Here is a 56,292-nt window from a genome sequence, read left to right as displayed (position 1 = left end):
GACATCTTGATGAAATGGGTCATGACACGTCTTTCGATGAGGCTCGATACACGCATGCCGTTCCCGGACGGCACACACGCCGCCGGAGAGGCCAATTCCGTGCCAAGTCTAGATGAAGACGCAGTTACAACCGCGCAATCGCCGCGGTTGAATTTGGAAAGGGTTAGGAATTTGCTAACGCCCACCCAAGCCTCAGGCGGCTTCCGAAATGTCGCGATCGAGAATGGAAAGGTTGCGGCCGCGATGCTTGGCCTCGTAAAGCCTGCGGTCGGCGGCGCGCATCAGCTCCGACACGGTGGCGCTCTCGCCGCAGGTGATGCCGCCGATCGAGACGGTCAATGGCACGGTCCGCTGATCGACGGGGCGGAACCGGATCAGCTCGACCTCGCGGCGGATGCGCTCGGCCACATGCCTCGCCTCCGGCTCGGTGGCGCCGACCAGGAAGGCGGCGAACTCCTCGCCGCCGATGCGGCCGAGCACGTCGCCGCTGCGCACCCCCCGCTCGATGGCGCCGGCGATCAGAAGCAGCGCATCGTCGCCGGTCAGGTGACCGTAATTGTCGTTGATGGTCTTGAAGTGATCGGCGTCGATGATCAGCAGCGCGCCGCGATCGGCCTTGCGGCGGGAGCCGTCGAGCGCGGCGAAGAAGGTCTCGCGGTTGAGCATGCCGGTCATGTCGTCGCGGCTAGCCTTCTCCGACAGGCGCCTGTGGGCGGCGGCGAGCTGCGCATGCGCGCGGGCAAGCTCGCGATGCGCGTTCTTCAGCCGGTCGCTTTGCCAGAAGGTGCCCGCGCTGGCGATCCAGGCGAGCATCAAGGGGCAAACCGTGACCGTCAGCCAGACGGTGCGGCTGACCGGAAAGCCCATTGCCGGGACCACAACCAGCGTTAACAAAAGCGAGACGGCGACCGAAGCGAACGCGACGGCTGCGGACTTCAAAATTATGCGGCTCATCGCTCACTCCCGACGGAATGCCTATGTGCCAGCAAGCGCTGAAGGCGACCTTTCCGGGACGGTTAAAATTTGAAGCGAGAGGCTATTTTCACTATGCGCGACGCGCAGAAGTTGTGGATAAAGTCCGCGTCCGCATGCCATAAGGAAGCCATGACAACGACACCCGACCCCTCGCGATTTGCCCATGTCACGGATTGGGTGTTCGACCTCGACAACACGCTCTATCCGCATCATTCGAATCTGTTCGCGCAGATCGACGTGAAGATGACCGCCTATGTCAGCGAGCTGCTGACCCTGTCGCGGGAAGAGGCGCGCAAGCTGCAGAAAGAGCTCTACCAGCAATATGGCACGACGCTGAACGGGCTGATGGCGCGCCACGGCATCGACCCCGACGACTTCCTCGAGAAGGTGCACGACATCGACTATTCCTGGCTGGTGCCCGATCCGGTGCTGGGCGCGGCGATCCGGCAGTTGCCGGGCCGTAAGTTCATTTTCACCAATGGCGACCGCAGGCATGCCGAGCGCGCCGCGCGCCAGCTCGGCGTGTTGGACCATTTCGACGACATCTTCGACATCGTCGCGGCCGGGCTTAACCCCAAGCCGGCGCGCCAGACCTATGAAAGGTTCGCCGAGCTGCATTCCGTCACCGGCCATAATGCGGTGATGTTCGAGGATCTGGCGCGCAACCTCTCGGTGCCGAAATCGCTCGGCATGACGACTGTGCTGGTTGTGCCGCGCAATTTCGAGCCGACCTTCTCGGAGATATGGGAGCGCGATCCGGCGAATGAGGACGACGTGGATTTCGTCACCGACGACCTCGCCGGCTTCCTGTCGGCGATCGTCGAAGTCCCGGCCTGAACCCAACTCCAGATTGTCGGCGTATCGCATGCCTTGGAGATTGCCCGAAACGCCGATCGCTTCGTCATCCTGAGGTCTGCGCCGCGTCGCTTCGCTCCTGCTTCGCCCTGGGGTGACGACGTTGGGTGGCTTCAGCCAATTCCAAACGTCTGCGATGGCTCGGCGAAGCGAGCCATGAAACCTTACCTGCCGACAAGCTCTGCACGTTTCAAAATCCTTGCGTCGAGGACCTAATCGAAGTTCGGGATCGTGCCGGGCGGCAGCCCCAACTGGCCGTTCAGGTTTTTCAGCAACCGGCACCATTCAGGCGTATTTTGGCGCTTTCCGTTGCCGTTGCCGTCGGACGAAAACCCATTGCCGAAGCCGCCGCCGCAATTGGCGTTGCCGTTGAAGCTGCCTGCGTTGCCATTGCCGTTGAAGCTGCCGGCATTTCCATTGCCGTTGAAACTGCCGCGATTGCCGTTGCCGTTGAAATTGCCCGAATTCCAATTGCCGTTTGACCCGTCGGCCTTGTCCAGACCGAGGCCGAGACCGGCAATCGCGACTTCGCCGCGGTCGATGGGGCCGCGGCCGATGGGAAGATCGGCTATCCTGACCACCGTCGAGGCGTCGGCAACCACGATCGCGGCAAGCAGCGTGCAAACCGCGATGCCGCTTCCGTCCAACGGCCTTGCCAGCGCCGGCTTCGCGCCGCGCCGGACGGAAGCGGATGGTCTGAGCCAGGCCATCAGCGGTTTCCCCGGCCGTTGAAATTGCCGTTGAACGCGCCGGCGTTGCCGTTGCCGTTGAACGAGCCGCCATTGTAGTTGCCGTTGAAGGCGCCGACATTGGTGTTGCCGTCATGTTCGCCGGTGTTGCCGTTGCCGTTGAAGGCCCCGATATTGCGGTTCCCGCTCGTCGCGGACGTGTTGTCGTTGCCGTTGAAGGCCCCGACATTGCCGGTCCCGCTGTTGAAGGCGCCGATATTGCCGCTGCCGGTGTTCTTGTAGCCGACATTGCCGCCCAGGTTGCCGAGTGGGTCCATGCCCCTGACGTTCGAACCGATATATTGGCCGTATTGGCCGGCGTTTTGCTGGACGCGTGACATGCTGAAGGCCTGGCTGCCCGTCGTGGTGTCGGCCTTCGCCGCGGTTGCGCTCAACAGCCCCAGGCAAAGCGCCGGGATGACACACCGTTTCATCTGCGAACTCCTTCCATGGCTTGGTTGGAAAAAGGGACTCTCTGCTTGGAAAAGGGACTCTCTGCTTGGAAAAGGACTGGGATCGCCGGCGACATGTCGCGATAGCCTGGCGTGGGGGACGGGCGCGAGGCTCGGCGATCCCAGAGGCGTCAGCGTCTTTCGACGCTAATGGTTGGCGTTACCGTTGCCATTGCCGTTGCCAATGCCCGCATTGGCGTTGCCGTTGGCGTTGCCGTTGCCGAAGCCCCAGTTGCCGTTGCCGTTCACGTTGCCGTTGCCGAGGCCGAAGTTGCCGTTACCGTTGCCGTTGCCGTTGGCGGCGCCGGCATTGAGGTTGCCGTTGTAGTTGCCGTTGAAGGCGCCCATGTTGGCATTGCCGTTGCCATTGCCGTTGCCGAAACCGAAATTGCCGTTGCCGTTGAAGTTGCCGTTGAAGGCGCCGGTATTGGCGTTGCCGTTTCCGTTGCCGTTGCCGGCCCCGACATTGCCATTGCCATTGCCATTCCCGCTGCCGATCGAAACGGCGGATGCCGTACCGGTCAGAGCCGACAGGACAGCCGCGGCCAGAATGATCTTCCTCATGACGTTCTCCTTGGTTTGCGTTGAACATCCCGGCCAGCACAAGATGACCGGAACCACGCAACAAGGATGCCTGCAGAAAAGATGCCGAGACATCCGGGCCGATCGGCATGGCTTGTCGGTTTTTCAGCTGATGTGCTTGTCAGGAAAAGTTGAAGGCATCGGGAAAAAACTGACAGGCATAAAGGCTTATGGCGGGTGTATACTGTGTGGAGGAACAGACTTTCATGCCTTTTCTGGCCGATCCGTGAACAGCTTGCGCGCCTCGGGAACGGCATGGAGAAGAGAACGCTGATGCGGGCGACCATCCAGCCAGGCGAGGACGAAACTGCGAAGGCCCAGCGCCGGAGATTGACGCGGCGGTTGATTGCCGTGCAGGAAGAACAGCGCCTGCGCCTGTCACGCGAGCTGCACGACGATCTCGGCCAGATGCTGGCAAGCGTGGCGCTGGAGCTGCACTCTATCCGCGCGGACTCCGCGGAACTCGATGCCCGCCTCGCGCGCGCGGCTCAGCTCGTCGACCAGCTGAGCACCAGGGTGCACGATGCCGCCTGGAGCCTGCGCCCCGCGGATCTCGATCGCCTGGGCCTCCGCGCCTCGGTCGAGGATCTGGCCAGCATGCTGTGCGCTCAGCTCTGCATACCCTGCGACGTCGATCTCGAAGCCCTGTCGAGGCCGCTCGAGCCCGAAGTCGCGCTGACGCTCTATCGCATCGTGCAGGAGGCCCTCACCAACATCGGCAAGCATGCTCAGCCGAGCCGGGTCAGCGTGACGGCCCACATCTGGGACAACAGGCTGCGGCTGACCGTCGAGGACAATGGCCATGGGTTCGATGCCAATATCGCGCCTGGCTCTCGCCATCTGGGACTTGCGGGCATGAAGGAGCGCCTCGCCTTGATCGGAGGCGAGTTCACGGTCGAAACCGCCAAGGGCAAGGGGACCGCCATCTACGCCGATGTGCCTTTGCCCGGTTGAGCGCTGGGGGAACAATTGGGCGCACGGCAGCGCTGCGAGCGCCTACGTGAAGCGTTCCACATCCGAAATCGTCGGCCGCGGCTTACAATCCTGGATCATGGGTCAGGCGGGGGATGGCTTACCCGTTGCGGCCGTTTTGCGGCTTTGCTGAGAAACAGACGGGCGTCCCGCGCCAGGCGGGGCAGTTGCCTAGACCATCAAGCACAAAGGGACCCGCTTTGAGTGACGGGCCCTTTGACAGACTGATGGAGGTTAAAGGTGTGCTGCAGGCGCATATTCGTGGTCGACGACCATCCGATCATCCTGTCCGGCGTCGGTGCGATGATCAACAGCCAGGACGATCTGACGATCGTCGGACTGGCGGCGAATGCCGATGAGGCCTTCGAGGGGATCGGCAAGGCCCTTCCGGACGTCGCCGTGGTGGATATCTCGCTCCCCGGCGTCAACGGGGTCACGCTCATCGAACGGCTCGTCGAACGCTTTCCCGAACTCGGTTGCATCGCGCTGACCGCGCATGAGGACCCCGGCTGCCTGCGCCAGGTGCTGGCTGCCGGAGCACGCGGTTTCGTGGTCAAACGCTCGACCGCGACGGACCTGCTGCAGGCCATCCGCTGCGTGCTGGCCGGCGACAATTATGTCGACCCGGCGCTTGCGGCGCGAATCTTAAGCCCACGCCACGGCGCGCAGGGCGATGCCGGCAATCTCAGCGAGCGCGAGCGGTCGGTGATCCAGCTGGTAGCGCTTGGCTACAGCAACAAGGAGATATCCTCGCGCCTCAACCTCAGCATAAAGACCATCGAGACCTACCGGACCAGGGCAACGGACAAGCTCGAGCTCCACTCCCGCGCGGCGATCGTGCGCTTCGCGCATTCGAATGGCTGGCTGGCCGAGTTGCAGTAACGGGCGGCCTTCCCTCAGAGACTGTAGAAGCGGCGGACGATCTCCCAGGCTTCGTCGGCGGTGTCGACGAAATCGATGATATCCTGGTCGCCGGGCGAGATCGTGCCTTGCTCGGCGAGGAAATCGAGGTCGATCGCCCTTTGCCAGAATGCCTTGCCGAACAGGATCACCGGCACGCGCTCCATGCGCCCGGTCTGGATCAAGGTCAGCGTCTCGAAGAACTCGTCCATCGTGCCGAAGCCGCCCGGAAACACGGCCACCGCCTTGGCGCGCATGACGAAATGCATCTTGCGGATCGCGAAATAGTGAAAATTGAAGCAGAGCTCGGGCGTCACATAGGCGTTCGGCGCCTGCTCGTGCGGCAGTACGATGTTGAGGCCGATCGACGGCGCGCCGACATCGTCGGCGCCGCGGTTTCCAGCCTCCATGACACCGGGTCCGCCGCCGGTGACGACGACGAATTCGCGGTAGTATGACGTGGCCGACTGCTGCGAGCACAACCGGGCGAACTTGCGCGCCTCTTCGTAGTATTTGCTGTTCAGCTCGAGGTTCTTCTTCTGCGTCTCGTTCTTCGCTGCCCAGGCCTCGCCGCCCGGCTCCGGCAGCCTTGCGCCGCCGAACAGGATGACGGTCGAGCGGATGCCGCGCTCGGCGAGGATCATCTCCGGCTTCAGCAGCTCGAGCTGCAGGCGTACCGGGCGCAGTTCGCGCCGCGTCATGAAGTCGGGATCGTTCCAGGCCAGGCGATAGGTTTCGGCTCGGGTCTGCGGCGTGTCCGGCACGCTTTTGGCCCGCTGCAGATCCTCGTCCGAATGCGGCAGCGGCGTCCATCCCGCCTTTTCCATGGGTGTCATTGAGTCCACCGTCCTAATTCCTTCACTTGCGCCGTCCCGTGACGCAGCCGCGATTGACCCTCATCCAGGCTTCACATAGGGTCCGCGCGATTTCAAAACAGGTTAAGCCGCAGCCCTTAACAGCTTTGTAATGGAGCAAATTCATGTCCACGCCTGATCTGGCGAGCCTCGAAAAGACCATCGAAAAGGCCTTCGAGGAGCGCGATACGATTTCGACCGCCACCCGCGGCGAAACGCGCGACGCCATCCAGTCGGCGCTCGACCTGCTCGACCGTGGCGTGGCCCGCGTCGCCGAGCGTCAGGAGGACGGCAAGTGGCACGTCAACCAGTGGCTGAAGAAGGCGGTGCTGCTCTCCTTCCGGCTGAACCCGATGGAGATCATCAAGGGTGGCCCGGGCCAGGCGGTCTGGTGGGACAAGGTGCCATCGAAGTTCGACGGCTGGAGCGCCGTCGATTTCGAGAAGGCCGGCTTCCGCGCCGTGCCGTCCTCGGTCGTGCGCCGCTCGGCCTATGTCGCCCCGGGCGCGGTGCTGATGCCGTCCTTCGTCAATGTCGGCGCCTATGTCGATACAGGCACGATGGTCGACACCTGGGCCTCGGTCGGCTCCTGCGCCCAGATCGGCAAGAACGTGCATCTTTCCGGCGGCGTCGGCATCGGCGGCGTGCTGGAGCCGATGCAGGCCGGCCCGACCATCATCGAGGACAATTGCTTCATCGGCGCGCGCTCCGAAGTGGTCGAGGGCTGCATCGTGCGCGAAGGCTCGGTGCTCGGCATGGGCGTGTTCATCGGCCAGTCGACCAAGATCGTCGACCGCGCCACCGGCGAGGTCTTTTACGGCGAAGTGCCGCCGAATTCGGTTGTTGTTGCCGGCTCGCTGCCTGGCAAGCCTCTGCCCAATGGCGAGCCGGGGCCAAGCCTCTACTGTGCCGTCATCGTCAAGCGCGTCGACGCCAAGACCCGCTCCAAGACCTCGATCAACGAATTGCTGCGCGATTGATCTTTTCCGGAAACGGACGCACCTTCCGCCGGCGCGACATTCCGTCGCGCCGGTTCAACGGAGGGGCGTCATGGACTGGAAGTACCTGCTGACGAGTTTCGACGGCCGCATCAACCGCGCCAAGTTCTGGGCCGGCATCGGTATATTCATCGTCATCGCCATTGTTGCCTTCATTCTCGATACGATCCTCGGCACGCGTTTCACCACCGACAGCGGCGATCAGATCGGCGTCATCGGCATCCTCGTCATGCTGGCATCGATCTATTTCGCGATTGCTCTCTATGCCAAACGCTGGCACGACCGTAACAAGTCGGGCTGGTGGACGCTGATCGGCCTTATCCCCATCATCGGCGGCATCTGGATGCTGATCGAGCTCGGCATCCTCGAAGGCACCAATGGCGCCAATCAATACGGACCGGACCCGCTTGCCTGAAAAAGCAGACTTTATCTGGCTCTTCTTCAAAACCTCGGGCCGCGTCAGCCGCGCGGCCTATTTTCTCGGCGGATTGCTGGTTGCGCTCGTCCAGGCTTTCCCGCTCTATCGCTTCACGCTGGTGCCGGACGGCTCGGCCGAGAGCAACATGTGGTCGTTCGTCTTCTTCCTCACCTTCCTCGCCTCGCTATGGTCGAACATCGTGCTGGCGGTGAAGCGGCTGCACGATTTCGACAAGCCGGGCATCGCGGCGCTGGTGCTGTTCGTCCCAGTCGTATCGATCGTCGCTTTCCTGGTGCTTTGCCTGTTTCCGGGGCAAGCCGGGCCCAATCGCTACGGCAGCCGCACGAATGCGCCGGCCGACCGCTAGATGCAGCAGCCGCCATGCGCTACCGCACGCTTGATCCGAAGCTGATCATCGAGACCGCCGAAAGGCTGGAAGAGCGTGTCGCTGAGCGCTTTCCGGACGCAGGCCTGCGTGGCGTCGCCGGAGAACTGGTGTCGCTGTCGCGCGACCTGGCAAAAGCCGCCAAGGCCCTGGAGGCGCCGATCTGGTGGCTGCGCGGCGTCATCATCGCCGCTGTCGTCGCCGGCGCGCTTATCTTCCTGTTCGTCGGCACCATCCTGCCGCTCGGCCGCTTTTCCGGACCCGGCGATGCCGTCCAGTCGGTGCAAGGCATCGAATCCTCCCTCAATGTCCTCATCCTTGCCGTCGTCGGCTTCCTGGCGCTGATGCGGGCCGAGGAGCGCATCAAGCGCAAGAAGGTATTCCGCGAGCTGCATGGCCTTCGCTCGTTGATCCATGTCATCGACATGCACCAGCTGACCAAGGATCCGGCGAGACTGTCGGCCAATTTCAAGCCGACCGCCCATTCGCCGGCGCGCATCGCCAGCGCTGCCGACCTCGCGCGCTATCTCGACTATTGCTCGGAGATGCTGTCGATCACCGGCAAGATCGCGGCGCTGTTTGCCCAATCGGTCAATGACGACGTGGTCGTCGACGGCGTCAACGACGTCGAGAACCTGGCCTCCAACCTGTCGCGCAAGATCTGGCAGAAGATCACGCTGATCGAGGGCCGCCGATGACATTCTCCGGCGTCAATCCAGGCGGGCCGCGCTTTTCCGCCTCGGCCTGACGCACCAGCGCCGCGACGCGCTCGATCTTCGGCGCCGGCGTGCCCGTCTGCTTCGCCAGGCTGAGCACCGCGCCCTGCAAGTCGTCGATCTCGGTCGGGCGGCGGCGCTCGAGATCGTCCCACATGGAGGAGCGAGCCTCCGGGTCGATTGCCAGCAAGCGCCGGGCCAGCACTCCGAACAGCCAGTCGGGAAGCCTCAGCACTTTCGGCAGCAGCGACGGCGGCAGGCCGGTGATTCGCGCCGGTTCCATGCCGGCGGCCTTCATCGCCGCGAGCGCCTCGTCGATCTGGCCGGCCAGGATCCGGCGCCAGCGCCGGTCGGCCAGCTCACGCGCCAGCGGCAGGCCGGAGAGCGCCACAAGCGCGTTGTTGAGGTTCATCAAGAGCTTGCTCCACTGCACGGCCTTCATGTCGGAACGCGCTTCGACCCCAAGCCCTTCGACACCGAGCAGTCCAGCGAGGCCGTCCACCCCCTCCTCGACCACAATTTTGCCCTCGCTCGCTCGATGAACCCGGAACGGCGCCTCGCCCTCCGGCGACTGTACGACATTAAACGGCACCATGCCGGCGAGCACGCGCTGCGCAGGAAGCTTGGCGCGCAGCTTGTCCGCATTGCCGACACCGTTCTGCAGGCTGACCACGATGGCGTCGGGGCGGGCACGGCCCGCAAGAAGCGCAGCCATCTCCACGGTCGCGCCGCTTTTCACAGTGACGAGAACGATATCCGCGTTGCGCAGCGCCATCGCCGGATCGTCGGTGACCGTAAGCGCCTCCGGATCGATGCGGCGGTCGCGGCCGTCGAGATCGCTGACCCGAAGCCCGTCCTTGCGCATGGCCTCGACGATGCGGCCGCGCCCGAGGAAATTCACCTTTCGCCCGGCGAGCGCCAGGCAGCCGCCGACATAGCAGCCAATGCTGCCGGCGCCGGCGACGGCAATGGTTTTTTCTTGCCTGGCCATGCAATCGTCCCGACTTGGCTCGCAACTATACGACATGACAACCATATTGTCGGCGGCGTGATCGCCCACCATGTCCGACCGTGACAGGTCCGTTGCTTTCGACTATCGCTTTGCCCATGAAATTGCCGACCGACCCCGCCCGGAACCTCGCCGCCCTGATCCGCTGTCCCTCCGTGACGCCCGCCGAGGGCGGCGCGCTGCAGGCGCTGGAAGTCATGCTGAAGCCGCTCGGCTTCTCGGTCGAGCGGCCGGTATTCGCCGAAAGCGGCACGCCGGATATCGAAAACCTCTATGCGCGCCGCTCCGGCAACGGCCCGCATCTGATGTTTGCCGGCCATACCGACGTCGTGCCGGTCGGCGACGAGGCGGCCTGGACCCATCCGCCCTTTGCCGCCGACGTCGCCAATGGCGAGATGTACGGGCGCGGCGCCGTCGACATGAAGGGCGGCATCGCCTGCTTCATCGCCGCCGTGGCGCGCCATATCGACAAGAACGGCGGCCCGAAAGGTTCGGTCTCGCTGCTGATCACCGGCGACGAGGAGGGGCCGGCCATCAACGGCACGACGAAGCTGCTCGACTGGGCGGCCGCCAAGGGCGAGAAGTGGGATGCCTCGATCGTCGGCGAGCCGACCAATCCGGATACGCTCGGCGACATGATCAAGATCGGCCGGCGCGGCTCGCTCTCCGGCAGCGTCATCGTCAACGGCCGCCAGGGCCACGCCGCCTATCCGCAGCTTGCCGACAATCCGGTGCGCGGGCTGATGAGCCTGGTCGATGCGCTGCTCCATCCGGTATTCGACAAGGGAACGAAGGATTTCCAGCCGACCAATCTGGAAGTGACGTCGATCGATGTCGGCAATCCGGCGACCAACGTCATCCCGGCCAAGGCCACCGCCACCTTCAACATCCGCTTCAACGACACTTGGGATGCCGAGACCATCCAGGCCGAGATCCACAACCGGCTCGACCAAGCGGCGGGCCGCAAGAAATACCGGCCGGGCAAGAAGACGCCGGTCGATTACGAGCTCGTCTGGCGCGACCGGCCGAGCCATGTCTTCCTCACCCGCGACGACAAGCTGATCGGCACGCTGAGCGCATCGGTTGCGGCGGTGGTCGGCAAGACGCCGGCGCTCTCCACCTCCGGCGGCACGTCGGATGCGCGTTTCATCAAGGATTACTGCCCGGTGGTCGAGTTCGGGCTGGTCGGCAAGTCCATGCACATGGTCGACGAGCGCGTGGCGCTTGCCGATCTCGAGACGCTGACCCAAATCTACGAACGTTTCATCGAAGACTGGTTCGGACAGGACCTCGCGTGACCATGCTTTCGGCGGACGAAACCTATGCTTCGCTGGCCGGCGCCTGGCGGCTGATGTTCGGCAAGGCAGACGGCCTGCGCATGCTCGACCTCTCGGCGGACGGTTTCTGGAATTCCTTCTTCGCCATCGTCGTGGCATTGCCGGCATTGATCGTCGGCTGGGTCGGCATCGCCAACGAGATCGGCGATCCGAACGCCTTCGCCGGCCGCCTCGGCATGCTGCTCAAGCTGGCGACGGTCGATATCGGCTCCTGGGTGCTGCCGCTGGTGGCGCTTGCGCTGGTCGCGCCGCGCGCCGGCATCGGCGGCCGCTTCGTCCACTATGTCGTCGCCTCCAACTGGGCCTCCGCCATCATCGCCTGGCTGATGCTGCCGTCGGCGCTGCTGAGGTTGTTCGTGTCTTCGGCCGACGAGATCAGCGGATTGGTCTCGCTGCTTCTGTTCGCGCTGTCGATGGTGCTGACCTGGCGCATGACCAATGCGACGATCGGCAAGGGTGCCGCTGTCGGCACCGCGGTGTTTGCCGGCATGTTCGTGGCCTCGCTGCTTGTCCTGTTCGGGCTGCAGGCGCTGCTCGGCATCGACATGCCGGACGGCGCGAGAGGCTGATCCCTTCCGAGCCGAAAGCGGTCTTTCAATCCATCGTCAGGCGCCGGCCGTTGGACTATCGCACATCCATCCAGCGCTGCTCCTGGAACGACCGCGCCATCGCATGCACCGTGCGCTCGATCTCCAGCCCCTCGTCGAAGTCGATGATCCGCGCCGGCTTGCCGGCGATCCGCATCAACAGCTCGCGGCATTCGATCATCTTGAGGTCGTTGAAGCCCAGTCCATGGCCGGGCGCAGGCAGGAAGGAATCGTAAGGCTTGTGGTGCGGCGCCACCAGGATGGTGCGATAGCCCTGCTCGGTCGGCCGGTCGGCGGTGAGGTAGAGCTGGAACTCGTTCATCCGCTCCTGGTCGTAGAGGATCGAGCCTTTCGAGCCGAAAATCTGGATGGCGATGCGGCCCTTACGGCCCCAGGCCGAACGGTTGACCAAGAGCGTGCCGGCGACGCCGTTTTCGAGATGCATCAAGACGCTTGCGATATCATAAGTCTCGACCGCGCGGCGGCCGCCGGAGGCGACCTTGCGGTCGGCATAGGGTTTTGCCATGTCGCACATGACGCGACTGACGCGGCCGAACAAAACCTCGATCAGCGACAGCGGATGCACGGCGAAATCGTCGAGCGCGCCATAGCCGGAGGCAGCCTCATGCTTCCAGAAGAACAGCGCGTCGGGGTCGGCCATGAAATCCTCGTCCATCTCGATGCGGACGAGATTGACGTCGCCGATGATCTTTTCCTCTAGCAGCGCGCCGATGTGGCGGATGGCAGGGTTCTGGATGTAGTTATACCCAAGCACGGCGGCCTTGCCGGATTTCTTTGCCGCCTCGGCCATCGCCTCGGCTTCCGCAAAACTCGGCGCCATCGGCTTCTCGCACCACAGGTGCTTGCCGGCTTCGAGGATCGCGATCGCCATTTCGGGATGGAACTGGTTGGGCGTGGTCAGCGAGACGACGTCGACCTCCGGGTCGTTGACCACGGCGCGCCAGTCGCCGGAGCCCTTGGCGAAGCCGAACTCGCCCGCCTTGCGCCTGGCAAGCTCGTCATTGACCTCGCCCAGATGCACCAGTCTCGGCTTCTCGACATCGGGAAAGACGGTGCCGACCGCGTTCCAGGCGATGGCGTGGCACTTGCCCATGAAGCCCGTGCCGATGAGGCCCACTCCGACCATGTCGATGTCTCCGCGCTAGAGCAATTCCAGGAAAAGTGTGAAGCGGTTTTCCGCCCGGAATTGCGTCAACAAACAAGTAGACCGGTTCCGCGTTTCGCGGAACCGGTCTGGGAAAAAGTTCGTATGGATGAGTTAATCCATTTCTCTCAAGAATGGAACGTCCAAATCATTTTTTATGGTGTTCTTGCGCGAACTCGTTATGATGAGGCAGGAGAGGGAACTTTCAATATGGCCGTGGGCGGAGCGACGATGGACGAACGGGTGCCGCGCGATTTCGAGACGTTGCGCGCAACGATCCTGGAGCGGCGCGCGAGCCTGCCAAAGCGGATCGCGCAGATAGCCGCCTATGCGCTCGACAATCCCGACGACATCGCCTTCGGCACGGCGGCGAGCATCGCCGCCTCGGCCGGCGTCCAGCCCTCGACGCTGATCCGCTTCGCCCAGCAGCTCGGCTTCGACGGCTTCACCAGCCTGCAGCAGGTGTTCCGCGAGCGCCTGCGCGAACGCAATTCCTCCTATGACGAGAGGCTGGCGGCACTGCGCGCCAAGGCCGAGGAAGGCGCCGGCCATCGGGCGATCTTCGACGGCTTCGTCGCCGCCGCCAGCACCTCGCTCAGCGATATTTCGCGCGCGTTGAACGATACGCATTTCGAAGAGGCGGTCGCGCTCCTGGCGAAGGCCGAGACCATCTATGTGCTGGCCAAGCGCCGGTCCTATCCGGTCGCCTCCTACATCGCCTACGCGCTGGGCAAGCTCAAGATCCGCAATCAATTGGTGGAATCGGCCGCGGGCCTGAATGCCGAGATGATCGGCTTCGCCACGCCGCGCGACGCCGTCATCGCCATCAGCTTCTCGCCTTATGCGCCGGCGACCATCGAGGAGACGCGCTCGATCGCGGAGCAGGGCGTGCCGATCGTCGCCATCACCGACTCATCGTTTTCGCCGCTCGCCCAGTTCGCCAAGGTCTGGTTCGAAGTGGCGGAGGCCGATTTCGGCGGCTTCCGCTCGATCTCGGCGACGATGGCGCTCGCCATGGCGCTGACCGTCGCCGTCGGCGAGAAGCGTCGCGACGTCGGCCGCAAGCGCAAGGCCTGAGCGGCCCGAGGTTCGCTTTTTCCGTCTGGGAATGCTCATTCCATATTGACTATAGATTGGAATTATTATTTCATATTGACGGCACCACGCGGCCGTTCGCGCGCGCTGCCCAAAACGACGCTGCTCTGCACAACAAGGCCGATGGGAGGTTCGAATGGGCGAAGCCGTGGAAGCGAAATATCCGCCGCTCGACGTCATCACGATCGGCCGCGCCTCGGTCGATCTCTATGGACAGCAGATCGGCTCGCGGCTGGAGGACATCACGTCCTTCGCCAAGTCGGTCGGCGGCTGTCCGGCCAATATTTCCGTCGGCACGGCAAGGCTTGGGCTCAGCTCGGCGCTGCTCACCCGCGTCGGCGACGAGCAGATGGGCCGCTTCATCCGCGAGCAGCTCAGGCGCGAAGGCGTCTCGGTCGACGGCTTGAAGACCGACAAGGAACGGCTGACGGCGCTGGTGCTGCTTTCGGTCGAGGACGAAGGCGTCTCGCCGATGATCTTCTACCGCGCCGACTGCGCCGACATGGCGCTGGCTGAAGAGGACATCGACGAAGCCTTCATCGCTTCGGCCCGCTCGGTCGTGGTCACCGGCACGCATTTCTCGCGCCCCAATTCCGATGCCGCGCAGCGCAAGGCGATCCGCCTCATGAAGGCCAAGGGCGGCAAGGTGGTCTTCGACATCGACTACCGCCCGAACCTTTGGGGACTTGCCGGCCATGCCGAAGGTTTCGAGCGCTACGTCAAATCCGACCGCGTCTCGGCGCGGCTGAAGACGGTGCTGCCGGACTGCGACCTCATCGTCGGCACCGAGGAGGAGATCATGATCGCCTCCGGCGCCGACGATTGCCTGAGCGCGCTGAAGACGATCCGCTCGCTGTCTCCGGCCACCATCGTGCTCAAGCGCGGCGCCAAGGGCTGCATCGTCTATGACGGGCCGATCAGCGACGATCTCGAGGACGGCATCGTCGGCAAGGGCTTTCCGATCGAGATCTACAATGTGCTCGGCGCCGGCGACGCCTTCATGTCCGGCTTCCTGCGCGGCTGGCTCGGCGGCGAAAGTTTTGCCACGGCGGCGACCTGGGCCAATGCCTGCGGCGCCTTCGCCGTGTCGCGCCTGCTCTGCGCGCCGGAATACCCGACCTTCGAGGAGCTGCAGTTCTTCCTGAAGCACGGTAGCAAGCATCTGGCGCTGCGCAAGGACGAAGCGATCAACCATATCCATTGGGCAACCACGCGCCGGCGCGACATCCCCTCGCTGATGGCGCTCGCCTGCGACCATCGTGTCCAGCTGGAGGACGTCGCCGCCAGGGTCGGCGCCGACACTTCGCGTATTCCGGACTTCAAGGTGCTCACCGTCCAGGCGGCGGCCAGGGTCGCCGCCGGCCGCGACGGCTACGGCATGCTGATCGACGAGAAATATGGCCGCGACGCCATGTTCGAATTCGCCCGCCATCCCTTTGCCTGGCTCGGCCGCCCGGTCGAGCTGCCCGGATCGCGGCCGCTGCGCTTCGAATTCTCGCAGGACATCGGCTCGCAGCTCACCGACTGGCCGGTCGACCATTGCATCAAATGCCTGTGCTTCTATCACCCGGACGACCCCGAGGCGCTGAAGACCGAGCAGCAGCAGAAGCTGCGGGTCCTGTTCGAGGCGGCGCGGAAAGTCGGCAGGGAGCTTCTCGTCGAGATCATCGCCGGCAAGCACGGCAAGCTCGACGACACCAGCATTCCGCGCGCGCTCGAGGAACTCTATGCGCTTGGCATCAAGCCCGATTGGTGGAAGCTCGAGCCGCAGGCTTCGGCGAACGCCTGGGCGAAGATCGAACAGGTGATCGTCAAGAACGATCCGTGGTGCCGCGGCGTCGTGCTGCTCGGCCTGGAGGCGCCGCAGGACGAGCTGGTCGCAGCATTTGCCGCAACGAGCAATGCGCCCATCGTCAAGGGATTCGCCGTCGGTCGTACCATCTTCATCAACGCCGCCGAACAATGGCTTGCCGGCAGGATGTCGGACGACGAAGCTATCGCCGACATGGCCTCGCGCTTCGAGCAGCTGACCGAGGCATGGCTTGCCGCGCGCGGCCGCAAAGCAGCATAAGAAGACGGGCAGCATAACAAGGCGGCACAAGGAAAGCCGGAGGAACCGACAATGAGCAAGACCGTTCGCCTGACGATGGCGCAGGCGCTGACCCGCTTTCTCAGCCGGCAAATGACCGAGATCGACGGCAAAAAAAAGCCGATCTTCGGCGGCGTCTGGGCGATCTTCGGCCACGGCAATGTCGCCGGCATCGGCGAGGCGCTCTACCAGGTGCGCGACGAGCTGCCGACCTTCCGCGCCCATAACGAGCAGGCGATGGCGCATGCCGCGATCGCCTATGGCAAGGCCAATTTCCGCCGCCGCTTCATGGCCGCGACCACCTCGATCGGCCCCGGCGCGCTCAACATGGTGACCGCAGCCGCGCTCGCGCACGTAAACCGGTTGCCCGTCCTGTTTTTACCAGGCGATGTCTTCGCCAACCGCCTGCCGGACCCGGTGCTGCAGCAGGCCGAGGATTTCTCCGACGGCACGGCGAGCGTCAACGACTGCTTCCGTCCCGTGTCGCGCTATTTCGACCGCATCACGCGGCCCGAGCAGATCATCCCGGCGCTGAACCGCGCCATGCAGGTGCTGACCGATCCGGCCGAATGCGGCCCGGTCACGCTGTCGCTCTGCCAGGACGTGCAGGCCGAGGCCTATGACTATCCCGAAAGCCTGTTTGCCGAGCGCGTCTGGACGCCGCGCAGGGTTCGCCCCGACCGCCACGAGTTGGCGGCCGCCGTCGCGGCGCTGAAGGACGCCAGGAAGCCGCTGGTGATCGCCGGCGGCGGCGTCCTTTATTCGCAGGCTTCCGGAGAGCTGGCCAAGCTGGTGCAGGGCGCGGGCATTCCGGTCTGCGAGACGCAAGGCGGCAAATCCTCGCTGCCGGACGACCATCCGCTCAACATGGCGGCGGTCGGGGTCACCGGCACGTCGGCCGCCAACCGGCTGGCCGAAGAGGCTGACGTCGTACTTGCCGTCGGCACCAGGCTGCAGGATTTCACCACCGGCTCCTGGGCGCTGTTCAAGAATGCCGGCCGCACCATCATCGGGCTGAATACGCAAGGTTTCGACGCAGGCAAGCACTGGGCGCTGCCGCTGGTCGCCGACGCCTCTGAAGGCTTGGCGGAACTTTCCGCCGCGCTGAAGGGGTGGAAGGCACCTAGCGCCTGGACCGACAACGCGCTGAAGGGCAAGAAGGAGTGGCAGGCCGCCGCCGCCAAGGTGACGGCCTCGACCAATGCCGCCTATCCCTCCGACGCGCAGGTGATCGGCGCCGTGCAGCGCGCGATGGGCTCGGGCGTCACCTTGCTGCATGCGGCAGGCGGCCTGCCGGGCGAACTGCACAAGCTCTGGCAGGCGGGTGCGCCCGGCTCCTACCATGCCGAATACGGCTTCTCGACCATGGGCTACGAGATCGCCGGCGGTCTCGGCGTCAAGATGGCCAAGCCCGACCAGGAGGTCGTCGTCATGGTCGGCGACGGCTCCTATTTGATGCTGAATTCCGAGATCGCCACTTCAGTGATGCTGGGGCTTAAACTCACCATCGTGCTCCTCGACAACCGCGGCTATGGCTGCATCAACCGGCTGCAGATGGCGACCGGCGGCGCCAACTTCAACAATCTCTTGAAGGACGCGCGCCACGAGGTGATGCCCGACGTCGACTTCGCCGCCCATGCCGCAAGTCTCGGCGCCGTCGCCGAAAAGGTGGCGTCGATCGCCGAGCTGGAGACGGCGCTGGCCAAGGCGAAGGGCAACGACAAGACCACCGTGCTCGTCATCGATACCGATCCGCTGGTCTCGACCGAGGCCGGCGGCCATTGGTGGGATGTCGCGGTGCCGGAAGTCTCGTCGCGACCGCAGGTGAATGCCGCGCGCAAGGCCTATGAGGACAAAAAGCAGATGCAAAGCATCGGTGACTGAAACTGGCGCCGCCTACCCCCTACCTCCCCCTTGTGGGGAGGTCGGACCGAAGGTCCGGGTGGGGGTGCGGCGCCGACCCCCACCCGCTGCTGCGCAGCGACCCTCCCCACAAGGGTGAGGGTAGGCACGAACTTGAACCTGGAGTGACGACTTGAAAGCCAAACTGGGCATGTCCCCCATCGCGTGGTGGAACGACGATCTCGTGGAATTGAGCGATGACGTGTCGCTGGAGGAATGTCTGCGCCAGTCGCGCTCGGCCGGCTTCACCGGCATGGAGATGGGCCGTCGCTTCCCCAACGATCCCAAGGTGATGCTGCCGATCCTGAAGGAGGCCGACGTCACGCTCTGCGGCGGCTGGTTCTCCGGCACGCTGGTCAATGAGGACCTGGCCAGGAACAAGGATCGCATCCAGCCGATGATCGACCTGTTCAAGGCGGTCAACGCGCCCTGCATCGTCTATGGCGAGGTCGGCCGCTCCATCCAGGGCGACCGTTCGAAACCTTTGGCCACCAAGCCGAAACTCACCGGCGACGAGATGAAGGCCTATGGCCGGCGCGTCACCGAATTCGGCGAATGGTGCGCTGAACAGGGCATGCCGCTCTCCTACCACCATCACATGGCGGCGGTGGTCGAGACCGAGCCGGAGCTCGACGCCTTCATGCGCCATTCCGGTGAGGGCATTCCGCTTTTGCTCGACGCCGGCCACCTCGCCTTTGCCGGCGGCGATGTGCTGCGCGCCATCGACAACCATCACAAGCGCATCAACCACGTGCATGTGAAGGACGTGCGCATGGGCGTGATCGACGGTCTCGACCGCACCAAGCAGTCCTTCCTCGATGCGGTGGCGCTAGGCGCCTTCACCGTGCCGGGCGACGGCTCGCTCGATTTCGGCGCCATCGTGCAGCGCTTCGCCGATTATGGCTATGAAGGCTGGTTCGTGGTCGAGGCGGAGCAGGATCCGAAGAAGAACCCGCCGCTCAAGATGGCTGAGGTCGGCCACAAGGAGCTGATGCGGGTGATGACGGCCGCCGGCTACACGGTGGAGACGCAGGGCTTCCCGGCATAAACGGTGGATTTGGCCTGGCGCGCGGTTTATCCGTTGCGCTTTGGGCAAATCCTGGATTGGCGCGATGAAAGACTATGAGCACCCCTTCTTCCGGCCGTTGTGGCGGCGCATCGCCGTCGTCGCGGTCTGCCTGGTCTGGTCGGTGATCGAGTTCGCCTCCGGCACGCCCTTCTGGGGCGTCATTGCGCTCGGCTTCGCCGGTTACGCGGTGTGGCAGTTCTTCTATCTCTACAAGCCGGCCGAGGAGACCAAACCTCCGGCCGAGCCGAAGGAATGAAGCGGTTCATGGGATGGGAGTCTCACGGATCGGACAGCGCGCGCATGGCGGATCGGATGCATTGGCGATTGGCTGAAACGCTTTTCGCATCGTCATCCACGGGCGGAGCAAGGAGCGAAGCGACGCGCGCAGACCCGAGGATCCATGCCGTGACGTCAAAACAGCCGCCGCGGTGCAGAATTCTGCTCCGCTGCACCCTTCGGCCAAGGTTACGGAATGGATCCTAGGGTCTTCGCGACGGAGCTTCGCTCCTGCTTCGCCCTAGGATGACGAAGTTTGGAGGCTTCGGCCAATCCCGAAGGTTTGCGCCCGATCTTTCAGCCGGCGAAACCTCCGGGGCAGCAACCGGCCGAAGCCGATATGGATAGGAGACAAAAATGTCGAAACTGCTCGTCAAGGCCGACAAGGGCCACGGCCATGTCGCTCACGTCACGCCGCAAAGCGCCGGCTGGACTTACGTGGGTTTCGATCTTCACCGTCTGCGGCCGGGCGAAACGGCGGCCGGCAAGACGGGCGATCGCGAGGTCTGCCTGGTTTTCGTCACCGGCAAGGGCAAGGCCTCAGCCAGCGGCAAGGATCTCGGGCTGCTCGGCGCGCGCATGTCGCCCTTCGAGGGCAAGCCCTGGTCGGTCTATGTGCCGCAAGGATCCGACTGGTCGGTGACCGCCGACACCGAGCTTGAGCTCGCCGTCTGCTCGGCGCCGGGCCTCGGCGGCGGCCTGCCCGCCCGCGTCATTTCACCCGACGATCTCGGCCAGGAAGTGCGCGGCAAGGGCACCAACACCCGCTACGTCACCAACATCCTGCCCGAGGGCAAGCCGGCCGATTCGCTGCTGGTGGTCGAGGTGATCACGCCCGGCGGCCACACATCGAGCTATCCGCCGCACAAGCACGACCAGGACAATCTCCCTGCGGAATCCTATCTCGAGGAGACCTATTACCATCGCCTCAACCCGCCGCAGGGCTTTGCCTTCCAGCGTGTCTACACCGACGCCGACAGGAACGGCGTGCGCGACCTGGACGAGGCGATAGCGATCGAGGACGGCGATGTCGTGCTGGTGCCGAAGGGCTACCACCCTTGCGCGGCCTGCCACGGCTACGATCTCTATTATCTCAACGTCATGGCCGGCCCCAAACGGACGTGGAAATTCCACAACGCTACCGAACACGAGTGGCTGATGAAGGCGTGAGGGTTCTGGATGTCATCGTTTGACGGCAGATGACAGATAGTCCCTTGTTAGGAAGCGACAATTTTCAGAGTAGGCGCCGCCCCTCATCCCCCTGCCGGGACCTTCTCCCCGTATAGTGACGGGGAGAAGGGGCTGGTCGCAACCGCAGCGCCTTCTTGCAACGCTGGTGATTGGCGAAACCGACGATGAGAGCGCCCCTCTCCCCGCCACTATACGGGGAGAGGATGCCGGCAGGCAGGTGAGGGGCGGCGCCGACGCCTGAAAGGGTGACGGGCGAATTCAAATCGGCCGGCAATGCAAAGCTATTGGTCCAGTTCGGGAAAATCGTCGGCTAAGGACCGCCAGGGTCTGTCTGCCTTCGAAAACCCATGAAAGCTTCGTCAATCCGTCATGGAAATCACCTATGGCGGGGTCTGACGAGGTTCTTTCATGCGCTACGCCATCTATTTCACCCCACGGCAGGACGAGCCGCTGGCGCGCATCGCCGCCAATTGGCTCGGCCGCGACCCTTTCGGCGCGGCGGCGCGGCCGGTCGAGGCTGTGGCTGAGCTGTCGGCGGCGGAAGTTGCGTTCCACACCGCCTCGGCGCGGCGCTACGGGTTCCATGCGACGCTGAAGGCGCCGTTCGGGCTGGCGCCGAACGAGACGGAGGCGTCGCTTCGCGAAGCGCTCGACAATTTCGCCGAAGTCACGTCGCCGGTCGTCATTCCCCGCCTCGTCGTCGGCCAGATCGACGGCTTTTTCGCGCTGGTGCCGGAGGCGCCGTTGCCTCCGCTCAATGGCTTTGCCGGCGAGGTCGTGCGCGCCTTCGACCGCTTCCGCGCGCCGCTGACCGAAGCCGAGATCGAGCGCCGCAGCCCCGATTCGTTGAAGCCGGACGAGTTCCGCAACCTCTGCCAGTGGGGCTATCCTTACGTTTTCGAGACGTTCCGCTTCCACATGACGCTGTCCGGCCGCGTCGGGCCACAGGAAAGCCCACGTCTTCGTGCAGCAATCGACAGCCTGTTCGCGGACGTGCTGCCGCACCCGGTTCCGGTGGATGCGCTGACGCTCTTCGTCGAGACCGAACCGGGTGCCCCTTTCATGGTGCTCTCCCACCATGCGCTTGGCCGCCGCCCGGCCAGAAAAACCGCCTGATTTGACCACCCGCTACGACCGCCCGATATGGATCGCTTGAGATAGGACTGCCTGAAATGACCGCCGAGACCGTTTTGAACAATGCCCGCATACTGCTGCCCGACGAGATCGTCGAGGGCTCGCTGCTGCTGCGCGATGGCCTTATTGCCGCGATCGAGCCGGGCGCCACCCGTGTCGGCGAAGACATGGGCGGCGATTACATCATCCCGGGTCTCGTCGAACTGCACACCGACCATCTCGAAGGCCACTACGCGCCGCGTCCGAAAGTGCGCTGGAACCCGATCGCCGCCGTGCTTGCCCATGACGCGCAGGTAGCGACCGCCGGCATCACCACCGTGCTCGATGCCTTGCGCGTCGGCATGGATGAGGATGCCGACCTGAAGTCCGACGACGTTCGCAAGCTCGCCGACGCCATCGAGGACAGCGTCAGACAGGATCGGCTCAGGGCCGACCATTTCATCCATCTGCGCTGCGAGGTCTCGGCGCCGGACTGCCTCGAGGCCTTCGCCAATTTCGAGACCGACGACCGGGTGAAGCTCGCCTCGCTGATGGACCATGCGCCGGGCCAGCGCCAGTTCGTCAACCTCGAGACCTATGCCTATTACTATCAGCGCAAGCTGAAGCTGACCGACCGCGACTTCCAGAAATTCTGCGAGAAGCGGATGGCGGAATCGGCCAGCAATTCCGGCCCGAACCGCGTCTTCATCTCCGCCGCCTGCCAGGAGCGCGGCATCGTGCTCGCCAGCCATGACGACGCGACGGCCGGCCATGTCGACGAGGCGATTGCGCAAGGCGTGCGCGTCGCCGAATTCCCGACCACCGAAGAGGCGGCAAGGGCCTCGAAGGCGGCAGGCCTCGGCGTGCTGATGGGCGCGCCCAACGTCATGCGCGGCGCCTCGCATTCCGGCAATGTCTCGGCCAGGGCGCTCGCCGGCGACGGCCTGCTCGACATCCTGTCGTCCGACTACATCCCCTTCAGCCTGATCCAGTCGGCCTTCTTCCTCGGCGACGTCGTCGAAGGCATCTCGCTGCCGCAAGCGGTCGCCATGGTCTCGAAGAACCCGGCCGAAGCGGTCGGCCTCACCGATCGCGGCATCATCGAGCCGGGCCGCCGCGCCGATCTGGTGCGCGTGCGCGTCGACGATCACGTGCCGGTCGTGCGCACCGTGTGGCGCCAGGGCAGGCGTGTCGCATGATGGTTTCGGCGTTGATCGAACGCGAACTGACTGAGACCCTTCCCATCCGCAACGGCGTCTTCGTCGCGGTCGTCGGTCCGAGCGGCGCCGGCAAGGACACGGTGATCGGCTACGCCAAAGCGCGCTTTGCCGGCGAGACGCGGCTGGAATTCGTGCGCCGCGTCATAACGCGGCCGAGCGATTCCGCCAGCGAGGATCACGACACGCTGGCCGACGCCGCCTTCGCCGAGGCGGAGGCCGACGGCGCCTTCGCCATCTGCTGGGACGCTCATGGCCTGCGCTACGGCCTGCCGGCCGATGTCGACTGGGCGGTCGCCAACGGCCATGTCGCGGTGGCCAACGTCTCACGCGCCGTCATCCCGGTGTTGCGCGAGCGCTACGCCAATCTTGCGGTGGTCGAGATCACCGCGACGCCGGAAATCCTCGCCGAGCGGCTGGCGGCGCGCGGCCGTGAATCGCGCGGCGAGGTATTGGCGCGCCTGGCGCGCAGCACGAGCGTGACGCTTTCCGGACCGGACGTCACCTCCATCGACAACAGCGGCGCCAGGGAGATCGCCGGCGAGCGCTTCGCCGAGGTGCTGCGCAAGGCGATGGCGTTCTCGGATCTGTCGGATCAGATCTAGGATGGTTGATGTTCAGATGAGGCCGGCCTGCAAGTGGGGAGGTCGAGCAGAGACTTATTGACGTAGGCGCTGCCCCTCATTGCCCTGCCGGGCATTTCTCCCCGTATAGTGACGGGGAGAAACGGGCTGGCCGCAGCCTCGGTGCCTTTCTTGCAACGTTCGAAATTGGCGAAATCATCGAAGAGAGCGCCCCTCTCCCCGTCACTATACGGGGAGAGAATGCCGGCAGGCAGGTGAGGGGCAGCGCCAACGTTAGAAGAAGGTGCGCGGCACGCGAAAATCGAAACTTGCTCCGCAGCCTGCCGCGGGTTCGAAACGACAGAACTACTCCGCCGGCGCGCCGGCGACGTTTCGGCGCGTCGCTTCCAGCATCCGGCGCCGGGCGCGGAAGACGCCCCATTGCTGGTCGACCAGCACGCCGATCAGGATCACCCCGCCCATCACCGCAAAGTTGAGCGAGGAGGGGATGCCGAGCAGGTTGACCAGGTTCTGCAGCTCCTGCAGCAGCACGGTGCCCAGGATGACGCCGACCAGCGAGCCCTCGCCGCCGCGCAGCGAAAAGCCGCCGAGCACGGCCGCGGCGATCGCGTAAAGCTCGTAGAACTGGCCGTGGCTGGCCGGCGAGATCGAGCGCGTGTACATGGCGAAATAGATCGCCGAGAGCGCCGTCAGCACGCCGCAGATGACATAGGCGGCGATCACGATGCGCCCGGTGCGGATGCCCGAATATTTCGCCGCCTCCTCGTTCTTGCCGATGGCGTAGAGGTAGCGTCCGAACACCGAGCGGTGCAGCACCACCCACATGACGATGGCGATCACGATCAGCGCGATGAAGCTGTTCGGCACGCCATAGGAACGGCCCGCGGTCAGGAATTCGAGGTCCGGGAAATTCTGGCCGAAAGCAAAACCCGCCGTGCCGTCGGCGGTGTAGAAGCGCGCGACGCCGCGATAGATCAAGAGGCCGCAGAGCGTTACCACGAAAGGCTGCATCTTGAGCCGCGTGATCAGCCAGCCATGCACGAAGCCGATGATGGCGCCGAGCACGATGATCAGAACGAAGGCCAGCGGCCAGTCCATCTCGCGCACGGCGATGAAGTCGATGAACAGCGTGCCGAGCAGCGCCACCAGCGAGCCGACCGAGAGCTCGATGCCGCCGGTGATGATGACGAATGCCTGGCCGATGGAGAGGATGCCGAACAGCCCGATCAGGTTGGAGGTGTTGGCAAGGTTGATCGGCAAAAGGAAGCGCGGGTTGATGGCCGTCACCACCGCGCCGACCACCAGGATCAGGACCAGCAGGCCGAGATCTTTCTTGCTCATTGCGCTCCTCCCGCCGCTTGCGCCAGCCTGGGCTTCTTGCCCACCGCCAGCAAAAGCACGTTCTCCTGGCTGAAATCGTTCCGGTCCAAAATGCCGGAGATCTGCCCCTCATGCATGACCGCGATGCGGTCCGAGACGCCGATCACCTCTTCCATGTCGCTGGAAATCATAAGCACCGCGACGCCGGCGTCCGCGAGCGACCGCATCAGCCCATAGATCTCGGCCTTGGCGCCGATGTCGATGCCGCGCGTCGGCTCGTCGAGGATCATCACCTTGGGGTTCATCGCCAGCCATTTGGCCAAAACCACCTTCTGCTGGTTGCCGCCCGAAAGCGTGCCGGTGCGGGTCAGGACCGACGGCGCCTTGATGCCGAGATTCTTCTTCTGCTTTTCGGCGGTGGCGAGCTCGGCGCCGGCTGAGACCAGCGATCGCTTCGCATGCGCCGGCAAATTGGGCAGCGAAATATTCTGCGCGATCGACAGGTCGAGCAATATGCCGGTAAGCTTGCGGTCTTCCGGCACCAGGAAGATGCCGTTGGCCACCGCATCGGCGGCGGACGTAACATTTAGCGCCTTGCCGTCCAAGCTGACACTGCCGCCGAGCCGCTCATCGATGCCGAACAGCACCCTCGCAAGTTCGGTGCGGCCGGAGCCGACCAGGCCGGCAAGGCCGAGGATTTCGCCGCGTCGAAGGTCCAAGCTGACCGGCCGGTCGGGATAAGTGCTCGTGCGCACGGCATTTGCCGAGAGCGCGACGCCGCCCGGAGCGCGTCCCGCTTCGGCGGCCTTCTCGCGCTCCTTCAGCATGCGCCCGATCATCAGTTTGACCATCTGGTCGTGGTTGATCTCGCTCTTGGGCAGCGTGCCCGCAAGCATGCCGTCGCGCAGCACGACGACGCGGTCGGCGACGCGCTCGACCTCGTGCAGGCGGTGCGAGATGAAGATGACGCTGATGCCTTCCGCCCGCAGCCCCTTGATCACGTCGAGCAGCTTTTCGGTCTCGGCGATCGGCAGGCTGGAGGTCGGCTCGTCGAGGATCACCAGACGCGCCTTGATCGACAGCGCCTTGGCGATCTCGACCATCTGCTGCTGCGCCAGCGACAGCGAGGCAACCGGCGCATCGGCCGAGAAATTGGCGCCGACACGCTTCAACAGCGGCGCCGCCATCTGCCGCAGCTTCGCGCGGTCGACCAGCCTCAGCGGCCCGGCCTTCAGCGGCTCGCGGCCGAAGAAGATGTTGGCGGCGACGTCGAGGTTTTCGAACAGGTTGAGTTCCTGGTGCACGAAGGCGATGCCGGAGCCGATGCTGGCTTCCACGGTCAGTCCGTCATGCGCGACGCCGTCGACGATGACGGTGCCGCTGTCCGGCCGCGTCACGCCGCCGAGAATCTTCATCAGCGTCGATTTTCCGGCGCCGTTTTCGCCGACCAGGCCGATCACCTCGCCCGGCCCGACCTCCATGGAGAACCCGTCCAGCGCCACGACGCCGGGATAGGTCTTGCGCACGGCTTCGAGGCTCAGGAACGGAGCGGTCGTCGATTGAGCGAAGGATGTCTCGGAATAATTCATCACGCCATGATTCACCGCGCCACAATTCATGACGCTCGCCAGCAGCCGGTGGGCTACAGACTGACGGGCCTTCTCGGGCCCGTCAATACGGACGCCGGCTCAAGGCGCGGACCTTGAGCCGGCGCAACTGTGCATCGATTACTTGCCAGCCATCGCCTTCAGGTTGGCGGCATAGGCGTCGACATCGTCCTTGCCGATGATCTTGGTCGGCACGATGATCAGCCCGTTCTCCGGAATGCCCGACTTGTCGCCCTTGAGGTAGGAAGCCATCAGCTTCATGCCCTGGTAGGCCCATTCGAACGGCTGCTGCACCACGGTCGCGGCGACGGTGCCTTCCTTGACGCCGCCCAGCGTGATCGGATCGTCGTCGAAGCCGACGACGGTGATCGACCCCAGCTTGCCGGCGTCGCGCAACGCTTCATAGATGCGCGGCGTGTTGTAGGAATAGAAGCCGACCATGCAGGTGATGTCGGGGCTGGCGACCAGCGCGTCCTCGACGTTCTTCTTGGCGCGCGCCTGGTCGATGTCGTCGCCGCGCACGTCCACCAGCTCGATCTTGCTGCCGGCGAGCCCGTCCTTCATGCCCTGGATGCGTTCCTTGGCGTTGTCGGCGCCGAGCAGGCCGACGAAGCCCAGGCACTTGCCGCCGTCGGGCATCGCTTTCTTGGCGATCTCGGCCGCCTGCTTGCCGGCATCGACGTTGGACGAGCCGATATAGGCGACGCGCTTGGTCTGCGGGGCGTCCGAGTCGGTGGTGAACAGCGCGGTCTCGGAGGCGATCTTGTTCAGCCCGTCGGTCGACGTTTTGGGATCGACGGCGGAGACCATGATGCCCTTGACGCCTGCCGTCACCAGATCGTCCATCAGGCGCTGCTGGATGGCGACGGACGACTGCTCCGGATACTTCAGCTCGAGAGTGTAGTCGGGCAGTTCGCCCTGCGCCTTCTTCACGCCGGCTTCCGCCGCCTTCCAGAAGTCTGACGCGCCGTTGACGACGAAGGCCAGCGTCGGCTTGTCGTCGGCGCGCACGGTTGCGCTGGCCGACAGGCCGAGCAACAGGGCCGCCGCGGCGACGGATGCGTTACGGATCATGGAATTCATGGTTCAACCTCCCTTTTGAAAACTCATCGCTGATGTCTCGGCTGCGGCCCGGACGCCCTCCTCCTCACGGGGCTTGCCCAAGATCTGGCAACTTAAGAACGGCGCCAATCCAGCCGCGAGCCGAACTCTAGACACTGATTTGTCGTTCGTAAATAGTCCGATTTGTCTGACATTTTCGTGATTGGTGCGGCGGCCCCTTCCGGCGACGGCCGGCTCGAATGCGCGCCGCACGATGCGTCTTGCCGCCACCGCTCCGAGCTCTGGCCGGTCACGACGAGTTGACAGTAGGACGCTTACGGCTATTAGTAAATAGTATTAGTTATCGAGCTGAATGGACGCATCTGCGGCGGAGGAGAGCGTAGCCTACGGCAGTGTCGGGAGGAAGGAAGCAGCGGCGGTGAGAATCCGCCATCCCGGGAAATTTCGCGCAATTCGTCAGCTTTGCTGACCCTTCCCCGGTCGTTTCGTCGGTATGCGGTGCGGCTGGTACGAACTATGCCGTATGTGCTAATAGTTATAATCAAAGCGCGTTTTCGATAAATGCGCCGGACGAAAACCATCTTGCCGTTGCTCCGGCCTTTGCTAAACCACTGGCCGGGTTTGGGAAACGACCATGAGCGAACCGACGGAACTGCGCGATCCCCCGGAAGCCTCGAGGCGCCGCAAGCCATCGGCCAAGCCAAAAGGTCGAGTCACCATGACCGACATCGCGAGGGCTGCCGGCTGCTCGCAGGCGACGGTCTCCTTCGTGCTCAACAATTCGCCGGGCATCAGGCTGTCGCAGCAGACGCGCGACCGGGTGATCGAGGCCGCGCGATTGCTGGGTTACTCGCCGCCGGTCTTTTCGGCGCTCCGCCCGCCCGTCACGCCCTTCGAGGGGCTGGACGGCGTCATCGGCTTTGCAGTCGACCAGCTCGCCACCAGCCCCGAAGCGGTGGTCGCCATCGAGGGCGCGCGCCAGGCATCATGGAACGCCGGCAACGTGCTCCTGGTGGCGCAGACCATGGGCGATGCGGTGATGGAGCCGCGCGCTGTTTCAGCGCTGACGCGGCGCGGCATCTCGGCGCTGATCTACATGACCATCTTCACCCGCGAGATCACCGCGCCCGAGTTCCTCTACAGCCTCGACATCCCGGTCATCCTGCTCAACTGCTACACCGCCGATTACGCCTTCCCGGCCGTGGTGCCCTCCGAGATCGCCGGCGGCCAGAGCTCCACCCGGCACCTGATCAGCCACGGCCACCGCCGCATCGCCACCATCACCGGCGAGCCGTGGATGCAGGCCGCGCAGGATCGGCTGAAAGGCTATCGCCGCGCTTTGGCCACCGCCGACATCCCTTTCGACCCGGAGCTGGTGGTCGAGGGCGACTGGTCGGCCAGCGCCGGCTACGCGGCAACCGTCAGGTTGCTCGCGCTCAAGGACCGCCCGACGGCGATCTTCTGCCAGAACGACCGCACGGCGATCGGCTGCTACGAGGCGCTGAAGGAAGCCGGCCTGCATATTCCGCAGGACATTTCCGTGGTCGGCTATGACGACGAGGAGATCGCCCGCCACCTGTTCCCGCCGCTGACGACATCGATCCTGCCGCATCTGGCCATGGGCCAATGGGCGATCGAGCAGCTGGAGACGCCGCCGACGCCAGGGCGCGGGCGCTATCCCATCACCAAGCTGGAATGCCCGCTGGTGGAAAGGGAGAGCGTGGCGAGCGTGAAGGGAGCGGCAGCAGGATGAGACCCCGTAAGGATGCGGCGCGAAAGGATGATGTGATTCAGATTCGGGCACCGGCGGGGACGAAGGCTATGCTTAGCCGCGCCGCGACTTTGCGCGGGCAGAAACTGTCGGAGTTCGTGCTGGACAGCGCCCGCAGGCAGGCCGAGGAAACCATTCTCGATCAGCGCATCTTCTTTCTCGATACCGACGCGCATGAAAAATTTCTTGATCTGCTTGATGCCCCGAATAAGCCGGCCGAAGAACTTCGCGCGCGTATGGCCCGCATGCCCGTCTGGGGGCGCTGATGCCGCTGGTAGGGGCAACCGTGGCGAGCGTGCCCGCACAATTGCGGTGACCTGGGCCTGACACAGGCCTATGCTGAGCGGGCGTATGTTCCTTCCTCGACACAGGAAAGACGCTCATGTGGCCGAACCGCCGTCTGTGCGACCTGCTGAAGATCGAGCATCCCATCATCCAGGCTCCGATGGCCGGCTCGGCGACGCCGGAACTCGCCGCGGCGGTGAGCAATGCCGGCGGATTGGTCTCTCGGCTGCGCATCGATGCTGCCGGACGGCCTGCGCTACGTTGTGCGCCAGATGCGCGCCTCGACCGAGCGTCCGTTCAACCTCAATTTCTTCGTCTGCCCGCAAGCGAGCACCAGCGATGCCGTCCTGGCGCGGGCCATCGAAAGGCTGCGGCCCTATTACGAGGAACTGGCGCTCGGGGAACCGCCGGCGAGGCTTCCGCCGATGGGGCCAGGTTTCGACGAGGCCAGACTTGATCTGGTGCTCGAGATCCAGCCGCCGGTCGTGAGCTTTCACTTCGGCATGCCGGATGCGGCTGCCGTCGGCAGGCTGAAGCAGGCAGCAATCGTAATCCTCAGCACCGCGACGAATGTCGCTGAGGCGCGCAAGCTTGCCGACAGTGGAGCCGATGCGGTCATAGCCCAGGGGTGGGAGGCGGGAGGCCACCGGGGTTCGCATGCCCCCAACAGCTCCGGCGATGGCGTGGGCACGATGGCGCTGGTTCCCCAGGTCGTCGATGCCGTCAAGCTCCCGGTCATCGCCGCGGGAGGCATTGCCGACGGCCGAGGCATCGCCGCTGCGTTTGCTCTTGGCGCCAGCGGCGTGCAGATCGGCACCGGCTTCCTGTCCTGCGACGAAGCCGGCACCGACGGACCGCGCCGCGCCCTGATCCGCTCCGCCACGGACATGGACACGATAGTCACCGATGCCTTCTCGGGCCGCGCTGCGCGGGCGAAACGAACACGCTACGCGCTGGAGATGGAGGAGAACCGAACGCGTCTCCCGGACTTCCCGCAAATGTTCGTGCTCAGCGCCCCGCTCGGCAACGCCGACACGAAAGGAGATTTCGCCTTTCATCTCTACGGGCAGGCGGCCGCCTTGAACAGGGAGCTTCCGGCGGGACAGCTAATGCGCACGCTTGTCGCCGAGGCGAGGGGGATATTCGATACGCTTTCGGCGCGTCGGCGCGATGAAGTGCGTTCGTGCGAACCCCATAAAAAACCGGAGGATCCGCGATAGCGAATAGGTGGCGATCGTGAAGTCGCCCACATAAGCGCCCCCACCTGCGCCGCTATCCTTGCCGTAACGATTGCTTCGCGCCTTGGCAGCAACGCCGTCGAGGTTTAGCTTGGGCTCATAAAGTGGGGAGCGCCTCCGATGACCTCAAGTTTCACCGTTCATGCAGCGTCCGGCTATGAGCAGCTCATGGGACGCTGGAGCCGCAGGCTCGCGCCCAAGTTCGTAGACTTCGCCGGCGTGGGCGGCGGCGAAAAAATCCTCGATGTCGGCTGCGGCACCGGCAGCCTGACCTTCGAGCTGGCGAAATCCGCCGCTCTCGCCGAGATCCAGGCCATCGACTTCTCAGCCGTCTTCGTCGCGGCGGCCAAGGAGAGAAACACCGATCCGCGCATCACCATCAGCCAAGCGGACGCCACCGCGCTGCCTTTCGCGGACGATGCGTTCGACCGTGCGCTGGCGCTGCTCGTGCTGCACTTCGTGCCTGAGGCCGGCAAGGCGGTGGCCGAGATGCGCCGCGTCGTGCGGCCGGGCGGCGTAGTCGCGGCCGTGGTGTGGGATCATCTCGGCGGCATGCCCGGCATGCGCATGATGATCGACACGGTTGCCGCGCTCAGCGAAGGCGGCCGCCAGATGCGCAATCGCTATTGTTTCCAGCCGATGATGCAACCCGGCGAAATGAAGCGGACCTTCGTCGAACAGGGCTTGGCCGATGTCACCGAGACCGAGCTGATGATCCGGATGGATTATGAGAATTTCGATGACTACTGGGCGCCGATCGGTGCCGGCGAAGGCCCGCTCGGCAAATACATGACCACGCTCGATGGGGCCGAGCGCACGCGCGTCGAGGCTGCGGTTCGCGACGCTTATGAAGCCGGACGTCCTGATGGTCCGAGGTCGTTCGCGAATGTCGCCTGGGCATGTCGGGGCATCGTGCCCTAAAGCAATTCCAGGAAAAGTGTGAAGCGGTTTTCCGTCCGGAATTGCGGAAAACAAACACTTACCGCGATCTAAGTTGAGCGCGCACCGCATCGCGAAAGCTGCGGAAGCTGAGGAATCCGAGCAGCGCAAGCAGCCTGATCAGCGTCGTGGTGGGCAGGCCGGTCGCCTCGGCCATGCCGGCCGCCGTCATGAAAGCGGCGTCGGCCCATCGGCCGCGCAGGAAATCGCCGAGTGGCGGATGCTTGGCGACCAGCTTCGGCTCGCACCCCAGCGCCGCGACCAGGCCCGGCGGCGGAGCCGGCCTTCCGGGCCGATCCGCCCGCATCAAGCCAGGTTGATGGCGACGTTGCGCAGCAACGCCACGGATTTGCGCATGCCTTCCATCGGCGACAGCATCATGTCCTCGTGCTCGATGGAGAGCACGTCGTCGTAGCCGACCTGTTTCAGCGCGACGCAGAACTGCCGCCACCAGGTCTCACCGTGACCGTAGCCCAGCGTGATGTAATTCCAGGCCCGATCGGCATAGTGGTCTGGCGGACGCGCGTCGAGCACGCCGTCGATGGCCGCCGGTATCGGTTCGATGCGAGTATCCTTCGCATGTACATAGTAGATCGCAGAGCCCAGCCTGCGCACGGCAGCGATGGGATCGGCGCCCATCCAGAGCGGGTGGCTCGGATCATAGTTCGCGCCGACCGTCTCGCCGACTGCGTCACGCAGCCGCAACAGCGTCTGGACGTTGTAGACGGCCTGATGGCCGTGCAGTTCCAGGCAGAGTTTTCCGATGCCAAGATTGTTCGCGAACTTCACCAGATCGCGCCAGTAGGGAATGATGCAATCGTCCCACTGGTAGCGCAGGATGTCGGCGCATTCGGGCGGCCAGTCGGTGATGATCCAGTTGGGGTTGGCATCGCCAGGACCGCCGGGCAAGCCGGACATCATCACCACGCGATCGATGCCCATCAGGCTCGCCAGCCGGATCGTATCCTCGGTCACCTGATGGTGCTTCCTGCCCTGCGGCCCCGGATGCAGCGGATTGCCCGAGCAGTTGAGCGCCGCGATCGTCAGCCCGTGATCCCTGACCTTGGCTGCGAATTCCGCGCGCGTGGAACTGCTGTCCAGCATCGCCTGCAGATCGATATGCGGCGCGGACGACCAGTTGCCGCAGGCGAACTCCAGGGTCTCCAGTCCGAGTTCGGCCGAGGCGCGAAGCATCTCGTCAAAGGAAAGATTGCCCAGGCTGTCGGTGATCATGCCAATCTTCATCTCGGGACTCCCGTTTGACTTGAGACCATCCGCTCAGGGCTTCACAGGCTCGAACCTGCCGGACCTGGCGGAGGCAAGGGCCGCCTCGCAAAGGATCATGGCCTTGCGGCCGTCGCTGGCCGTGACGGCGGGCTTGCTGCCGGTTTCGACGCAAGTGATGAAGTGATCGATCTCCGATGCGTAGGACTCGGCGTAGCGTTCGACGAAGAAATAGAAGGGCTTGTCGCGCGATATGCCCCTGTCGCTGTACATCTCTACCGAGGTCGGCATCCGGTTGCCGGCCTGCAGCATGCCGTCGGCGCCATGCACCTCGATGCGCTGGTCGTAGCCATAGGCGGCCCTGACGCTGTTGTTGATGTGGCACTGCCGGCCGGACGCGGTTCGCAGGATGAACATCGCGGTGTCGTAATCGCCGAGCTTCCGGTATTGCGGCGCCACCAGCGAGGAGCCGGTGGCGAAGAGTTCGACCGGCTCCTCGCCGAGCAGGTTCCGAGCCATGTCGAAGTCGTGGATGGTCATTTCGCGAAAGACGCCCCCACCCCCGGCCAGCGCTTCCTCGGTTTCGGGTTCGGGGTCGCGGCTTGTGATGATGACCTGTTCGACGGCGCCGATCTCGCCGCCGGCAAGGCGCTCCTTCAGCGCCCGGAAGCTCGGATCGAAGCGGCGGTTGAAGCCGATCTGGAACGGCACGCCCGCTTTCTCGACCGCGGCCAGGCATTCGTCCGTGCGCTTGAGGTCGAGATCGATCGGCTTCTCGCAGAAGATCGCCTTGCCTTTCGCCGCCGCGGCCATGGCAAGCTCGGCATGCGTGCGCGTCGCCGAAGCGATGAACACCATTTTCACCGACGGATCGTTCATCACCGCCTCGGTGTCGGCGATCTCGGCACCGGTAACGGCAGCGACCTTGGCGGCGGCCTCGCGGTTGGGATCGACGATGTAGCGCAGCCGCACCCTTGGATGACGCGCGAGATTGCCCGCGTGCACACGGCCGATCAGTCCCACCCCGAACAGACAAACATCCATCATGCGTTCGACTTTCCTGTCAGGTCGCGCCTGTCGTGGCACGTTCATGTTTTCGCCGGCGGCAGTCATTTGACTGCGCCCATGGTGAGCCCGCGCACCAGATGGCGCTGCACCAGGAGCGCGAAGAAAACGATCGGCAGCGCGCCGATGACGCCGGCCGCCGACATCGAGGCCCAGTCGGTGTCGATGCGGCCGATCAGCGTCGCGGTGCCGCGTGGCATGGTCATGGCGCGCGGCGTCGCCGTCAGTGCCAGCGCGAAGAGGAATTCGTTGAAGGTGACCAGCACCGCGAAAATGGCGGTCGCCGCGAGCCCCGGGGCGGCCAGCGGCAGGGTGATGCGGCGGAAGGCGCCGAAGCGCGAATCGCCGTCCACCATCGCGGCTTCCTCGAGATCGACGGGGATCTCGCGGAAGAAGCTCTCCATCATCCACACGCAGAAGGTGACGTTGAAGGCGGTGTAGGTGGCAATCAGGCCGAGCCAGCTGTCGAGCAGGCCGAGGCTCAGCATCAGCAGATAGACCGGGATCAGGATGACGACCGGCGGGATGATGCGCAGCGTCAGAAGGAACAGGCCGATCTTGCGCTCCGTGGCGAAAGGCAGGCGGAACCTGACGATCGCATAGGCGCCCATCGCGCCGACGACCAGCGCGATGGCGACGGAGAAGAAGGTCACCACCAGCGAGTTGGTCAGGTAGGAGCCGAACTGCTTTTCGGTGAACAGCCGGACGTAGTTGTCGAGCGTCGGCACGTGCGGGTAGAGCGTGCCTTCCTGCGTGATCTCGCGGTTGGACTTGAGCGAGGTGGAGACCAGCCAGTAGATCGGCAAAAGCACCACGGCCAGCACGAAGATCGTCGTCAGGATGCGCGCCAGACGGGTGCTCATGACGCATCCACCCTGCGCAGAAGCCTGATGGCGCTGAAGGCGAGCGCGAGCACCACGAGGCCGATGGTCACGAACAGCGCAGCCGCATAGCCGGTCTGTTGGAACTTGAACGCGGTGTCGTAACCGTAGATCGAAACTAGTCTGGTCGCCTCGCCCGGCCCGCCACGGGTCAGCACGAAGACCTGGTCGAACGTGCCGAAGGCATCGATGGTTCTGAGCACGATCGCCACCGCCAGCACCGGCCGCATCATCGGAAAGGTGAGATCGGCAAAGACCCGCCAGGCGCCGGCGCCGTCGACGCGCGCGGCCTCGAACGGCTCGTGCGGTAGCGACTGCAGCCCGGCGAGCAGGATCAGGAACATCAGCGGCGTCCATTCCCAGACGTCGAGCACGACAAGCCCGATGAAGGCGTTGAGCGGGTTGCCGAGGATCTGCGCCTCGCCGCCGCCGATCGCTTCCGAGAGCGCCGTCAGCATGCCGGCATCGCTGGCGTAGATCAGGCGGAAGACGATGGCGACCACGACCGGCGTGATCACCATCGGGATGATGAGCACTGTCCTGAGCAGGCGGATGCCCTGAAACTCCCGCAGGCAGAACAGCGCCAGCGCAAAGCCGAGCACGGCCTCGAAGGATACCGACAGCGCGACGAACTTCACCGTGACCCAGAGCGAATTCAGGAATTGTCCGTCGCTCCACAGATGCACATAGTTCTGGAATCCGACATCGCCGACCGGCGAGCCATAACGATAGGCTCTTGTGCTGGCGCGCAGCCCATCCCAGAGCGGATAGACGAGCACGCCGAGCACGATCATTAGGCCGGGCGCCAGCATGAGATAGGGGAGGGCGAGGTCGAGCCCCGCCCCCTGCAGGCGATATTTGCGAGCCTGCGTTACGCTTCGCATCAGTAGTAACCGGCCGTGGTCAGATAGTCCTTGACCTGCTTGGCGGCCGTGTCGAGCGCGGCGCCGCCGCCGGAGCCGGCCTGCAGCGCCTTGTTGAGCTCGATGCCGAGCAGTTCCTCCACCTTCGCCCAGTCCGGCGTGCGCGGCCTCGGCAGCGAGCCGGCGTCGAGCTGCTTGAGGGCGACCGGGATGAGCCGGTTGCCGGGCTTGGCGATGCCGAAGGCGCTGCGCTTGACGGGGATCGAGCCCGCTTCCGATAGCTTGGCCTGGGTTTCGGCGCTGACGTACCACTTCAGGAACTCGATCGAGTTCGCCTTGTTGGGCGCCGATTTCGGCACGCCTGCGATGAAGATGCCCATCTGGCCGATCGCCGACTGCTGCTTCGGCACGACGCCGAAATCGAGCTTGCCCGCCACCTTGGTCTGGGCGGGATCGTCGGCCTTCAAGGCGTTGCCGGAATACTGGATGATGGCGCCGGCGTCGCCGCCGAGGATCGCCGCGCCCTCCTGGTCGGAGTCGAACTCGACCACGCCGCTCGGCGCGTTCTGCTTCATCGTGCCGACGAAGAAATCGGCCGATGCCTTGCCTTCCGCCGAATTGAAGATCGGGTTCCACTTGTCGTCGAAGAAGGAGCCGCCGAACGACAGGAAGATCGGATACCAGCTGGTGACGATCGGATTGCCCGTAACGCCGCGGAATACGACCGGATACTTGATCTTGCCGGCGGCGACGCCTTCCTTGCCCTTGGCGATCACCTCGTCCCAGGTCTTGGGCGCGCCGTCGGTGAAGACGTCGTTGCGGTAGGTCAGCGTCTGCAGGTCGCCGACGAAGGGCACGCAGATCAGCGTCGGCTTGGTATTCTCGAAGCCCTTGACGCGCGGCCCCTTCTGCGGCGGCCAGTAGCCCATGTCGATCATCGAGCCGATCCAGTCCTTGTCGGCGCCGTCGATGCCGCCGGCGCCGAGATCCTCGAGCACGTTGGCGGCGCCGAACTGCGGCACCCATGGATCATCGAGCAGATAGAGGTCGTATTGTCCGGCGCCGCTCTGGGCGTCGGCGAACCACTTCTCCAGCGTCACGCCATATTCATCCTCGAGGAACTCGATGTCGAAGCCCTGCTCCTTGGCGAGCGGGATGATCTTCTGCTTGAACGGCGTCAGCCCGCCATCGGCGAAGGCGCCGATGATGACCTTCTTGCCTGCTGCCCTAGCCGGCATCGGCAAGCCGAGCGTGGTGAGGGCCGTGGTGGCTAAAGCCAGCCCGAGCCCTCCCTTGATGACGGAGCGGCGAGTAAGTCTGCTGGAATGCATCATTTCTCTCTCCCATTGCTGTTGACCCTGTGGACGGCGGTGAGGCCGGCCACATTGAAGAAACAGGCGTTCGCCGGGTCGAAGGCGACGCCGATGCTTTCGCCGACCGCGCCCCTGAAGTCGCGGCCGGCCCGTACCGAGACGTTGCCGCCTTCGAGGCGGACATTGACCAGCGTCTCGTTGCCCATCGGCTCGACGACGTAGATCTCGCCGGGCAGCGCGCCCGGCTCGCCCGGTTGGGCGACGCTGCAATCTTCCGGTCTGAGCCCGATCTCGACGATCTCCGCCAGGCGGCATGCGGTGAGCCGCGTTCGCTCCAGTGGAACGACCTTGCCGCCGGCGATCACGCCTTGCTCGCCAAGCGCAGCCGGCAGGATATTCATCGGCGGGTTGCCGACGAAGGTGGCGACGAAGCGGTTTGCCGGGCGGTCGTAGATGTCGATGGGCGGCGCCATCTGCTGCAGCTCGCCGCCATGCATGACGGCGACGAGGTCGGCCATCGTCAGGGCCTCGACCTGGTCGTGGGTTACGTAGATGGTGGTGGCGCTGAGGCGTTGGCAGAGCCGCTTGATCTCGCCGCGCATGGTGAGCCGCAGCCGCGCGTCGAGATTGGAGAGCGGCTCGTCCATGAGGAAGGCCGCCGGGTCGCGCACGATGGCGCGTGCCAGCGCCACGCGCTGGCGCTGCCCGCCGGAGAGCTGCCGTGGCCGGCGGTCGAGCAGATGGCCGATTTCGAGGATGGCGGCGACCTCGCCGATCTTGGCCTTTCGCCCGGCTTCGGGCGTGCCGCGGATCCACAGCGGATAGCCGATGTTCTCGGCGACCGTCATCTGCGGGTAGAGCGCGTAGCTCTGGAAGACCATGGCGATATCGCGGTCGCGCGGCTGCAGCCGGGTGACGTCGCGCTCGCCGATGAAGACCTTGCCGGCGGTCGGCATGTCGAGCCCGGCCAGGAGGCGCAGCGCCGTCGTCTTGCCGCAGCCCGACGGGCCGAGCAGGGCGAGGAATTTGTGGTCCGGCACGGCGAGGTCGAGCGATCGCAGCACGTTGAGCGCGCCGAAATTCTTGACCACGCTTTTGAACAGGACCGAGCTCATCGCCCTCCCCGCCGCTCCCCGCTTGTTCCCAAGCCCTTCCGCTCGTCGACCGTGAACCCGGCCTTGCGGGCGAGGTCGCGCAGGTTGCGGTAGCCCATTGTAGCATAGGTCAGCGGATGCGCCTTGGCCGGGTCCTGCTCGGCCTCCACCACCAGCCAGCCGGAATAGCCTTTGTCGGCCAGGATTTTCAGCAGCGTCGGATAGTCGATCGCGCCGTCGCCGGGCACGGTGAAGATGCCTTCCATCACCGCGCCCATGAAGCTCATGTCGGCGTCGCGCGCCTTCTCGAGCACTGCGGGGCGCACATCCTTGCAATGCACATGGACGACGCGGTTCACATGCCGGCGCAGCAATTGCTCCGGATCGCCGCCGGAGAAGGCGCAATGGCCGGTGTCGTAGAGCAGCCCGACCGCCTTGCCGGTGACGTTCATCAATATGTCGATCTCGGCGTCGGTCTCGACGATCGTGCCCATATGGTGGTGGAAGGCCATGCCGACGCCGAAATCGGAAAATCGCTCCGCCAGCCGCGTGATCTTGGCGCCGTAGGGCTGCCATTCCTCCATGGAAAGCTTCGGCCGCTTCGAGATCGGGTCGTGGATCGCGCCATGGCGTCCGCGCGAGGTGTCGGCATAGACGACATGCTTCGCGCCGAGCTCCTTGAGCAGCGTCAGGTGCGGGCGGATCGCCTCGAGCTCCTCCTCCACCTCCCGCTCGCAGATGCGGCCGTCATACCAGCCGGAGACCAGTGCCAGCCCGTAATGGTCGAGGATGGGGCCGAGCGTGCGGCTCTCGCGCGGGAACTTGCCGCCGAGCTCGGTGCCCGCATAGCCCGCTTCCGCGGTTTCGCCGAGGCAAGTCTCGAGCGGCGTGTCGCCGCCCAGTTCCGGCACGTCGTCGTTGGTCCAGGTGATCGGATTGATGCCAAGTCGAACCGTGGTCATCGCTCGCTTTCCGCCCGCGGCCGAAGGCTGCGGGGTGTGAGTTTCGGGAGGGAAATGGCTGCGGGTTCTTGAGGGCGGGACGATTGCATTGCCCCGCCGCTCTTGCTTGGCAAGACGCCCTCCCAGTTGCCTTGCCTCGACGTCTTACCCCAACGTCAGTGAGAGAAGTCTACGCCGCTCTGTCTCCATCGCGAGGTCCAGTTTTCCGGAAAATGAAGGAACCAGTTGTGTCGGCCGGCGTCTGTGGCAGGATGGGGGAGGATGGAAAATCTGGAAATCATTAATCGTCGGCGCGAGGCGCCCCCCTCTGTCCTGCCGGACATCTCCCCCTCAAGGGGGGAGATTGGACGTCGCGTCGGCTTTCGCCAATCGCCACCATTGCAGGGAGCAGCGAGGCCCCGAAGCTGCCAATCTCCCCCCTTGAGGGGGAGATGTCCGGCAGGACAGAGAGGGGGGCGAAGGAACTCGACCTGCAAAGCCGGCGCGCCCAACACGCGATCGTCGTGCCATGGCGCGAGGTGAAAAATGCGCCTCCACCCCAAACCCCAGGCCTTCCCCCTCGACATGCTGGCGGTGAACCGCGCCGGCCCCGAGCACCTCTCCCGCCAGCTCTATCATGGCCTCGTCGCCATCATCCGCAGCCGCGCGCTGGCCCCGGGCTCGGAGCTGCCTTCGACGCGGGCTTTGGCCGCCGAGCTCGGCCTTGGCCGCAACACCATCGTCTCGGCCTACGACCAGCTCGTCACCGAAGGCTATCTCGCCAACCGCCGGGGCGCGCGCCCGGTGATCGTCGACCTGCCGGACGGCCCGCGCGAGACGCCGGCCGAGGAACCGCCCGTGCCGCTGCGTTCGCCCTCGCGGCGCGGCGAGGAGCTGCTCAGCCAGCCCTGCCACCACGGCCGACCGGGGCACGTCGCCTTCCACCCCGGCATGCCGGATGCGTCGAGCTTCCCATTCGGCGTCTGGGGCCGTCTGGTCGCGCGCCGCGCCAGCCACGGCGGCGAGACGCTGTTCGGCACCTATGACGTCACCGGCCATCCGGCGCTGAAGGAGGCGATCGCCGGCTATCTGTTCTCCGCGCGCGGCGTGCGCTGCCGGCCGGAGCAGATCGTCGTCACCACCGGCGCGCAGGCCGCCTTCGATCTTCTCGCCCGCCTGCTGCTCGACCCCGGCGACACGGTGTGGATGGAGGAGCCCGGCTATTACGGCGCCAAGGCCGCCTTCACCGTGGCCGGCGCAAGAATCCTGCCCATCCCGGTCGACCAGGAGCGCGGCTGGCGCCTCGACGCGCCGGCGCCTTCGCCCCGCCTCATCTATGTCACGCCGGCCTGCCAGCATCCGCTCGGCATCACCATGCGCATGGAGGAGCGGCTGCGCCTGCTCGACATCGCCGAGTCCGCGAATGCCTGGGTGATCGAGGACGATTTCGACGGCGAATACCGTTTTCAGGGGCGCCCCGTGCCGGCGATCCAGAGCATGGACCGCTCCGGCCGCGTCATCTATGTCGGCACCTTCGCCAAGCTCTTGTTCCCGGCGCTGCGCATCGGCTTCATGGTGCTTCCCGTCGAGCTCGCCGGCCGCATCGTCAACGCGCTCTCCACCACCGGCCAGTTCGCGCCGCTGCTCTTACAGGCCGCGCTCGCCGATTTCATCACCGAAGGCCACATGAGCCGGCACCTGAAGCGCATGCGCCGCATCTACGCCCAGCGCCGCCAGCTGTTCCGCGAGATCGTGACCGAGCGCCTGCGCGACGAGATCACGCTCTCCCCCACTGAAGCCGGCATCCAGGTGGTGGGCTATCTGAGGGAAGGCATCGACGACATCAAGGTCAGCCAGGCCGCGGCGAAGAGGGCGATCAACGTCTCGCCGCTGTCGAAATATTTCCAGAACACGGCGCCGACCCAGGGGCTGGTGCTGGGCTATGCGGCCTGCGATGCGGCGCAGACGCGGGACGGGGTGGAGAGGCTGGCGGCGGCGATTAGGGAGACGCTGGGAAAACAGGCCATAGACGAAGTCACGCCGCCGCTTCCACGGCTTCTTCGGCGGGAGGATAGAGGGTGGTGATCGCGTCGTGCAGCTCCTTCACGGCGTCATGGAAAGGCTCGTTGCTGAGCGCATCGGTATCGAAGGTCTGACAGAATGCAATGTCGGCAACCGACATGTAATTCTTGTGCACGAAGTTCGCCGTGATTTGGTCTTCGACCACCGTATATTCGCGCGCCTCGGGATCCGCGCTCTCTCGCAGAAAGCGCAGGTAGAGTTCGTGGATCACAGGTTCCATCTGCTTTTCGATGTTCCGCACCTCTTTCATCATCTCGGTGATTTCCTGATCAATCGCCGCTTGATCGTTGAAGAACACCGTGCCGGTCGGGTGAGCAATCTTGTTCCGCCGCCTGACAAATTTAGCGAATTCACCCACCTGCTGGTTGTTGCACCCTGTCAGCTTTAGGAAGCGGAAAATCTGGGACTCCTTCAGCTTGTCGTAAAACCTGAAAGGACTATCACTGTCCAGCAGATTGCTTTCGTCCTCGGAGCGGAAGCCGATCATTGCCATGGCGAACTGCTCTGGGCGGGCGAGCTTGATTTGCCAGATCGAGAAGCTGACGAAGCTCATATAGAGTAGATGAAATGCAAGACTCGCGAACTCATAGCGTGCGGCCTCGTAGTTGGTTCTGAAGGCCGACCAGAGGAACTCGAGGTAAGTCTGCTCATTCGCGTTCGCAAAGGATTGCGGAAGGTATTCACCGAGTTCTAATGCCTCGTCCATTAGGCAGCCTCCGCGCCTTGAACGGCTTCACCCCAGACGTTGGCGACGGTAGCTTCTATCTTTCTCTTGAAGCGTGCTATCAGGTCACGATTGGCGTCAACGATGGTTTGTTCAGCTTCGATCTCGGCGGCGACAGCTAGTTGCGTGTCAAGGTTTGGTAGCGGAACCGAGAGTTCCGATAGTATTCCTTGCGAGAGGTTGCGAATGTTGGCGCCTTGACCGACGGACTTCATCCGCTTCGCAAAAACAGGCGTCTTGAAAATGTGAGCAAGATAACGCGGTTGAACACGACTCTGGTCGAAACGTGCCCGGATCGTAAACCCCGAGAAAGAAGCTCGACCAATCCCCTCCGGGACCATCATCGAACGCCCTACTAGGTCCACGTTGCCGTTTGAGCGAACGAAAAGGATGTCACCGGGTTGCAGCAGATAATCCTCCCCGATAGGCGTCTCCAACGCCACTGAAGACAGGCTGTCAATTGGCACCAACCAATTGGCCTGAAAATCACCCACGCCCACAATCCGCATTGGTTTGCCTACGTCACTGCGCGTGAAATTAAGGCCGTTCTTGAATTCCGCTATTTCTCCCAAAGAAACAATGGGCCAGTCAGGATCAATAGGGATGTGAGGACGGTAGTTGTCGACGACAGCACGAGCGCCGTCTATGACGCGCTGATAACTATCGACCTCCGCTACAATCTCCTTCTGTAGTTCCAACGGGGGTAGCGGGATTTCGAGCTCACAGAACTTGGCCTTTGATACTTCCGCGAACGTGCCACCGGTAGCCCAGCTTTGCATTGTAGGTACAAGGCGCGTTACGGCGAGGGCCACGTATTCTGGGATTGCTCGTGTTTCGTCGGCTATAACGATGTTCTTGAAACCCTGATTGGTTGCCAGCGGTACTCGGTTGATCGCAATTCGCCCGATGGTCGCTCGCGACGAAATCAAAACAGAGTTGGGGGGCAGAAGTTTAGCCGACGATTCTTTCAGTCCGCGCTCGGTGATCGTTCGAGCTGTCGAGGTGATTTCAGTAATGAAGTCGTCTTGCGGGAGATCCACCAAGGTCACCCAAGCGACCCCCCCATTCCAGTACTCATGAACGTCGGATTTTGGCGTTCCGCCGCTTTCGACACGAAAGACGGTTTCGTCTCCCAACGAAATCATCGGATGCGTTGATCGACTCTCATCCCGCTGGACATAGCGTTCCGCGCTTAGGGTGATGGAGCCGTCCGCAAGAACATCATTCCGGGTCACGGCAAAGCCAAGCGAAGAGTCCAGCACCTCGCCAACGCCGGTCCTTGCAGCGGCCAACCATGCCGAAAGCTGTTGTTTCACCTGCGGCAGTTGCGTCCCTTTGATTGCCTTGCGCTGAGCGCCAAGAGCGAAGCCGTCATTCCCGACCTTGAAAAAGGCGATGTGCTGGCTCATCCTCGCGACCGTCCGATCGAGTATCAGGATCGAAGTCTTCACTCCCGAATAAGGATTGAACACACCGGCGGGCAACGAAATGACGGCAGCGAGAAAGTTGTCGACCAGCATTTTGCGCTGCGCCACATAGGCGCTCTGGCTCTGGAAGATGATCCCTTCAGGTACCACGATCGCTGCGCGGCCCTGCGACGTTAGATGTTCCGCGATATAGTCGACGAACAGAACTTCACTGCGCTTTGACTGGACCTGAAACCGCATGTGCGGCTTGATGCCGCCCTTCGGCGACATAAAAGGGGGATTGGCGAAGATGACATCGGCCATTTCGGTCCATTTATCTTCGCTGGTGAGGGTATCGTATTCTTCAACCTTCGGATCTGCGAAGCCGTGCAGATAGAGGTTCACGAGGCTGAGACGCACCATGTCAGGCGATATGTCATAGCCCTTGATATTGCGCGCCAGCCGCTCGCGATCTTCTGCCGTCAGCAAATCGCCAGGAAAACGCATCGGACTTTCAAGCGCCTGTTCCGCCGCGTCGGTTTCGTCGCCCTTGCCGTTACCGTTCACGACATGAGTCGAGTTCGCTTTCAAGATGTGCTTGTAAGCCGAAATCAGGAAGCCGGCCGTGCCGCATGCGGGATCAAGGATGACTTCGTTCTTCTTCGGATCGATGATCTCGACCGTGAAGTCGATGATGTGGCGCGGTGTGCGGAACTGGCCGGCGTCGCCTTGGCTACCTAACACGGATAGAAGATACTCGAAGGCGTCGCCCAGTTTCTCGCTGTGATCATAGCTGAAATGATCGATCTCCCGCAAAAAACTCCGGAGAGTCTCGGGATCGCGGTAAGGCAAATAGGCATTGCGGAAGATGGAGCGGAAGAGCGCCGGTAGGCGTTCATTCTCGACCATCTTGGTCAGCGCCTCGGAATAGGTGTTAAGCATGTCCTGACCGGACACGCCGGGTGCGACAAGCTTCGACCATCGATAGCGTTCGAAGTCGCCAGTAAAGAAACGTCGTTCGCCGCCCAGTTCCTCCGACTCAAGGTCCATGTCGTCCATGAACTTGTAGATGAGTGCGACCGTGATCTGTTCGACCTGGCTTTTCGGGTCCGGCACCTTGCCGACGAGAATGTCGCGGCACGTGTCGATGCGGCGTTTCGTTTCGCTATCGAGCATTTCAATCTTTCGTCAAAGGAAGGGATTCAAGGACACATAGTCCTTGATGTATTCGGGGATGCGCTTTCGCCATGCAGCCGGCACCTCTTTGAGGTCCCGTGTGGTGAAGGTAGGGTTCACGTTAAGGTCGCCTAAATGGCCCGCATCGATGAGAGCGCGAACCTTGGCATCGCGGATATACGCTTCAAAGAAGTAGCGCATCTGGGCGATGCGGTCGGCTTCCTCCGGCTTCTGATCCAGCAGAAATTTCTGGAACTCGTCGTTGATGAGTTCGGCCTTGCTCTTGAACTTCGGGATGTAACCGAAGGCTTTCTCGATCAACTCGCGTATCGTGATGCGACGGTCCACTCCAGCCGCATTGCGCAGTCGTTCGAGGTTGAAATATTCGTCCGGCTTGTCGAAGATCTCTTCGATGACGCGGCGGCTTGCAGCGTCCCAATTCCGCTGTTCGACCAGTTGTTTAAGCTTTGTATCGGACCGGGCAATCTGCTCGAATTTCTGGAACAGCTCGCGGTCAACGCGCATACCCTCTGGGCCAATCTGCTGTTCGACGTGGTAGACGACCTGATCGGGCTCCAAGAACTCATACGTGTTCGCCGTCCCAGTTGTGCCACGAAGCTCTCCGCCTGTCGGCAAGGGCATTGCCGCTGGCGTCGGCAAGGCGAGTTCCTCATCGTACTGAAATTTTTCCTCGAAGTATTCGCAGTTGGCGAAGAAATCGAACAGGCGGAATACGGTCTTCTTGATCGTCCCAATCGCCGCCTTCCGGGCGGGATCAAACATCTCGTCGGCATAATCATGCTGGCGTGTGCCTCGGCCCTTCATCTGGACGAAATCGGATGGTGAAAAGATCGGCCGCATGAGCGCCAGATTGAGGAGATCTGGGCAGTCATAACCGGTCGTCATCATACCTACAGTCACACAGACACGCGTCCGGCTCGTTCTATAATCCGGCATGAATTTGCTGTGACCGCCGAGATTGTTGTTGGCAAAATTAACCGTCATCCTTTGGGCATCGGCGACATGGCTCGTGACCTGCATCGCGAAATCGGACTTGTAGCGACCGGGCCAAAGCTGATCGGCTAGTTCGTTCAAGATCTGAGTGATCTTCGCTGCATGGTTCTGGCTGACCGCGAAAGCGATCGTCTTCCCGAATTCGCCCGACACCGGATCGCGAAGGCCGTGCTTCAGCAATGTCTGACAGAACGCCTGATTGGTTGCCTCAGCAAAAAATCGCTTTTCGAAGTCACGACCGGCAAAGGCCTCTTGGGTCTCGTCGCCATTCTCATCGATCGTGTCGACGATGAAGCCCTCGTCGGAAAGTAGCTGCGTCGTTACCCCAGTGCGGGCATCGACTACATAGGGATTGATGAGGAAGCCGTCGCGTACGCCGTCCACAAGAGAGTAGCGGAACGTAGGTTCGCCGGACTCGCAGCCGAATGTCCTATACGTGTCGAGCATCATGCGCCGTTCGGCTTCGCGAGGATCGCGAGGCGAAGTCCGATTTTTCGACTGCTTCAGATAGTCCTTCGGCGTAGCTGTAAGGCCGAGCTTGTATCCAACGAAATATTCGAAGACCGCGCGAGCATTGCCGCCGATCGAGCGGTGCGCTTCGTCCGAGATGACGAGATCGAAATCAGTCGGAGCGAAGAAACGGCGGTATTTGTCGTTAAACAAAAGGGACTGGACCGTCGTGACGACAATGTCTGCCTTGCGCCAGTCGTCGCGCTGCTCTTTGTAAATCACCGAGGTGAAGTCATTCCTCAGGAGTTCCTTGAACGCCTTGTCGGCCTGGACCTCGAGTTCTAGCCGGTCAACAAGGAAAAGGACGCGCTTGGCGTTTCGCGTTTTCAGGAACAGCTTGATAACGGCTGCGGACGTGAGCGTCTTGCCGGTCCCGGTCGCCATCTCAAATACAAACCGCGTGGCGCCCTTGCCGACTTGCTCCTGAACACGCTCCACCGCGCGCTTCTGGTAGGCCCTCAAGAACCGCAGCTTGTTTTTTTCGACAAAGGCGGGTCGTTCGGCTTCACTCTTCCAGGCGGCCTCGTTGGCGTAACCTGGCATCTGCGTGAGCACAATGAAATCCAAACCGACTGCCTCGGCGGCAAGCCTGCCCGCATCCGGCTCAAACGAATAGTGGTTCTTGATCTCGTCAGGTCCAGGGAATTTGGAAATGACTGAGGGATTTCCTTGCTGCAAATCCCAAAGATAGTGAATGTTACCGTTGCTCAGGATCACGAAGCGAGCGTTCTGCGAACGAGCATATTTGCGAGCCTGCTCTTTAGCGGTAAGGGGGTTCTTCTCTTCCGATTTGGCTTCCAGAACGATTAACGGTTTGCCGTCTCGATCGAGCAGAAGGAAATCGATAAAGCCGTTCTTTGCTTTTTCAAAGTCCTCTCCCAAAGCGTCAATATCGGACGTCTTGAGTTTGACGTTCGGCTCAAGGACGATGTTTGCTCGACCGCTCTCATTATCGAAGAATCGCCACCCCGCTTCATCAAGAAGCCGGTTGATCTTGATTCTTGCAGTAGCCTCCTTGGTCGCCAACAGATTTCCCCCCACCAATCGGTCCCGAGTCGGCACCGTGTTGTGGCACACTGGTCAGGATGTTTCCAAGCCCCGACTTATGCGCTGGCGATGCACTGCGTGGAAAAGATCGAAACTGGCGCACCCGACAGGATTCGAACCTGTGACCTCTGCCTTCGGAGGGCAGCGCTCTATCCAGCTGAGCTACGGGTGCTTCCCGGGAAACCGGAAAACGAACCAGCCGGTGAGCCGGCCAGCCACGGCTTCTTAGCGGAAGCCGCCCCCGGCTTCAACGGGCAATTGGCGATTGTGCGGCGCTCCCCCTCTCCGTCTCGGCTCGAGCCACCTCTCCCCCACTTTGGGGGGCGAGGAACCGAAGCTCCTGCTCCTCACCCCTCCGCCTCGCTCTTCGCCACCCTGCGCCTCACCCCTCTTGCCGCCCGCTTCTGCTTCTTCGCGGTCAGCTCGTGCATCGCGTCGAGCTGCATCTGCTGCATTTCGGCCAGGCGCTGCCATTGGCGCGAGATGAGGTAGTCGAGCTTTTCGTGCAGGTGCCGCACTTCGAGTTCCGCCTTCAGGTTCACCCGGTAGTCGTTGAAGGAGCGCAGCCGGTCTTTGGCTTCCTGCCGCTTCTGGCTCATCATGATCACCGGCGCCTGGATGGCGGCGATGCAGGAGAGCATCAGGTTGAGCAGGATGAACGGGTAGGGGTCGAACGCCCCCACCGCGCCCTCGGCGAGGTTGATGCCGATCCAGATCAGAAGCACGGCCGCGAACGAGATCAGGAACCACCAGCTGCCGCCGAACTCGGCCATATTGTCGGAGACGCGGTCGGCGAAGGAGCGGTGCTCCTCGAACTCCTCTTCCGAGTTTTCCGAGATCGTGTCTTGTCTGGCGATCGATTCCACCACCTGGCGGTCGAGCTCGGAGAATTCGCCGTGCTCCTGCTGCAGCAATTCCTCCATGTAGCGCATGCGGTAGCGGGCGAGCTCGGCGCGGCTGACGCGAGCGCCGCGCGGCAGGTCCGGATGGTCGGCGCGGATGCGGTCGGCAAGGCTGGGCCTCAGATCGTCGATGCGCACCAGGTCGCGCTTGCGGAACTTTCTGCCGCTGATCGCCGATGGTTTTTTCTTGGGCTTGACCCTGCCGGGCACGTGCGGTTCCGAATCCGGCACTTCCGGCGCTTCGAGGATCTCGTCCGCCGCTTCGTGCTGGTCCTCCGCCACGGTGGCCGCCTCGAAATATTCGCCGCCGCTCTCGTTCTCGTCGTCGGCTTGCTTCTGCGCCTTGGGGTCGCCGGCCATGTTCGGTGCTCCTCTTTTCGGCTTTCCGATACGATACGCCAAGCCGGCGCGGCATATCCATGGTGAGGAGTGAATGCCGCATCTCTGTAAAGTTCTTGTGATTGGGCGCCGTGTGGAGGGCATTCCAGCTCAGGCTGGAGCTTTCTTGCCGATGCCTGCTACCCTTCAGCAAATCTGGAAAGGGTATTGGAGGGCAACAGCCAATCTCCAGGCTCGGCGCTGCCCCTCATCCGCCTGCCGGCACCTTCTCCCCGTATAGTGACGGGGAGAAGAAGGCTGGCCGCCACGTTGGCGCCCTTCCTGCAACGTCTGCGATTGGCGAAGCCGCAGGTGAGAGCGCCCCTCTCCCCGTTACTATACGGGGAGAGGATGCCGGCAGGCAGGTGAGGGGCGGCGCCATCCTCGAAAGCCTTGATCCCTGCCTCACTGGCGCGATATTCCCCGCCTGCTGGCATCATCCACCCCCTGTGGTCAGCACGCCCGGCAAACTACATCAAGCCTATGGCCTGACCGCAGGCTCCCGCCACCAGGGCGCGCATAGCTCCGAAAAAACAGGGATCGCCACCATGTACAAGCATATCCTGATCGCCACCGACGGTTCGGAGCTCGCCCAAAAGGGCGTCGCCCACGGCCTGGAACTGGCCAAGGGCCTCGGCGCCACGGTCGCCTTCGTCACCGTCTCCGAGCCGTTCCCGACGCTTGCCTGGGGCGGCGCCATGGCCGGCTACGTCGCCGCCGACGAGCTCACCAATTACCAGGAAAGCGCGCGCAAATATGCCCGCGAGGTGCTGGAGAAGTGCAAGGCCGAGGCCGATAAGCTCGGTATAAGCGCGAAGACCATGCACATCGAGAACAAGGCGCCCGCCGAGGCGATCCTCGACACCGCCCGCGCACAAGCCTGCGACTTGATCGTCATGGCCTCGCATGGCCGCAGAGGGTTCGGCCGGCTGGTGCTCGGCAGCCAGACGGCTGAGGTGGTGTCGCTGACCCAGATCCCGGTGCTGGTGGTTAGATAAACGATTGCTGGGGCGACGCCTCCTGTTGGTTAGTCATTCCAGGGCGGAGCGACGCGAAGCGTCGCGCAGACCCTGGAATCCATTCCGTTACGTTGGCCGAAGGATGCAGCGGAACAGAAAGGTCTGCACTGGCATTCGGTGTGAGGTCTGCACCGTGGCATCGCTCATAGGTCACGGAATGGATCCTAGGGTCTGCGCGCGTCGCTTCGCTCCTTGCTCCGCCCTAGGATGACGAGCTGACAAGGGCGCCGCTCTATTGCACCGGCAGCAGCGGCGAAGTAGGCGACGCCAAATCGGCCGACGGCAAATCGGACGCCGGCTGGCCCGGCAGCGGCGACGCAGGCGCGGCCGGCAGCGACGAACCTTGCGCCGCCACTCCCGGCGCCGCCAGACCCGGAAGCGCCGAAGCGGCCGGCTGCTGCCCGGCATACATCAGCCTTGGCTGTGCATCCGCCGTCATTGGCCCCAGACTGCGCTGGATCAGCGCCTCGACATGGTCGTTGCGCTGGCGCGCGCTTTGGGCGCCCATCACCACCACGATCAGATGCCTGCCGTCGGCATTGTAGGAGGTGACGATGTTGTAGCCGGAGGCGCGGATATAGCCGGTCTTGATGCCGTCGACGCCGCGCACCCGGCCGAGCATGTCGTTGTGGCCGCGCACCAGCCGGCCGCGGAACATGAAGTCGCTTTCGGAGAAATAGTGGAAATGCTGCGGGAAGCGATGCTCGAGCGCGATGCCCAGCACCGCCATGTCGCGCGCTGAAGTCACCTGGCCGCCGTCGGGCAGGCCGCAGGCGTTGCGGAAACTGGTGCTCGCCATGCCGAGCTGATGCGCCTTGGCGGTCATCATGGCGGCGAACTGGTCCTCGCTGCCGCCGCCGAGATATTCGCCCACCGCCACCGCCACGTCGTTCGCCGACTTCACCACCATGGCGCGGATGGCGGAATCGACGTCGATCGTCTCGCCGCGCCTGAAACGCAGCTTCGTCGGCGGCTGCGAGCCGGCGTGGTCGGAGACCGGGATCTGCGTCTCCTTGGTCACACGGCCGCTCTCCAGCGCCTCGAACAGCATGTAGAGCGTCATCATCTTGGTGAGCGAAGCCGGATAGCGCTGCGCCGTCGAGTTCACCTCGAACAAGGTCTTGCCGGTCGAGGCGTCGACCACGATCGCCGCATATTTCTGCGGCGCGGCCGGGACAGCGAGCACGCTTTCGGGGGGCGCTGCGGTGGTGCAGCCGGTGACAAGCACCAGCGAAAACACGGCGATCAGTTTCTGGAGGAGCGTAAGGAGACGGGACAAGAGTGTTCTAAAAACGGTTGCTGAGATGCGGCGAAGCTAACGTAACGCACCTGCCGCGTCCATTTGGTTAATGGGCGTAACAAGGCCTTTGCCCAGGTTTCGGAGGCTTGTACAGGCCCCTCTTCCTTCCGAGGCAGGCGCTGCCCCCCACCTGCCTGCCGGCATCCTCTCCCCGTATAGTGACGGGGAGAGGGCGCTGTCATCGATGATTTCGCCAATCTCAAACGTTGCAATAGGGAGCTGGCGTTGCGGCCGGCCCCCCTTCTCCCCGTCACTATACGGGGAGAAGTGCCCGGCAGGGCGATGAGGGGCAGCGCTGACGCTGTGCGATTGGCAATTCCCCCGCTTTGCCATCCCGACCCCCTTGCCGCTATGATGCAGACGGCTTGGATTTCGGGGGGAATGGCATGTCGGAAATCGCTACGGGCACGACCTCGCTCATGCGGGCATCGCTCAGCCGCACCGGCAAATGGGCGGGCAGCGTCGCTTTCCTCAGCGGCGCTGTGTCGGATGTGCTGAACCCGCTCGGGCCTTTTGCCGCCTATATCGCGCTGGTCGCGGCGGTCGCAGCCGCGATCATCGCGGTCGCCATGGTGCTGCGCCTGGTGCTTGCGGCGAAGGCCATGCCGGCGCTGATCTTCGCGACAAGCGCCGCCGCGATCGCCGGCGGCGTCTACGGCGTCCAGCAGGAGACCAACTCGCAGAACGGCGTCATCGCCGCGCTGGTGCCGGCGGTCGCGCAACTGCAGCAGTCGCTGGGCATCGTCTCCGAGAAGGTGGCGAAGATCGAAAAGACCGTCACCGAGACGCAGAAAACCGTCGAGGAAGTCAAGAAGTCGACCGACACCGTGGCGCAAAAGACCGACCAGATCGCCTCCGCCCAGCAGCAGCAGACCGCTCAGGGCGCCGAGACGCAGAAGACGGTCGAGACGGTCAAGCAGACGACCGACACTTTGGCCGCCGGCCAGAAGCAGCAGCAGGCTGAGGCGCAGAAGCTGCAGGCGACGACCGAACAGATCGCCGCCTCCATCGACACGATAGCCAAGGGCTTTGCCCAACTCGCCGCGCAGGGCGGGGCGATCGCCGATCCCAAGCGTCCAGACGAGTTTTATCACAACGCCCGTGTCTACGAGCTGGCCGGCGACATGCTCAATGCCCGCCGCGCCTATCTCGCCTTTGCCGGATTCGATGTCGACGCCATCGATCCCTACACGCGCTTCGCCACGCTGCTGAGAGTCCAGGACGGCAAGGCCGGCGCGCGCGAAGTCTTCGGCACGCTCGCCGAAAAGGCCAAGGCGCCGTCGATCAAACTCGTCCATCTCCTGCAGTTGGATGACGTCCAGCGGCTGGATAAGTTGAACGCCTTCATAGCGGCCAATCCGGATTATGCGCCGGCTTACTTCCTCGAGGCGCAGGAGTTTTCCGAAGATCGTCTCGGCAGCCAGACGCTGGCCGACAAACGCAGCGAAGCTGAGGCGCTGACCAAATTCGTTTCCTACGAAAAGGACGGCGGCCTGCTCAAATATTTCGTCGACCAGACCCAATTGGCCGACTGGCTCGACCGCAGCCGAACCCGGCTGGCGGCACTTGGCGACGTGCTCGACCCCTCGCGCTTCGTGCCGACGCTGACCCCGACGCGCTCCAACGGCGGCTGGTCGATGACGATTTCCCTGCCCGAGCCGGCCACCGCCATTTCCTGGCGGCTCGGCGACTCTGGCCCGTTCACCGACACCGGCCTGCTCGCGACCAACGACCAGCGCACCGGCAAGCCGATGCCCAATCCGAGCTTCGAGCTGCCGGACAGCACTGCGGCAACCAACATCGCGATCAAATATCTCGACATCAGGGGCCGCGAGACCGGCCCGTTCGCCATCCGCTTCGATCCGGATTCAGCGCTCCAGCAGGGCAACAAGCAGATCCTCGACCAGTTCTGGACGTCGTGGATCGCCTTCGACGCCGGCGGCAACCACGGCCTGGTCTATTTCACGCAGATGCTCTCCTTCCGCTGCGCCATCAGGCAAGTCCGTTACAGCCTGAACGGCACCGCGCTCGACAAAGAGATCAAGATGCCGCCTTGCGACGCCAAGGACCCGTACGCCATCCCCGCCGACTACCAGCCCTACTTCAAGGTGAAGGACGACGTGAAATCGATGGCGGTGCAGGTGACCTACACGGATGGCACGAAGTCGCCGGTGCGGGAGTATAAGCGGCAGTAGGGTGGCGGAGGCGTGTGGCGCGCCAGGGCCGCAGCATCACCTCCAACGTTGGCGCTGCCCCTCACCTGCCTGCCGGCATCCTCTCCCCGTATAGCGACGGGGAGAGGGGCGCTGTCGCCGCCGGTTTCGCCAACCGCCAACGCTGCAAGAAAGGCGCCGGCATCGCGGCCAGCCCCTTTCTCCCCGTCACTATACGGGGAGAAATGCCCGGCAGGGCAATGAGGGGCGGCGCCGGGGATCGACAATTGGCGGCTCTGCAATTGTCTGATGCAAATTGCCTGTCGCCCCGCTTGCGCAGGATGCCTTCGCCAGCTTTTCTGGCGCTCTAAAAGATTCGGGGTGAAGCCATGGACACGGTCACGCTCAACGCAAAAGGCATCTCGGTCTCGCTCGATCTCGCGGTCGGCCACATCGCCGCCATGGAAATCGAGGCCGACGGCCGCCGCTTGAAGCCGCTGCATCGCGCGCCCTGGGTCGGTTCGCCACGCGAGACGTTGCCGGAAAATCTCCCTGAAGGCACGGTGCGCCTGTCCGGTGATTTCCTTTGCGCGCCGTTCTCCACCAGCGACGTCGAGGCAGCGCCCCTGCATGGCTGGACGGCCAACAGTGAATGGGACGTCATCGAGAACGGTGCCATCGCCGGCGGCTGGCGGGCCGTCTTCCGGCTGCGTCGCAAGGTGATGGGCGCTGCCGTCGACAAGATCTTCACGCTCCGCGACGGCCATCCGTTCCTCTACCAGGAGCACGTCTTCTCCGGTGGCTCCGGCGCCGTTTCCGTCGCCCATCATCCGATGACGGCAATGCGCGAGGGCGGCAGGCTCGCCTTCTCGCCGAAGCGCCTGGCGGTGACGCCAGCGACCCCGCTGGAGCCAGATCCGGCGCGCGGCCGGTTTCGCTTGGCCTATCCCGCACGCGCCACCGATCTGACCCATTACCCGATCGCGGCCGGCGGCACCGCCGATCTCACCGACTACCGCATGGAAGCTAGGGGCGAGGATTTCATCACGCTGGTCGAGGCCGATCATGACGGGCCGGGCTGGACGGCGCTTGCGCGGCGCGCCGAGCAGGATCTGGTGCTGGTGCTGAAGAATCCGGCCGAACTGCCGGTCACCATGCTGTGGTTCAGCAATGGCGGGCGCGACTACGCGCCCTGGAGCGGCCGCCACATCGGCGTGCTCGGCATCGAGGACGGCCGCGCCGCGGTCGGCCACGCCGCCTCGCTCGGCGACAACTGGCTGAAGCACGAAGGCGTGGCGACGGCCTTCGCCCTCGCCGAAGGGCGCAGCGTCTCCTTCCGCCATGTCATTGGCGCGGTTCCGTTGGCCGATGCCGGGCCGCCAACGAACCTCGAATCAGCGCCCGACCGGTTGCGCGTCCTTGGCACCGGCACGGCGCGGGAGGTGCCGTTCGACGGAGACTTCCTGCGCATCGGCCGCTCGGTTCTGGACTAGACTAGGCCCGCAAGTTCGTCATTCCAGGGCGAAGCAGGAGCGAAGCTCCGTCGCGGAGACCCTGGAATCCATGCCGTGACATTCGCCGAAGAGCGCAACGGCGCAGAATTCCGAACCGCGGCAGCGCTCGGACGTCACGGAATGGATCCTCGGGTCAGCGCTGCGTCGCTACGCTCCTTGCTCCGCCCGTGGATGACGAAGGGATAGGCGTTTCGGCTAATCTCAAGGCCGGGTGACTGCCAAACAATCAGTCGAAACTTCGGCATCAAGGAACCACGTTTGAAATTTCCGCCGACAGCCGCCAAGATGCGGCCGGAGTCGCTAGCAAAGAGGCGCCGATGTCTGACTTGGCCCATATCACTGCCGCCATCTTCAAGCGCGCTGGCAAAGCCAAGCGTTTCGTCGTTGCCATCGCCGGCCCGCCGGGAGCCGGCAAGTCGACCATATCGGGCAGGCTGCATGAATTGCTGCCGGAAGGCACGTCGGAAATCGTGCCGATGGACGGCTTCCATTTTGACGACATCATCCTCAACCGGCGCGGCCTGCGCGCGCGAAAAGGGGCGCCGGAAACCTTCGACTTCGCCGGCTTCGAGACGCTGTTGAAGCGCATCCGCTCCGGCGAACCGGACATTGCCATTCCGGTCTTCGACCGCAACATGGAACTGTCGCGCGCGGCGGCCGAAGTGATCGGCGCCGACACCAAGTTCATCCTTGTCGAGGGCAACTATCTCCTCCTCGACGAGGAACCGTGGTCGCGGCTGGCGCCTTTGTTCGACTTCACCATCTTCGTCGACGTGCCGCGGGGCGAGCTCGAGCGCCGACTGATGGAACGCTGGCGCGGGCATGGCAAGTCCGACGAGGACGCCCGCGCCTGGATCGCCTCCAACGATATGCCGAACATCGAGCGCGTGCTGGCGCGCCGCCGGGAGGCCGATCTGGTCATTGGTTAATGACCCTGGTGCTTGGTTAACCTGCTCAATTTTCGATACTTTTGGGCGGGAACCTTAAGATTTACAGGTCGTTATGGCTGTACTCCCCATTTGTCCGGCGTAAGGGAACCGTCTGATGGCAACCAAGACCAGAAAACCCGCGCCTGCCAGAAGCAGGGCAAGTCGATCCAGAGCCGGCACCGCTCCGGCAATGGCTGAGCGCTCCAAGGACGGCAAGCCGACATTCGGCAAGGCGACGCCCAAGCAAGTGGTGCCGGGCGCGTCGCACAAGGTCGGTGCAAAACCCGTGAAGCCGCATAAGCCGGCGGCGGCGAAGTCCGGCCCGGTTCGCACCGTTGCAAGCGTTGCGGCCGGCGCGGTGGTCGCCACCGCTCGGCTTGCCGCGTCTGTTTTCGGCCGGGGCGGCGCTAAAACCAAGGCCAAATAGAGCGAAATGCATGTCGCCCAGAATTGTGCAGCGGTTCTGGGACAACGACATGCATCAAAACAAAGGCTTGAAGCGCGTCGCCTGAATTCAGCGCGACGCGCTTTAGCTCCTGGCCGGGATGGTGAGGCCCCGCTGCACGGCCGGCCGTGCAAGGCCGCGCTCCAGCCATGCCGCGACATCAGGGAAATCGTCGAAGCCGACGAGGTCGCGCGCTTCGTAGAAGCCGATCAGGTTGCGCACCCAGCCGAGCATCGAGACATCGGCGATGGTGTAGTCGTCATCCATGATCCATTGCCGGCCTTTCAGCCGCGTTTCGAGGACGCCGATCAGCCGCCGCGATTCGTCGCGATAGCGCTCCAGCGGCCGCTTGTCGGCAATCTCGCGCCCGGCGAATTTGTTGAAGAAGCCGACTTGCCCGAAGATCGGGCCGATCGCGGCCATCTGGAAGAACACCCACTGGATCGTTTCGTAGCGCCGGATCGGATCGGACGGAATGAGCTTGCCGGTCTTGTCGCTGAGGTAAAGCAGGACAGCGCCGGACTCGAACAGGCCGATCGGCTTGCCGCCCGGGCCGTTCGGGTCGATGATCGCCGGGATCTTGCCGTTCGGGTTGAGCGACAGGAATTCCGGCGTCCAGCT

The 56,292-nt window shown here is 63.8% G+C and carries 53 protein-coding genes, 1 tRNA gene and 1 pseudogene (2 of these 55 running past the window's edge); 29 read left to right on the top strand and 26 right to left on the bottom strand.

Annotated elements, in window-relative coordinates; genetic code table 11:
• Together EJ071_RS38325 and EJ071_RS03205 are read right to left on the bottom strand one after the other, a co-directional pair.
• Nucleotides 1-23, bottom strand: partial view of a hypothetical protein gene (locus EJ071_RS38325; protein ID WP_189521407.1) — the 5' portion only. The gene continues 148 nt to the left of window position 1, outside the view; 23 of the gene's 171 nt are visible here — the first part of the coding sequence; its start codon is at nt 21-23; its stop codon lies beyond the left edge, outside the window.
• 169 nt (nt 24-192) lie between these two features.
• Nucleotides 193-954 carry a GGDEF domain-containing protein gene (locus tag EJ071_RS03205; RefSeq protein WP_126096788.1) on the bottom strand — a complete coding sequence of 254 codons (762 nt, stop codon included), beginning with the start codon at nt 952-954 and terminating at the stop codon, nt 193-195.
• A gap of 150 nt (nt 955-1,104) precedes the next feature.
• Here EJ071_RS03205 and EJ071_RS03200 point away from each other — a divergent pair, with 150 nt between their 5' ends.
• Entirely contained in the window at nt 1,105-1,812 is a 708-nt protein-coding gene (locus EJ071_RS03200; protein ID WP_126096787.1) for a pyrimidine 5'-nucleotidase, read from the top strand.
• Between the two features lie 230 nt (nt 1,813-2,042).
• Here the strand turns inward: EJ071_RS03200 and EJ071_RS03195 are convergent, their stop codons facing one another.
• The 3 genes from EJ071_RS03195 to EJ071_RS38320 form a co-directional block, all read right to left on the bottom strand.
• Entirely contained in the window at nt 2,043-2,540 is a 498-nt protein-coding gene (locus EJ071_RS03195; protein ID WP_126096786.1) for a hypothetical protein, read from the bottom strand.
• Entirely contained in the window at nt 2,540-2,992 is a 453-nt protein-coding gene (locus tag EJ071_RS03190; RefSeq protein WP_126096785.1) for a hypothetical protein, read from the bottom strand. Before EJ071_RS03190 ends, EJ071_RS03195 begins: the two co-directional genes overlap by 1 nt.
• A 165-nt stretch (nt 2,993-3,157) precedes the next feature.
• Nucleotides 3,158-3,574, bottom strand: a complete 417-nt coding sequence (locus EJ071_RS38320; protein WP_189521406.1) for a hypothetical protein — start codon at nt 3,572-3,574, stop codon at nt 3,158-3,160.
• A 273-nt stretch (nt 3,575-3,847) separates the two neighbouring features.
• Here EJ071_RS38320 and EJ071_RS03180 point away from each other — a divergent pair, with 273 nt between their 5' ends.
• Together EJ071_RS03180 and EJ071_RS03175 are read left to right on the top strand one after the other, a co-directional pair.
• Nucleotides 3,848-4,546 carry a sensor histidine kinase gene (locus EJ071_RS03180; RefSeq protein ID WP_126096784.1) on the top strand — a complete coding sequence of 233 codons (699 nt, stop codon included), beginning with the start codon at nt 3,848-3,850 and terminating at the stop codon, nt 4,544-4,546.
• A gap of 258 nt (nt 4,547-4,804) precedes the next feature.
• Complete coding sequence (locus tag EJ071_RS03175; RefSeq protein WP_245460159.1) at nt 4,805-5,446, top strand: response regulator transcription factor; 642 nt, start codon at nt 4,805-4,807, stop codon at nt 5,444-5,446.
• A gap of 14 nt (nt 5,447-5,460) precedes the next feature.
• Here EJ071_RS03175 and EJ071_RS03170 read toward each other — a convergent pair whose 3' ends face one another.
• Nucleotides 5,461-6,300: an LOG family protein gene (locus EJ071_RS03170; protein ID WP_126096783.1), complete on the bottom strand. Its 840-nt coding sequence runs from the start codon at nt 6,298-6,300 to the stop codon at nt 5,461-5,463.
• A gap of 143 nt (nt 6,301-6,443) precedes the next feature.
• Between EJ071_RS03170 and dapD the strand changes: the two genes are divergently transcribed.
• The 4 genes from dapD (at nt 6,444) to EJ071_RS03150 (ending at nt 8,817) form a co-directional block, all read left to right on the top strand.
• Entirely contained in the window at nt 6,444-7,298 is an 855-nt protein-coding gene (gene dapD / locus EJ071_RS03165) for a 2,3,4,5-tetrahydropyridine-2,6-dicarboxylate N-succinyltransferase (RefSeq protein WP_126096782.1), read from the top strand.
• A gap of 70 nt (nt 7,299-7,368) precedes the next feature.
• The gene (locus EJ071_RS03160) at nt 7,369-7,731 is read left to right on the top strand and encodes a DUF805 domain-containing protein (protein ID WP_126096781.1); all 363 of its coding nucleotides are present in this window, start codon (nt 7,369-7,371) and stop codon (nt 7,729-7,731) included.
• Nucleotides 7,724-8,101 (top strand): DUF805 domain-containing protein, encoded by a 378-nt coding sequence (locus tag EJ071_RS03155; protein WP_189521405.1) that lies wholly within the window; start codon nt 7,724-7,726, stop codon nt 8,099-8,101. The genes EJ071_RS03160 and EJ071_RS03155 overlap by 8 nt, the downstream gene beginning before the upstream one ends.
• A gap of 14 nt (nt 8,102-8,115) precedes the next feature.
• Nucleotides 8,116-8,817, top strand: coding sequence for a hypothetical protein (locus EJ071_RS03150; RefSeq protein ID WP_126096779.1), 702 nt, complete (start codon nt 8,116-8,118; stop codon nt 8,815-8,817).
• Here EJ071_RS03150 and EJ071_RS03145 read toward each other — a convergent pair.
• Entirely contained in the window at nt 8,792-9,826 is a 1,035-nt protein-coding gene (locus EJ071_RS03145; protein WP_126096778.1) for a 2-dehydropantoate 2-reductase, read from the bottom strand. The two genes, EJ071_RS03150 and EJ071_RS03145, sit on opposite strands and share 26 nt — an antisense overlap.
• A 116-nt stretch (nt 9,827-9,942) precedes the next feature.
• Here EJ071_RS03145 and dapE point away from each other — a divergent pair, with 116 nt between their 5' ends.
• The gene (dapE, locus tag EJ071_RS03140) at nt 9,943-11,142 is read left to right on the top strand and encodes a succinyl-diaminopimelate desuccinylase (protein ID WP_126096777.1); all 1,200 of its coding nucleotides are present in this window, start codon (nt 9,943-9,945) and stop codon (nt 11,140-11,142) included.
• Between the two features lie 2 nt (nt 11,143-11,144).
• Nucleotides 11,145-11,750 carry a transporter gene (locus tag EJ071_RS03135; RefSeq protein WP_126102462.1) on the top strand — a complete coding sequence of 202 codons (606 nt, stop codon included), beginning with the start codon at nt 11,145-11,147 and terminating at the stop codon, nt 11,748-11,750.
• Between the two features lie 55 nt (nt 11,751-11,805).
• Here EJ071_RS03135 and EJ071_RS03130 read toward each other — a convergent pair whose 3' ends face one another.
• Complete coding sequence (locus EJ071_RS03130) at nt 11,806-12,915, bottom strand: Gfo/Idh/MocA family oxidoreductase (RefSeq protein ID WP_126096776.1); 1,110 nt, start codon at nt 12,913-12,915, stop codon at nt 11,806-11,808.
• Between the two features lie 249 nt (nt 12,916-13,164).
• Here EJ071_RS03130 and EJ071_RS03125 point away from each other — a divergent pair, with 249 nt between their 5' ends.
• From EJ071_RS03125 to phnN, 9 genes are all read left to right on the top strand, one after another.
• Nucleotides 13,165-14,010: a MurR/RpiR family transcriptional regulator gene (locus tag EJ071_RS03125; RefSeq protein ID WP_189521522.1), complete on the top strand. Its 846-nt coding sequence runs from the start codon at nt 13,165-13,167 to the stop codon at nt 14,008-14,010.
• Nucleotides 14,011-14,164: 154 nt separating this feature from the next.
• On the top strand, nt 14,165-16,099 hold the full coding sequence (gene iolC, locus EJ071_RS03120; RefSeq protein WP_126096774.1) for a 5-dehydro-2-deoxygluconokinase: 1,935 nt from the start codon (nt 14,165-14,167) through the stop codon (nt 16,097-16,099).
• Between the two features lie 51 nt (nt 16,100-16,150).
• Entirely contained in the window at nt 16,151-18,001 is a 1,851-nt protein-coding gene (gene iolD / locus EJ071_RS03115; RefSeq protein ID WP_126096773.1) for a 3D-(3,5/4)-trihydroxycyclohexane-1,2-dione acylhydrolase (decyclizing), read from the top strand.
• Nucleotides 18,002-18,152: 151 nt separating this feature from the next.
• Nucleotides 18,153-19,067: a myo-inosose-2 dehydratase gene (gene iolE, locus EJ071_RS03110; protein ID WP_126096772.1), complete on the top strand. Its 915-nt coding sequence runs from the start codon at nt 18,153-18,155 to the stop codon at nt 19,065-19,067.
• Nucleotides 19,068-19,131: 64 nt separating this feature from the next.
• Nucleotides 19,132-19,344: a DUF3329 domain-containing protein gene (locus EJ071_RS03105; protein WP_126096771.1), complete on the top strand. Its 213-nt coding sequence runs from the start codon at nt 19,132-19,134 to the stop codon at nt 19,342-19,344.
• A 377-nt stretch (nt 19,345-19,721) separates the two neighbouring features.
• Nucleotides 19,722-20,534 (top strand): 5-deoxy-glucuronate isomerase, encoded by an 813-nt coding sequence (gene iolB / locus EJ071_RS03100; RefSeq protein ID WP_126096770.1) that lies wholly within the window; start codon nt 19,722-19,724, stop codon nt 20,532-20,534.
• A 429-nt stretch (nt 20,535-20,963) separates the two neighbouring features.
• Nucleotides 20,964-21,671 (top strand): DUF1045 domain-containing protein, encoded by a 708-nt coding sequence (locus EJ071_RS03090; RefSeq protein ID WP_126096769.1) that lies wholly within the window; start codon nt 20,964-20,966, stop codon nt 21,669-21,671.
• Between the two features lie 56 nt (nt 21,672-21,727).
• Complete coding sequence (locus tag EJ071_RS03085; RefSeq protein ID WP_126096768.1) at nt 21,728-22,867, top strand: alpha-D-ribose 1-methylphosphonate 5-triphosphate diphosphatase; 1,140 nt, start codon at nt 21,728-21,730, stop codon at nt 22,865-22,867.
• A complete protein-coding gene (phnN, locus tag EJ071_RS03080) occupies nt 22,864-23,490 on the top strand; it encodes a phosphonate metabolism protein/1,5-bisphosphokinase (PRPP-forming) PhnN (protein ID WP_189521404.1) in 627 nt (208 codons plus the stop codon). Before EJ071_RS03085 ends, phnN begins: the two co-directional genes overlap by 4 nt.
• 324 nt (nt 23,491-23,814) lie before the next feature.
• Here the strand turns inward: phnN and EJ071_RS03070 are convergent, their stop codons facing one another.
• The 3 genes from EJ071_RS03070 to EJ071_RS03060 form a co-directional block, all read right to left on the bottom strand.
• Nucleotides 23,815-24,810: an ABC transporter permease gene (locus EJ071_RS03070; protein WP_126096767.1), complete on the bottom strand. Its 996-nt coding sequence runs from the start codon at nt 24,808-24,810 to the stop codon at nt 23,815-23,817.
• A complete protein-coding gene (locus EJ071_RS03065) occupies nt 24,807-26,378 on the bottom strand; it encodes a sugar ABC transporter ATP-binding protein (RefSeq protein ID WP_126102460.1) in 1,572 nt (523 codons plus the stop codon). The genes EJ071_RS03070 and EJ071_RS03065 overlap by 4 nt, the downstream gene beginning before the upstream one ends.
• 138 nt (nt 26,379-26,516) lie before the next feature.
• Complete coding sequence (locus EJ071_RS03060; RefSeq protein WP_126096766.1) at nt 26,517-27,479, bottom strand: sugar-binding protein; 963 nt, start codon at nt 27,477-27,479, stop codon at nt 26,517-26,519.
• Nucleotides 27,480-28,092: 613 nt separating this feature from the next.
• On the opposite strand from EJ071_RS03060, the gene EJ071_RS03055 reads away from it, so the two are divergent.
• The 5 genes and pseudogenes from EJ071_RS03055 to EJ071_RS03040 all read left to right on the top strand — a co-directional run bounded on the left by EJ071_RS03055 (nt 28,093) and on the right by EJ071_RS03040 (nt 31,673).
• Nucleotides 28,093-29,211: a LacI family DNA-binding transcriptional regulator gene (locus EJ071_RS03055; RefSeq protein ID WP_189521403.1), complete on the top strand. Its 1,119-nt coding sequence runs from the start codon at nt 28,093-28,095 to the stop codon at nt 29,209-29,211.
• A 68-nt stretch (nt 29,212-29,279) separates the two neighbouring features.
• Nucleotides 29,280-29,495 (top strand): DUF1778 domain-containing protein, encoded by a 216-nt coding sequence (locus tag EJ071_RS03050; protein ID WP_210211908.1) that lies wholly within the window; start codon nt 29,280-29,282, stop codon nt 29,493-29,495.
• A gap of 116 nt (nt 29,496-29,611) precedes the next feature.
• A pseudogene (locus EJ071_RS40200) lies at nt 29,612-29,682 on the top strand (hypothetical protein); the annotation flags it as partial.
• 35 nt (nt 29,683-29,717) lie between these two features.
• Complete coding sequence (locus EJ071_RS03045; protein ID WP_281058893.1) at nt 29,718-30,734, top strand: nitronate monooxygenase; 1,017 nt, start codon at nt 29,718-29,720, stop codon at nt 30,732-30,734.
• A gap of 138 nt (nt 30,735-30,872) precedes the next feature.
• The gene (locus tag EJ071_RS03040; protein ID WP_126096764.1) at nt 30,873-31,673 is read left to right on the top strand and encodes a class I SAM-dependent methyltransferase; all 801 of its coding nucleotides are present in this window, start codon (nt 30,873-30,875) and stop codon (nt 31,671-31,673) included.
• Nucleotides 31,674-31,731: 58 nt separating this feature from the next.
• Here EJ071_RS03040 and EJ071_RS03035 read toward each other — a convergent pair whose 3' ends face one another.
• The 8 genes from EJ071_RS03035 to iolE (EJ071_RS03000) form a co-directional block, all read right to left on the bottom strand.
• The gene (locus tag EJ071_RS03035) at nt 31,732-31,998 is read right to left on the bottom strand and encodes a hypothetical protein (RefSeq protein ID WP_126096763.1); all 267 of its coding nucleotides are present in this window, start codon (nt 31,996-31,998) and stop codon (nt 31,732-31,734) included.
• Entirely contained in the window at nt 31,998-32,936 is a 939-nt protein-coding gene (locus tag EJ071_RS03030) for a sugar phosphate isomerase/epimerase (RefSeq protein WP_126096762.1), read from the bottom strand. The genes EJ071_RS03035 and EJ071_RS03030 overlap by 1 nt, the downstream gene beginning before the upstream one ends.
• A 33-nt stretch (nt 32,937-32,969) precedes the next feature.
• Nucleotides 32,970-33,962 carry an inositol 2-dehydrogenase gene (gene iolG, locus EJ071_RS03025; RefSeq protein ID WP_126096761.1) on the bottom strand — a complete coding sequence of 331 codons (993 nt, stop codon included), beginning with the start codon at nt 33,960-33,962 and terminating at the stop codon, nt 32,970-32,972.
• A 62-nt stretch (nt 33,963-34,024) separates the two neighbouring features.
• Entirely contained in the window at nt 34,025-34,843 is an 819-nt protein-coding gene (locus EJ071_RS03020; protein ID WP_126096760.1) for a carbohydrate ABC transporter permease, read from the bottom strand.
• Nucleotides 34,840-35,745 (bottom strand): sugar ABC transporter permease, encoded by a 906-nt coding sequence (locus EJ071_RS03015; protein ID WP_126096759.1) that lies wholly within the window; start codon nt 35,743-35,745, stop codon nt 34,840-34,842. Before EJ071_RS03015 ends, EJ071_RS03020 begins: the two co-directional genes overlap by 4 nt.
• Complete coding sequence (locus EJ071_RS03010) at nt 35,745-37,058, bottom strand: extracellular solute-binding protein (RefSeq protein WP_126096758.1); 1,314 nt, start codon at nt 37,056-37,058, stop codon at nt 35,745-35,747. The genes EJ071_RS03015 and EJ071_RS03010 overlap by 1 nt, the downstream gene beginning before the upstream one ends.
• Nucleotides 37,055-38,152 carry an ABC transporter ATP-binding protein gene (locus EJ071_RS03005; protein ID WP_126096757.1) on the bottom strand — a complete coding sequence of 366 codons (1,098 nt, stop codon included), beginning with the start codon at nt 38,150-38,152 and terminating at the stop codon, nt 37,055-37,057. The genes EJ071_RS03010 and EJ071_RS03005 overlap by 4 nt, the downstream gene beginning before the upstream one ends.
• A complete protein-coding gene (iolE, locus tag EJ071_RS03000) occupies nt 38,149-39,093 on the bottom strand; it encodes a myo-inosose-2 dehydratase (protein ID WP_126096756.1) in 945 nt (314 codons plus the stop codon). The genes EJ071_RS03005 and iolE (EJ071_RS03000) overlap by 4 nt, the downstream gene beginning before the upstream one ends.
• A 525-nt stretch (nt 39,094-39,618) precedes the next feature.
• Here iolE (EJ071_RS03000) and EJ071_RS02990 point away from each other — a divergent pair.
• Nucleotides 39,619-41,157 (top strand): PLP-dependent aminotransferase family protein, encoded by a 1,539-nt coding sequence (locus EJ071_RS02990; RefSeq protein ID WP_126096755.1) that lies wholly within the window; start codon nt 39,619-39,621, stop codon nt 41,155-41,157.
• Here the strand turns inward: EJ071_RS02990 and EJ071_RS02985 are convergent.
• The 5 genes from EJ071_RS02985 to EJ071_RS02965 form a co-directional block, all read right to left on the bottom strand.
• Nucleotides 41,108-41,860: a hypothetical protein gene (locus EJ071_RS02985; RefSeq protein ID WP_126096754.1), complete on the bottom strand. Its 753-nt coding sequence runs from the start codon at nt 41,858-41,860 to the stop codon at nt 41,108-41,110. The two genes, EJ071_RS02990 and EJ071_RS02985, sit on opposite strands and share 50 nt — an antisense overlap.
• On the bottom strand, nt 41,860-44,460 hold the full coding sequence (locus tag EJ071_RS02980; RefSeq protein WP_126096753.1) for an N-6 DNA methylase: 2,601 nt from the start codon (nt 44,458-44,460) through the stop codon (nt 41,860-41,862). Before EJ071_RS02980 ends, EJ071_RS02985 begins: the two co-directional genes overlap by 1 nt.
• Nucleotides 44,461-44,472: 12 nt before the next feature.
• Nucleotides 44,473-47,010, bottom strand: a complete 2,538-nt coding sequence (locus EJ071_RS02975; RefSeq protein ID WP_189521402.1) for a DEAD/DEAH box helicase family protein — start codon at nt 47,008-47,010, stop codon at nt 44,473-44,475.
• A gap of 116 nt (nt 47,011-47,126) precedes the next feature.
• Nucleotides 47,127-47,203 (bottom strand) — tRNA-Arg (locus tag EJ071_RS02970).
• A 175-nt stretch (nt 47,204-47,378) separates the two neighbouring features.
• Nucleotides 47,379-48,293, bottom strand: coding sequence for a DUF1003 domain-containing protein (locus EJ071_RS02965; protein WP_126096752.1), 915 nt, complete (start codon nt 48,291-48,293; stop codon nt 47,379-47,381).
• Between the two features lie 566 nt (nt 48,294-48,859).
• Here EJ071_RS02965 and EJ071_RS02955 point away from each other — a divergent pair.
• The gene (locus EJ071_RS02955; RefSeq protein WP_126096751.1) at nt 48,860-49,309 is read left to right on the top strand and encodes a universal stress protein; all 450 of its coding nucleotides are present in this window, start codon (nt 48,860-48,862) and stop codon (nt 49,307-49,309) included.
• A 253-nt stretch (nt 49,310-49,562) separates the two neighbouring features.
• Here the strand turns inward: EJ071_RS02955 and EJ071_RS02950 are convergent, their stop codons facing one another.
• Complete coding sequence (locus tag EJ071_RS02950) at nt 49,563-50,609, bottom strand: D-alanyl-D-alanine carboxypeptidase family protein (protein WP_126096750.1); 1,047 nt, start codon at nt 50,607-50,609, stop codon at nt 49,563-49,565.
• Between the two features lie 407 nt (nt 50,610-51,016).
• On the opposite strand from EJ071_RS02950, the gene EJ071_RS02940 reads away from it, so the two are divergent.
• The 4 genes from EJ071_RS02940 to EJ071_RS02920 all read left to right on the top strand — a co-directional run bounded on the left by EJ071_RS02940 (nt 51,017) and on the right by EJ071_RS02920 (nt 55,653).
• Entirely contained in the window at nt 51,017-52,825 is a 1,809-nt protein-coding gene (locus EJ071_RS02940; protein WP_126096749.1) for a methyl-accepting chemotaxis protein, read from the top strand.
• 347 nt (nt 52,826-53,172) lie between these two features.
• On the top strand, nt 53,173-54,276 hold the full coding sequence (locus tag EJ071_RS02930) for a hypothetical protein (protein WP_126096748.1): 1,104 nt from the start codon (nt 53,173-53,175) through the stop codon (nt 54,274-54,276).
• Nucleotides 54,277-54,614: 338 nt separating this feature from the next.
• Nucleotides 54,615-55,226: a nucleoside triphosphate hydrolase gene (locus EJ071_RS02925; protein WP_126096747.1), complete on the top strand. Its 612-nt coding sequence runs from the start codon at nt 54,615-54,617 to the stop codon at nt 55,224-55,226.
• Between the two features lie 190 nt (nt 55,227-55,416).
• Nucleotides 55,417-55,653: a hypothetical protein gene (locus tag EJ071_RS02920; protein WP_245460158.1), complete on the top strand. Its 237-nt coding sequence runs from the start codon at nt 55,417-55,419 to the stop codon at nt 55,651-55,653.
• 102 nt (nt 55,654-55,755) lie between these two features.
• Here EJ071_RS02920 and EJ071_RS02915 read toward each other — a convergent pair whose 3' ends face one another.
• Nucleotides 55,756-56,292 carry the 3' portion of a glutathione binding-like protein gene (locus EJ071_RS02915; protein WP_126096745.1) on the bottom strand. Its footprint extends 168 nt past the window's final position, so 537 of the gene's 705 nt are visible here — the last part of the coding sequence; its start codon lies beyond the right edge, outside the window; the stop codon is at nt 55,756-55,758.

The organism is Mesorhizobium sp. M1B.F.Ca.ET.045.04.1.1, from assembly GCF_003952465.1.
GTDB lineage: Bacteria > Pseudomonadota > Alphaproteobacteria > Rhizobiales > Rhizobiaceae > Mesorhizobium > Mesorhizobium shonense.
This window is presented reverse-complemented; position numbering and strand designations above follow the sequence as displayed.

Coding starts and splice junctions, on each gene's coding strand:
- EJ071_RS03195 (WP_126096786.1), bottom strand. CDS start 2,540: ATGGCCTGGCTCAGACCATCCGCTTCCGTCCGGCGCGGCGCGAAGCCG.
- dapD (WP_126096782.1), top strand. CDS start 6,444: ATGTCCACGCCTGATCTGGCGAGCCTCGAAAAGACCATCGAAAAGGCC.
- EJ071_RS03030 (WP_126096762.1), bottom strand. CDS start 32,936: ATGAAGATTGGCATGATCACCGACAGCCTGGGCAATCTTTCCTTTGAC.
- EJ071_RS02930 (WP_126096748.1), top strand. CDS start 53,173: ATGGACACGGTCACGCTCAACGCAAAAGGCATCTCGGTCTCGCTCGAT.
- EJ071_RS03015 (WP_126096759.1), bottom strand. CDS start 35,745: ATGCGAAGCGTAACGCAGGCTCGCAAATATCGCCTGCAGGGGGCGGGG.
- EJ071_RS03200 (WP_126096787.1), top strand. CDS start 1,105: ATGACAACGACACCCGACCCCTCGCGATTTGCCCATGTCACGGATTGG.
- EJ071_RS03035 (WP_126096763.1), bottom strand. CDS start 31,998: ATGCGGGCGGATCGGCCCGGAAGGCCGGCTCCGCCGCCGGGCCTGGTC.
- EJ071_RS02940 (WP_126096749.1), top strand. CDS start 51,017: ATGTCGGAAATCGCTACGGGCACGACCTCGCTCATGCGGGCATCGCTC.
- EJ071_RS02925 (WP_126096747.1), top strand. CDS start 54,615: ATGTCTGACTTGGCCCATATCACTGCCGCCATCTTCAAGCGCGCTGGC.
- EJ071_RS03005 (WP_126096757.1), bottom strand. CDS start 38,152: ATGAGCTCGGTCCTGTTCAAAAGCGTGGTCAAGAATTTCGGCGCGCTC.
- EJ071_RS02920 (WP_245460158.1), top strand. CDS start 55,417: ATGGCTGAGCGCTCCAAGGACGGCAAGCCGACATTCGGCAAGGCGACG.
- EJ071_RS38320 (WP_189521406.1), bottom strand. CDS start 3,574: ATGAGGAAGATCATTCTGGCCGCGGCTGTCCTGTCGGCTCTGACCGGT.
- iolG (WP_126096761.1), bottom strand. CDS start 33,962: ATGATGGATGTTTGTCTGTTCGGGGTGGGACTGATCGGCCGTGTGCAC.
- EJ071_RS03065 (WP_126102460.1), bottom strand. CDS start 26,378: ATGAATTATTCCGAGACATCCTTCGCTCAATCGACGACCGCTCCGTTC.
- EJ071_RS02980 (WP_126096753.1), bottom strand. CDS start 44,460: ATGCTCGATAGCGAAACGAAACGCCGCATCGACACGTGCCGCGACATT.
- EJ071_RS02985 (WP_126096754.1), bottom strand. CDS start 41,860: ATGGACGAGGCATTAGAACTCGGTGAATACCTTCCGCAATCCTTTGCG.
- EJ071_RS03170 (WP_126096783.1), bottom strand. CDS start 6,300: ATGACACCCATGGAAAAGGCGGGATGGACGCCGCTGCCGCATTCGGAC.
- EJ071_RS03055 (WP_189521403.1), top strand. CDS start 28,093: ATGAGCGAACCGACGGAACTGCGCGATCCCCCGGAAGCCTCGAGGCGC.
- EJ071_RS03090 (WP_126096769.1), top strand. CDS start 20,964: ATGCGCTACGCCATCTATTTCACCCCACGGCAGGACGAGCCGCTGGCG.
- EJ071_RS02955 (WP_126096751.1), top strand. CDS start 48,860: ATGTACAAGCATATCCTGATCGCCACCGACGGTTCGGAGCTCGCCCAA.
- EJ071_RS03020 (WP_126096760.1), bottom strand. CDS start 34,843: ATGAGCACCCGTCTGGCGCGCATCCTGACGACGATCTTCGTGCTGGCC.
- EJ071_RS03060 (WP_126096766.1), bottom strand. CDS start 27,479: ATGAATTCCATGATCCGTAACGCATCCGTCGCCGCGGCGGCCCTGTTG.
- EJ071_RS03040 (WP_126096764.1), top strand. CDS start 30,873: ATGACCTCAAGTTTCACCGTTCATGCAGCGTCCGGCTATGAGCAGCTC.
- EJ071_RS03135 (WP_126102462.1), top strand. CDS start 11,145: ATGCTTTCGGCGGACGAAACCTATGCTTCGCTGGCCGGCGCCTGGCGG.
- iolD (WP_126096773.1), top strand. CDS start 16,151: ATGAGCAAGACCGTTCGCCTGACGATGGCGCAGGCGCTGACCCGCTTT.
- EJ071_RS03070 (WP_126096767.1), bottom strand. CDS start 24,810: ATGAGCAAGAAAGATCTCGGCCTGCTGGTCCTGATCCTGGTGGTCGGC.
- EJ071_RS03180 (WP_126096784.1), top strand. CDS start 3,848: ATGGAGAAGAGAACGCTGATGCGGGCGACCATCCAGCCAGGCGAGGAC.
- EJ071_RS03160 (WP_126096781.1), top strand. CDS start 7,369: ATGGACTGGAAGTACCTGCTGACGAGTTTCGACGGCCGCATCAACCGC.
- EJ071_RS03125 (WP_189521522.1), top strand. CDS start 13,165: ATGGACGAACGGGTGCCGCGCGATTTCGAGACGTTGCGCGCAACGATC.
- EJ071_RS03130 (WP_126096776.1), bottom strand. CDS start 12,915: ATGGTCGGAGTGGGCCTCATCGGCACGGGCTTCATGGGCAAGTGCCAC.
- EJ071_RS02990 (WP_126096755.1), top strand. CDS start 39,619: ATGCGCCTCCACCCCAAACCCCAGGCCTTCCCCCTCGACATGCTGGCG.
- EJ071_RS03205 (WP_126096788.1), bottom strand. CDS start 954: ATGAGCCGCATAATTTTGAAGTCCGCAGCCGTCGCGTTCGCTTCGGTC.
- EJ071_RS03150 (WP_126096779.1), top strand. CDS start 8,116: ATGCGCTACCGCACGCTTGATCCGAAGCTGATCATCGAGACCGCCGAA.
- iolE (WP_126096756.1), bottom strand. CDS start 39,093: ATGACCACGGTTCGACTTGGCATCAATCCGATCACCTGGACCAACGAC.
- EJ071_RS03010 (WP_126096758.1), bottom strand. CDS start 37,058: ATGATGCATTCCAGCAGACTTACTCGCCGCTCCGTCATCAAGGGAGGG.
- EJ071_RS02965 (WP_126096752.1), bottom strand. CDS start 48,293: ATGGCCGGCGACCCCAAGGCGCAGAAGCAAGCCGACGACGAGAACGAG.
- EJ071_RS03190 (WP_126096785.1), bottom strand. CDS start 2,992: ATGAAACGGTGTGTCATCCCGGCGCTTTGCCTGGGGCTGTTGAGCGCA.
- EJ071_RS03045 (WP_281058893.1), top strand. CDS start 29,718: ATGCCGGCGGATTGGTCTCTCGGCTGCGCATCGATGCTGCCGGACGGC.
- iolB (WP_126096770.1), top strand. CDS start 19,722: ATGTCGAAACTGCTCGTCAAGGCCGACAAGGGCCACGGCCATGTCGCT.
- EJ071_RS03085 (WP_126096768.1), top strand. CDS start 21,728: ATGACCGCCGAGACCGTTTTGAACAATGCCCGCATACTGCTGCCCGAC.
- dapE (WP_126096777.1), top strand. CDS start 9,943: ATGAAATTGCCGACCGACCCCGCCCGGAACCTCGCCGCCCTGATCCGC.
- EJ071_RS03145 (WP_126096778.1), bottom strand. CDS start 9,826: ATGGCCAGGCAAGAAAAAACCATTGCCGTCGCCGGCGCCGGCAGCATT.
- EJ071_RS03105 (WP_126096771.1), top strand. CDS start 19,132: ATGAAAGACTATGAGCACCCCTTCTTCCGGCCGTTGTGGCGGCGCATC.
- iolC (WP_126096774.1), top strand. CDS start 14,165: ATGGGCGAAGCCGTGGAAGCGAAATATCCGCCGCTCGACGTCATCACG.
- EJ071_RS03050 (WP_210211908.1), top strand. CDS start 29,280: ATGCTTAGCCGCGCCGCGACTTTGCGCGGGCAGAAACTGTCGGAGTTC.
- phnN (WP_189521404.1), top strand. CDS start 22,864: ATGATGGTTTCGGCGTTGATCGAACGCGAACTGACTGAGACCCTTCCC.